The organism is Nonomuraea sp. NPDC054003 (assembly GCF_055585125.1).
This window is the reverse complement of sequence record NZ_JBVJKR010000021.1, coordinates 106,275-150,722: the sequence shown is the minus strand read 5'-3', so window position 1 is coordinate 150,722 and position 44,448 is coordinate 106,275. Positions and strand designations below refer to the sequence as shown.

Here is a 44,448-nt window from a genome sequence, read left to right as displayed (position 1 = left end):
CTACCAGGGGTTTCTTACGTCGTCAGGCGAACACCAAGCTCGCGATCATGCTGTGACCAGCGACCCGCCGCCAGGGGATGCAAAAGGCTCAGTGGTATTACGGGCACGAAGGTAACTGGACCACCACCTACACCTGGGCGGCGGCCGAGAACTGGTACTGGTTCGCCAGCCCCTTCAATTCCGGCCGGACAGAGCCGCTCGACTACATCTGGGAAATGGGCGTCAGCGACGTCCTGCAAATCGACTTCGACCGGAACGACAACATCAGCCACTCCATGTTCGTCACCGGCCGCGACGGTTCAGGACAGAACGCCGACGAACTGTACATGACCTACCACAGCACCAATACTCTGAACAAGAGACTGAGCAGCATCATCGCGGCGACCCCCGATGCATGGTTCTACGCACATCGGACGTGACACGGCAGACATGAGCATCATCTCGGACATCCGGCGGAGGCTTGTCGTAGCCTTCGCCGGATGCGCGCTGCTGCTCGGATGCGGCATCACGGAGGCGCCCGGAGGAGCCGCCAGCCCCCGGGCCGCGGTGGACGCCTACGTGACCGGGCTGAACCAGCACGACGCGCAGCGGCTCGCCCTGCTGGCCCCGATCGGGAACGACCCGGCAGCCGACATCCAGCGGCGGCTGGAGATGCACGGCGGCCGGCAGATCCGGCTTGAGAACGTCGACATCAGCAGCGAGATCTCGCCGAAGGTGGCGACCGCCCGGCTCGTGGGCCGCGGCACCTCTGGGCACTACGCCGAGACCTTGGTGCTCACTCGCCAGGATCGGCGCTGGTATGTCGCCTTGGGATCGCATCCTCAACCGGCGAAGCCCCCGGCCTCGACGGCCCGCCCTTCAGGCTGAGGTACGTCCAGGTCTTGCCGTGCGGTGTGTCCTCATCCGGCAGGGGGAAGTCGGTGTTCGCGGAGATGGCGACGGGCGTGGTCGTCCCGAACGGCCGAGAAGCGCGTCGTCCATGCCCCGACGTTGATGAATCAAGAGGTGATCCGGGTCATCTGCCGAAGTTCCCCTCGGGTCGACTCGCAGTCCATCGCCCGCAGCCGGGCCAGCACCGGTCCGGCGTCCGCGTTGAATCGCAGCTCCTCCGGGCAGCCCTCGACGATCCGCCACAGCAGCGCCATGGCCGCGCTCGAGTCGCCGTCCATCGCGTGCGCGGTGGCCACGGCCAGCAGGTGCCGCGCCTGGCGGTCCCTGTCGGGGAGGCGGTCGGCGTCGACACCCGCGGCGAGGCGGATCGCCTGCGCGCACCGGCCCATCCGGACCGCGACCGCGACTCGGTGCAGGTCCACCTCCAGTGCGAACTCCGTGCCCAGCCGGTCGCCGATCCTACGGGCGTGGTTCAGCAGCTCCTCGGCCCGCAGCACGTCGCTCTCCTCGGCGGCGGCGAGCGCGGCCGTCAGATAGCAGAGCCCGGTGACCTCCAGCGACTCGGGCCGCTCGTCGATCACCGCCAGGCACAGCCAGCGCGCGTCGGCGTACCGGCCGAGCGAGACGAGCACGCCCGCCACCTCAGCCTTCGTGATCGCCGAACCCGCCGAGGAGGCCACCGCGCGATCGGCGGCGACCAGGGCCAGCGCGTGCTGGCCGCAGCTTCGCAGCAGCGCCGCGAACAGCCGGTACACCTGGGTGAGGCCGGCCGTACCGGCTTCCCGGTCCGGGCCGGTGGCGCCCCTGGCCGACAGGTCGGCCATCGACAGCAGCGGCGGCAGGCGGCGCCGCGTCTCGGTGTAGCGGTGGGGCGAGCGCTGCCAGATCTCCCACGCCGTCATCACGTGGTGCTGCACCCGCAGCACGCTCTCGGTCGCCTCGCCGGTGAACCGGCCGGGCAGCAGCAACGCGTTCCCGACCTCGTCGGATTCGCCGTGCTCGCAGGCGGGCGGGAGTTTCGTCCGGCCGCCGACGAACTCGGAGAGATCCTCGACGCGGAGCACTTCGGCGATCCGCATGATGGTCGACAGCCGATCCAGGGGTTTCACCCCGTTCTCGACCAGGCGGAGCCATTCCTCGCTGCAGCCGACCAGGTCGGCCAGAATTCTCCGGGTAAGGCCGCGCGAACGGCGCCTGGCCATGATCCGCGCGCCGTCAACCAAGAAATCGCCGACCATGCCGCCACATTAAGTGAGGAATTCGAGGCCCTCGGTGGCCGGAAATGACGGCGACTCCTTGCCGCTCGACCTTCGTGAAATGTGGGTTACGCTGAAGGGTTCGCCACGAAGCAACTCCAGTTGGATCTATCCGGTCGGGCTCCGCCGACAATGCCGCTACACCATTCGGCAGGAGGAGACCACGATGGCGATCGACGTCGAGTCGATTCGGAAGGAATTCCCGTTCTTCGAAACCGCCCTTGACGGTTCCCGCCCACCCGTGTACCTCGACAGCGCCGCCACCACGCAGAAACCCGCCCTTGTCCTGGGCGCGTTGAACCACTACTACATCCGCACCAATGCGAATGTGCACCGTGGCGTGTACCGGCTGGCCGTACAGGCGACCGACCTGTACGAAGGGGCGCGAAGCAAGATCGCCGCGTTCGTGCGCGCACCGCGAGCCGAGGAGATCGTGTTCACCAAGAACGCGACCGAGGCCGTCAACCTGCTGGCCAACTCGTTCATCTGGGCGGACGGACGGCTCCGCGTCGGTCCCGGCGACGAGATCGTCCTGACAGAGATGGAGCACCACTCCAACCTGATCCCCTGGCGGCTGCTGGCCGAGCGGGTGGGTGCGAAGGTCAGATATCTCGGCATCACCGACGACGGCCGCCTGGACCTCTCCGACCTGAGCGAGAAGCTCAACGAACGGACCAAGGTCGTCACGGTCGTGCACGCGTCGAACATCCTGGGCACGGTGAACCCGGTCGCAACGATCGCCGCCCGCGCGCATGAGGTCGGCGCCCTGATGGTCGTCGACGCGGCCCAGTCGGTCCCGCACCTCGGCATCGACGTCACCGCGCTGGGAGCCGACTTCGTCACGTTCTCCGGCCACAAGATGTGCGGCCCGACCGGAATCGGCGCCTTGTGGGGCAGGTACGAACTTCTGGAAGAGCTCCCGCCCTTCCTCGGCGGCGGCGAGATGATCGAGCACGTCGCGGTGGACGCCATGCACTACGCCGCGCCCCCGCTCAAGTTCGAGGCCGGCACACCCCCGGTCGCGCAGGCCGTCGGCCTTGGCGCCGCCTGCGACTTCCTGAGCAACATCGGCATGGACGCGATCGCCGCCCATGACCAGGCCCTGATCGAGTACGCCCTGGACCGGCTCGGCGATGTTTCCGGCATCCGCTTCATCGGCCCGACCGACACCGCGAACCGGCTGCCGCTCCTGTCGTTCGTGGTGGACAGCATCCCGCTCCAGCGCATGCGCGCGAGTCTGGACGAGGCGGGCATCGCCGTCCGGTCCGGCAACCACTGCGCGCAGCTCGCGTGCAGCCGATTCGGCGTCCCCGCCGCGATCCGGGCCTCGTTCTACCTGTACAACTCCCCCGACGAGGTCGACATCCTCGCCGAGACCCTCGAAACGGCCACGAGGTCCCGGGCCGCCGTGACCGCGGGCACCTCCTTCGACGTCAGCCTGGTACGGCAGTACCAGGACATCCTGCTCCCGTCGATCTTCCAGCCGTGGGCGGAGTACATGGTGGAGGCGCTGGCGCCGGCCCCCGGCACCAAGGCGCTCGACGTCGGCACCGGCCCCGGCACTGTCGCCAGGGTGCTGGCCAAGGCGGTCGGCCCCACCGGCGCCGTGGTCGGCACCGACCTCAACCCCGCCATGCTCGCCCTCGCCGCTGAACTGCCTGCCCTCGACGGCGCCCCCATCCAGTACGTGGAATGCGGTGCCACCCCGCTGCACGTCTCCGACCAAGCGTTCGACCTGATCACCATGCAGCAGGTCCTGCAGTTCGTTCCCGATCGCGGCGCGGCGCTGGCCGAGATGCGGCGGGCCGCCCGCCCCGGCGCGCGGATCGCCATCGCCACGTGGCAGCCGCTGCACCGCAACCCCCTCTTCCGCGCCCTGCACGACGCCGTCGCCACCGTCCTCGGCCCCGACCAGGCGGGCCTCTTCGAGGAACCGTGGTCCCTGCCCGGGATCGAGGTCGCCATGCTGGCGAAGGAGGCCGGTTTCGTGGACATCGAACTCCGCGAATGGACGCTGCCGGCCACCCTTCCCGGGGGGCCTGACGCGATCTGCTGCCTGTTCGACTTCTCCGCGGTCAGCCCGTACATCGGTTCGCGTCGCGCCGACCTCGCGGCCGCCGTACGCGCGAATCTGGCGCACTGCACGGATGAGACCGGCGTCCACTCGGAGACCGCGGTGACCCTGGTGACCGCCCGAGCCTGACCGCCGCTCTTCCCCGAGGGCCACTTCCCGCCGGGGGTGGCCTTTCGGCGCCCCAGTTCATGAGTTCGCCGTGCCCGACCCAACGGCCCAGATCGGCTCTTGTGTCAGCCCATCTCCTGTATCTGATCGTGGTCCGGGTATTCGGCTGGTTGGTCCTCCTGGGCCGAAGCGAGGCGGCCATGGACGCCGAGATCATGGTGCTCCGGCATGAGGTGACGGTACTGCGGCGTCAGATCGTCGTGCGGAACCGGACTGGGCCGATCGAGCGACCCTGGCACGAGCACGGACAGCAGGGCCGGTCCGAGCCCGAAGCGATCCTGCAACGTCGGCAGCAGGGCTCCGAGCATCGCGGTGATCGCGTCATTGACGAAATGAACTCCGGCGAGGAAACGGCCAGCGACGTCCCGCCGAGACGCCTGGCTTGCGGATCATGTGCGGCATGCGGACTCCTGCAATCGTGTACGGCCGGCGACAAGGGCCACCCGCGAATGGCAGAAATACCATAGGGGGGTATGGTGTTATTCCGAACAACCGAACCAGAGGGGAGCGGACATGGCCGGATACAGCCACAGCAAGCAGAACCATGCGATGCGCCTGCGCCGTATCGAGGGGCAAGTCCGCGGCCTGCAGCGCATGGTCGAGGACGACAAGTACTGCATCGACATCCTGACGCAGGTGTCGGCAGCGGCCAGCGCGCTGAAGTCGTTCTCCCTGGCGCTGCTCGAAGAGCACCTGGCCCACTGCGTCGCCGAGGCCACGCAGAAGGGCGGGCCCGAGGCGGAGGCCAAGGTCAAGGAGGCCTCCGACGCCATCGCACGGCTTGTTCGTTCCTGACCGACCGGATTGAAAGGGAGATCGATATGAGCACCGCCACCTACACCGTCAAGGGCATGACCTGCGGCCACTGCGTCAGCTCCGTCAAGGAGGAGGTCAGTGAAGTGGCCGGTGTCACCAACGTCGAGGTGGACCTGGCGACCGGCCTGCTGACCGTGAACAGCGACGCCCCCGTCGACCCAGCGAAGATCACCGCCGCCGTCGAAGAGGCCGGTTACGAAGTGGCGAACCAGTGAACACCACGTTCATTCTCGGGCGGCCGGTTGCGGAAGGGGCCCGTCGGTGAGCGCCGTCCTCATCCTCGGCGGATATGGTGCGGTCGGCCGCGAGGCCGCCCTGGCGCTGTCAGGACGTCCCGACACAGAGGTGATCGTCGCTGGGCGCAATCCAGGCCGTGCCCGGCCCATTGCCGGTGTGACGTCGGTTCGCGTGGACGCCGCCGACCCCGCTGACCTGGCCAGGTCACTGGAGGGAATCACGACGGTGCTTATGTGCGCCGAGATCGACAATGCCGCCGTCGCCCGCGCCTGCCTGGAGCGCGGCATCGGCTATGTCGACGTGTCGGCCTCCCATGACGTACTGGCCGCGATCGAGGAACTGGACGATCTCGCCGCGGCGCGCGGCGCGACCGCCGTCCTGAGCGTCGGCCTCGTTCCCGGCGTCACCAACCTGCTGGCGCGCGTGGTCGCCGAGCGGTCACCGGGCAGCGACCTGCACATCGGCGTGCTGCTCGGCTCGGGGGAGCAGCACGGCTCGGCGGCGATCGCCTGGACACTGGACGGGCTGGGCGCGCTCGAAGGCTCGTGGACGATGGCCTTCCCCGAGCCGTACGGTGCCCGTATCGTGCATCGTTTCCCCTTCTCCGACCAGTACACGCTGCCCCGGACGATCGCCGTACCGTCCGCCCGCACGGGCTTGTGCCTCGACTCCCGCCTGTTCACCACGCTGTTGGGCGCCGCCCGGCGCCCTGCCATCGCAGGGCTGCTGCGCCGTCCCCGGATACGAGAGCTGCTGCTCAAGACGCTGGCGAAGGTCCACCTCGGAAGCGACGGCTTCGCGGTGACAGTCAGCGCCGGAGCGGCTCAGGCGTCGTTCGGCGGGCACTCACAGAGTTGTGCGACCGGCCGCGCGGCCGCGCTGCTCGTCCGCGACCTGCCCGGACTGCCGGCCGGCGTCCGCCACATCGAGCAGTTGGTGGACCCGATCGCCTTCCTGACCGAACTGGCCGCCAGCGGGTTCGTCGTCGACGTCAATTGCTGAACTTCGTGGCAGGAGGGTTCCGCCGCTCACCGGTCAGCCGGGGTCGAGCCGGCCGAGTCGGCTGCCGCCGCGAATCAGCACAGTGCCGGCCTGCAGGGACTCTGGATCGGCTTGTACGACGGCGATGTGACGGTCGTAGATGAGCATGCGCGGTGCAGCGCGATCTGTTCTGACGCGGCGGAGTGCCCCGCCGTGAAGCAGTGTGATCAACGGGCTTCGGCGGCGCCGAAGGCGAACCATCCCCGGTCGGGGAAGCCGGCGGCTTCGGCCACCGCCGCGGAGGCCCGGTTGGCGGGGTCGTGCATGTAGGTGGGCAGGGCGCCTTCGTCCAGCACCCGTCTGGCCGCATGGGCGACCAGGCGGCGGGCGAGGCCCCGGCCGCGGGCCGGGGGAGCGGTCACCACTGCCAGTTCGCGGCCGTAGGCGTCGTGCCGTTTGATTCCCACCCCGGCCAGGTGCTCGCCGGTTGCGGGGTCCATGGCCACCAGGACATCCCCGCCGAAGGGCAGCAGCCAGTCCGGTACGCCGGGGGCGTCCGCGGCCATCCAGGTACCGGCGTCGGGCAGGGGCTCGGGGTGGGTGGTCCAGCGGTAGACGGCGGTGAACCAGCCGCGCTCGGGGAAGCCCGCCAGGGCGGGAACCCGCGGCCCCAGCACGGCGAGGTCCCTGTCCTCGGCGTACAGCTTCGTCGCGGCCGTGACGGCGTGTGGAGGAAGCGACAACACGCCTGCCTCGGGGCTGGACACCCCGATCGCGGGATGGATCTTGCCGTCCCAGCCGGGATGATCGCGCACGTCCGCGCCGATGATGTCCAGCTCGGTCACTGCGGGCCAGCCGCCGAGCCAGTGGGACAGATGCTCAACGAGCCATCGCTCCACGCCTTCCTCCTTTATACGGTAGGGGGGTATGGTACATCGAGAGTCTTGAGGAGGACATATGCGACGTCTCGTCCCGCTTGAGCCTGCCGACGCCCCGGGCAGGTCCAAGGAACTGCTGAACGACATCCTCGACAGGAGAGGAAGCGTGGGGGAGATGGTCGCCACCATGGCGCACTCGCCGGCGCTGCTTGAGGGCTACCTGAACTTCTCTCGCGCCATGAAGCGGGTCAAGCTGCCCCGCGCCCTCAGCGAGAAGGTCTCGCTCGCCGTCCAGGAGTGGATCGGATGCGGCACCTGCATGCAGGCGCACGTCGAGGCCGGGCGCGCGGCCGGGCTCAGCGAGGCCGACATCGCCCTGGCCCGGCAGGGCACGTCCACCGACGCCAGAGAGGCAGCCCTGATCGCCGTGGCCGTACGGGTGCTGGCCGAGCCGTCCTCCATCACCGACGCGGATGTCGCAGACCTCCGCGCGCACGGCTGGAGCGACCGCATCATCGCGGAGATCGTCGGCGTGGTCACACTCAACCTGCTGACCGGGGCCTTCAACCTTCTGGCCGGCCTGCAACCAGCGAACTGAGCAGCAGCACGATGCATGGCGATCTACCGGGGAGACGCCCGCCAGGTGCTCGCAGAGATGCCCGCGGGCTCGGTGGACTGCATCGTCACCAGCCCGCCGTACTGGGGCCTGCGCCACTACTGCCGCACATATCGGTCCATTGGTGCAGGTATGGTCCAGTAAAGCCCGCAATGCAGGCGGCAGTCAGAGTCGCTTGCGTGGGCTGGACTACTATATCGGCTAGTAGGGTGAGTCATGCGCGATCCACGGCTTCGTGCCGCAACCGCGGGCGACAAGCTGTACGCCCACGAGAGCCGGACCGGCCGGGTACGGTCGAGTCCCGGCGACGGCGAGAGCTGGACTCCGCCGGTGGGTGTGGACGCCGAGAGACGCGTTCAGAGCAGCTGTGACGGCGGGCGCACCCGGCAGGCCGGCGGCGCGGGGCGGGCCGCCGCGTTCGCCGCCGTTGACGGCAACCGGCTGCTCGCCGCCCTCGAAGACGGCACTGTCCACGAGCCGCGGACCAAGAGTGGCGACGTCGCCGTCGCCTTCCGTCCGGCGGGCACATGAGCGATCATCACCCGCGCCAGGACCGGAGCCGCCTGCGCTCGCCCGGCGTGCTCATCCCGGCCGTCGCCGTCCTCGTCGCGATACTGGCCTACGCCGTGCCGGCCGTTCTGCTCGCCGGCGAGGTTCCACCCGGTACGCGGGTGGACGGAGTCGACGTCGGCGGAATGTCACCCGAGGCCGCCCGTTCCCGGCTGGACGAGGAGCTGAGGAAGCGGGTGGAGGAGCCGTTGACGCTGATCGCAGGGAAGAAGCGGGAAAAAGCGACACCCGCCGAGCTGGGGTTCGGCTTCGACACCGGGGCGACGGTCGAGGTCGCCATGGACGGCGCCGTCACCCCGGTCGGCGTCGCCCGCTCGCTCTTCGGCAGTCGCGAGGTTCCTCCCAAGGTCACGGTGGATCAGGAACGGCTCACCGCGGCACTCGGGGAGCTGGCCGAGAGCGTGCACCAGAAGCCCAGGGAAGGCAGTGTCCGCTACCGGGGGCTGGAGCCGCGAGCTGTCCTGCCCAAGCCCGGCCGCGCGCTCGACCTCGACCAGGCGGCGCGAGCCGTACGGGAGGCCTTCGAGCAGGGCCGTACGTCAGTGGAGCTGGACGTCCGCGCGACGCCGCCCAAGGTCACCGCCGCCGAGGTCCGCCGTGTCACCACGACCACCGCGCGCACGGCGGTCGCGTCGCCGCTCACGCTTACCAGCGGCGGCAAGGAAGCCGACGTGTCCAGAGAGCAGTTGGCCGCGGGCCTGCGTTTCGTCTCGGACGGGCAGGGTGGTCTGCGTCCGTCCTTCAAGGCTTCCGAGATCGCTCCGGCCCTGGGCAAGGCACTGCTGGCGACGCCACCGAAGGACGCCTCCTTCAAAATCGTCAAGGGCAAGCCGCAGGTCGTCCCCTCCCGGCCGGGGCGGGGCGTCGACACCAAGGCGATCGGCCCGGCGATCGCCGAGGCCGTGGCAGCGGGAGAGCGTACCGTCGAGCTGCCCGCCGTGGCACGACAGCCGCGGGTGACCACCGCCGAGGCGAAGAAGCTGGGCGTCAAGGAGAAGGTCAGCTCGTACACCACGCAGCACCCGTGCTGCGCTCCTCGCGTGACCAACATCCACCGCATCGCCGACATCCTCGACGGTTATGTGGTGCGGCCGGGCGAGACGTTCTCGCTCAACGGCGTGGTCGGCAAGCGCGACAAGGCGCGCGGCTTCGTCGAGGCGCCGATGATCCTCAACAACCGCTTCGTCAACGACGTGGGCGGAGGCATCTCGCAGTTCGCCACCACCATGTTCAACGCGGTCTTCTTCGGCGGCTTCGAAGACGTCCAGCACAGGCCGCACCAGTACTACATCTCCCGTTACCCCGCCGGGCGGGAGTCCACGGTCTCCTATCCCCAGCCGGATTTCCGCTGGCGCAACGACTCACCGTACGGCGTGCTGATCAAGACCTCGTACACCGACACCTCCATCACCGTGCAGTTCTGGAGCACCAAGCGCTACGAGATCGAGTCGGAGAGCTCGGCACGCTACGACGTCAAGCCGGTCCCCAGCCTGACCGACTCGGGACCCGACTGCATCCCGATGGGAGGCGCGGAGGGGTTCACCATCGACGTGTGGCGGATCTTCAAGGAGGACGGGAAGGTCGTACGCAAGCAGAAGTTCCACACCGTGTACGACGCGGAGCCCCGCCTCACCTGTGACGGGCCGGAGCAGTCGCGGTGAACGGTCCGAAGGAACCGTTCAAGAAACGGTGTGACGACGATCACCAGTAGTATTAGGGCATGTTGCGCGGCCTGGGCGAGCTCGAATCCACGATCATGGATTGGATGTGGGCGCGGCGCAGGCCGGCCTCGGTGCGTGAGGTGCTTGAGGGCCTTCGGCAGGAGCGGACGATCGCCTACACCACGGTGATGACCGTGATGGACAACCTGCACAAGAAGGGCCTGCTCAAGCGGCAGCCCGTCGGCCGCGCCTACGTCTACGAGCCGATCGCGTCCAAAGAGGCCTACACCGCCGACCTGATGCGCAAGGCGCTGGCGGGCAGTGACAACCAGGCGGCCACGCTCGTCCACTTCCTGGAACGGCTCACTCCGGAGGAAGCCGCAGCGCTTGAGGCGGCCTTGCAGGTGTTCCCGAACCGGGGTGGCCGGGCCTGATCGCCTCTCTCGTCCGGTGATCTACACGATCGCCGCCGCCGTGTACCTCCCCCGGTTAGGACGCAGGGCCACTGCCTGGGCGGCGATCGCGCTGTGGCAGGCGGCGGCCGCCTCGGTGGTCGCGTCCGTCGTGCTGGCCGCGCCGGCCTTCGCCGTGCCGGCCGAGGTCGTGGGGCACGGTCCGGCCGGGCTGTTCAAGGCGTGCGCGGCCCTGCTGAGTGACGGGTCCGGCCTGACCATCACGGGTACGGCGGCCCTGCTGAGCGGGCACGATCTTCACGGCGTCACCCGTTGTCCGCCGCACTGAACGCTCCGGGCGGGCCACGCGTATCTCATAGCGACAATACCGAATCATTCACTATGTGGAATAGTATGTTTTGCTGCGCCTGACGCGCGGCGCGGCAGAGACCGAGACAGCCCACGACAAGGTGCGCGGGGAAGGCCAAGGTAGAGAAGATGGTCGACGCGCAGACCAAGCTCCTGCGGCGGCTCGGCGCCTTCCGCACCGGTGACCCCAACAGCAAGGGCATGGTCTATACCGGCCAGGCCTCCGGCAGCCCCGCACCGCATGGTCTCAATGGAGCTGGGGCGCCGACCGGCGCGTTCCGCTGGACGCCCTGCAACCCGGCGATCTGCTCTTCAGCGAAGGGCTGGGGCACATGGGATGTACGCGGGGGCCCGTCCATCGAGGCCATGACCGAACACCTGCCCGGTCTCCGGCTGGTGTCCACGCTCGACGGTGCGGTCGATCATCTGGAGGGACAGTTCGTCGCCCGGCGCTTGGGCTTGGCCGCGTTTCCTGATCTCCTCCTCGAAGGTCAGGAAGGACTCGGCGAGGGCGAGGCCGAACGAGTGCAGCAGCTCAGCCGAAACCTCGATGTGGTGCAGGCGCAGGGTGTCCGCCGTGATCGCGCGTTCGGTGCGGCCGGTCATGTCGGCGAGCTGGCGCATGGCCTGGCCTGTCGCGGTTTGGAAGGCTTCGGCGTAGATGTTGTGGCTGAGGCCGCCGATGGTGATCAGAGTGTGGTCGATGTCCCACAGGACCAAGGTCTTCCCGGCGCTCATCGTACGAGCCCAGCCTCAATTTTGTGATTTCGGCATGTATGGATGATTCCTATCCTCCCAGGTCATAAGCGCTTTTCTTATGTTCCCGCATGAAATTCGCCGCGAAAGCCGACGGCTGGAGAGGTAGCGGGTGGAGTGACCAGAAGGATCGGGTAGAAACTTATACGCCTGAGGATGACGTTCTTGATGACTTCCCCCACCCTCTGGGGGGCAAGGCCTGCTACTTCCGCCAGACTTACGGATCGTGTCGACGACCGAAAGACCGTTCCATCCCACGAGTGAGGCGACTCCGTTCACCGCTTCGAAGGAGCGTGGGCTGCCTGCGATGCTACGTCCACGACGGCCGGGGCTCGCCGCCCTTGCGGTCCTGCTCGTGCTCGGAGGTGCCTTGGCCACCACGCTGCTTGTGCAGCGCGCTGATCAGCGGATCTCCGTGATCCGGATCAATCAGCAGGTCGGCTCGGGGGAGGGATTCCGGCCGGCGGTCATGCAGGAAGCGCTGATCGCCGACGCCGGCGGGGAGTACGTGCTGTGGTCGGAACGCGAGCAGATCGCCAGGACGGTGGCCGCGGTGACGATCCTTCCCCACACCTTGCTCACCCGGGCGATGACCACGACGGCGAGCGAGAAACTTGCCGCGGGCAAGGCGCGGGTGGGGTTGGCGCTGAAGCCGGGTCAGGTGCCGAGCGAGTTGAAGCCGGGATACCGGGTGCAGATCATCCATGCCCACCACACGGGGCAGGCCAGTCTTCTGGCGCCCAGCGCGCTGGTGGACAGCGTGGGCGAGCAGCGCAACGGCACGACGATGGTCACGGTCGTGGTCGACAGCGCCGCGGCTCCGGAGATCGGAGCGCACGCGGCGGCCGGTGACATCGTGATCGTGGAGCTGTCCGGCGAGCGTTAGAACCCATCAAGCGCCCTGACAATGAGTGGTTGATTGATTACTCTATGTGTGAAATCCGAACTGCTCCTGCGCCCGGTCTTCCACCGACTCGAGCACCGCATCCGCGCGCACGTGCTGATCTGCTGGCTGGCCCTGCTGCGGACCCGGGTCGCCGAGCGCGGATGTGGGCAAAGATAGCCCCGGATCAACCGCGAATTGTCCCGTCTGTCCCAGGTAACCCTCGCCGGACCGGCTGGAACCGTCGTCCACACGACCCCGCTACGACCCGTACAACGAGCCGTCTACAGGCACTTTCCATCACGCCGCCAGCCCGGGGCTCCGGCTTCGAGCCGGCCTGACCCGACTGGCGCGTGGCTGCGGAGGGCGTAGGCACACGACCCTCTACGGTCCTGCACGCCTTCCCCCAGGTCAACCCTCAATTTCGGGCTCACGTGTGACTACCGACTGCGGAACCCGGAGTTCAGACATACGGTCAAACAATCGAGGGCCTGACCGCTGTCTCCAGCGATCAGGCCCTAGACCTGCTACTGCACTGTCGGGGTGGCGGGATTTGAACCCACGACCTCTTCGTCCCGAAGCAATTCGAACACTCATTCGCTATGTCGCGTCAACTGTGGTGGCCTGTGGAGAGCGTGCGGCGTCGTCCGTCAGTGTTCGCGACTGATCATGGCGATTGTCACGCAGTCTGTCACTCAGCCGCCCTTGTAATCTCCGACACTTGGAGTGTGATTACGTTGCATGCAGCTACGCGTTGCCGAGGCGCTTCTACGCTATGCAGCGGCGCTTGCTCCGCATCCTCGTGGCCCCAGTCAACCCCGGCGGCCGGGGCAGCGACCGGATGGTGGGTCTTAGCCCCATCAACGGGAGCGGCGCTGCATCCACCCAGTAGGCCCAACGATCCGATGAGCGCGAATGACGTGTACATAGCACTATTTCTTGACGCGACCACGAAGCGCTAGGACAGCCAGAGCTATGAATGCGGGTCCTGCCACTTTTTGAACGATCTGCATCCAGGCGCCTATATTATTCAGCTTGGATGTAATATTCGTATTTGATATAGATACCAGATTTTGGGCCGAGAAGGTCAATACGTCGTGCAAGCTAATCTGCTGTTTTAGGCCCAGTTCGAGCATGATCAGAGTAGTGATAGCGAGCACGAGGATAAGCGCAGCCAACGATCGCCAGGCCCGTAGCCCATAGCCTGAAACGAGCCAGTAGGAAGTTAGTATGGCTCGTTCGACAGGAAACTTCGGTGCCGCAAGTCTCCGCATCTCCATTTCACCATAATAGAAGTCCGCGCTGCCAGGCTCATCCCTTCTGTCTTCCTGTGCTTTCCTCAGGGCCCGATAGGAAGACTGAAGTTCCAGAAGCGAGGGCACCTGAGAAACGTCAGAAAAGGTCGCCCTCATCCAAGGGCGACGGCCTAGCACTCGAGCTCTGTAGACAGCCTCCCCGAGAAGCACGGCCCTCTTGGCTCGGAGAGAAGGCGGACGCATCATAGTTAGAGGTCCCTGGAGCACAATCTTATCCAGATTCGCTGCTGTCTCCAATCGCGCCTCAGCTAGGTTCAGATTGGAGAATATGAAGCCATCGACATCTGTGCCATTCAACGCTCCAACGGTGATGACGTCATTGGTCGCTCCGAGAGGGGCGATGGTGAACGGCGCCCCGCTAGCGCACTGCTCGATATTCAACTTTCCGCCGTCCGCTCGAATCTGTCCACCTTTCGAGAATTGGCATCGAGACAGATTCACGCTAGAGAACGTGCCTCTAGCGATAAAATGCTCGCAGTTGATGAGACTCGCATAGAAATGCTCGATATCCACATCTAGAATTTCTATAGAGCGATCTGCTGTAATCGACCTCAGCTGAACTCGTCCATCGGACTTCCAGTTCTTTAGCTCGGCTCTCTCGTCGAAGATTACGCTAACTAGCTCGAGGCCGTCGTAGCGCGCGGGAGTAAGCGATCTTTTAGGAGAATCTAGCGGATTCTCGGCATACGAATGTGTGACATTACTTAGTTCGCATCTTCCGCTCATTTTCACATGGCTGAAGGTTACGCGTCCGTTGAATCTAGCATCACTAAAGTCAGCGCTCTTGAGCTCAAGATGGGCGAACATGCAGTCCCCTACACCATCGCGTCCAAAACTAGCTCCGCGGAAGTCGCTAAGTCCCTGGATATCAGTTTGATCCGACGTTCTGTATGGGCTACCAAAAACGGTAGATTTAGGGAACTTGCTTTCCACGCAATCCAGAGATCCGTCGATTTTAGCGCTAGTCAGGGTAAAGGAGCCGGAGGTGGCATCTCCTATATCGATATTCCTCAGGTTGAGCGCACCGTGAATGCGTATGTTAGGAAGGGATAGCGAGTTCAGGTGGGTTTCGCTCAAATCGCAGTCGCCGAAAATCTCGCAATTGGCCAGGCTGAGGCCTTCCTTCAGCTTGGCGGCCTGCACTGTGAGGCCCTGAAATGTACAGTTTCCCGCATCAAGAGATGTGAGGTGAGCCCCACTAAAGTCCACAAACTCCCTAAAAGATCCACTCATTATCCATATTTCGTCCTCAAAATGGGCCTTGCGAAAATTGACCCATCCGCTCCAGATGTAGTGCTGCATGTTTATCTTATCCAGAAATCGCGTCTCCATGCAGTTTATTTGTGGCATGATCGGCTGAGGTTGTCCCGAGGGATTTTCCTTGGAAGTGGGCAATGCGGCAATTATCGCAGACAGTGTTTTGCCGTCGATCGTTAGGCCGCTCAGTTCGAGTGGTGTTGCATGACGCGCCAGTGATTCGAGATATCGCCCTCGATCGTCATTCGACAGGTGCATGTAGCACTCGCGAAAATTCGCGCACCTAGCGCCTGGACAGCCGGCTACCTTACACAGCTCCCATGTGGCGCTACTGCTCCCCCGGAGGGTCTTCAGGTGACTCTCGTGACGCATGTGTGCATTATCCTGCCAATTGCGTCGGCTATCCGGTGATTTCGAGACGTCCTCCGAGTGAGTCCCAATCGTTACTGAGAGGGTGCGGAGTTAGGGAAGCACGAGCATCTTAGGTGTCAAGCGCTCTGCCGCTATCCGGAAAGCTGTAACACTGAGGGCGCCCAGTCGGCGTCACAGCTTCCACTGGTCTAACGGACCGGGGACCGAAGGGACACCGTCGTGGGATGATCTCCCCGGAGAGCGCTGATATTTGAGCAGGCCAAAGGTGAATGAGGGACGCCGGGACACCGGGGACAGGTTCTTCAGCGCTTCGCGAACGTTAGTGAGTCCTTGATCGCTTGGACGCCAGCGGGGTGCATTGCCGTCAGTCTGTGAACGGCGCGGCGGAGTTCGTCTACGGCGTAGGTGTTGACGGCCACAGCATCCACGGCCACGTCAGTGGCGATGGCGGTTGCCGCTTCTGCGTCGCCCTGCAGTATGTGTGCTCGTGCAAGACACGTTCCGAACCAGGCCCGGTCACGCCTGTAGTGCTCGGGTAGGGATGAGAGGCCGCGTTCGAGGTAGTCGACGGCGCGGCGACCATCGCCGAGCTCGAGTTCGGCCATGCCGCGTTGCATAAGGAACCATCCTTCGTCGTAGAAGTACATCCAGGGCGGTTCGTCCTCGGGGTGCTCGGCGGCGGTTCGGATGAGGTCTTCGGCTTCGGCGAGTTTGGTGCGGGCCTGGTTGGCTTCGCCGAGTTGCGCGTGGCCTCGGCCAGCCATCTGGGTCGCCATGCCCTGCACGCCGGGTGTCGTGCGGCCGTCGTGCCAGCGGGAGGCTTCGGCCAGGCGGACGCAGCGGTGCGGGTCGCCGAGGCTCCATGCCTGGTGGGCACGCATGTTCAGGGTGGTGGCGGCCAGGCGGGAGTCGCCGGCCTCGATGGCCCAGGCGTGAGAGCGGTCGTACCAGGCCAGGGCGGCGGCGTGCTGGCGGGAGTCATGGCACATCCAGGCGATGAACTGGGCGTACTGCGCCAGCACAGCGACGGCCCGGTCTGCAAGCTGGCCGCGGGCGCCTCGGGCCAGGTCGGCGACGGTGGACAGTTGAGCGTGAACGAGGGGCAGCAGAGGACGGCTGCCGATGGTGTCCTCAACCCGGCGATGCTCGGCCAGGCAGTGTTCCAGCCATTGCACGGTGGCCACATCGACGCGGCGCGGCTGCTCGATGGCGCGGGTGATTCGCTCGTACAGGTCCGCGTCCGGGGCCAGCGACGGCAGGGCCAGCGCGGGAACCGGCGTGGTGGTCGCGCCGAAGAGCTGGTCCTCGGCCACGTCGAAGGCGGCGCAGTAGAGCCGGGTGTAGAAGGCGTCCGGCCGGTGCTCGCCGGTCTCATGGCCCCGGATACGCCGGATGAGGCTGTCCACCTCCGGCAGAGGCTTGTCCGACACGCGGACCAACTCGTGTGCCAGGTCGCGCTGTGACCAGCCGCGCGTCTTGCGGGCCGCGAGCAGGCGGGCGGCCCAGATAGGAAGGCTCGTTCATCCGGCACATCTCCGAGGGGAGAGGAGCGGACACGGGGCGGACATCTCAGGTCGCCGCTCGGTGTCCTCTGTTGAGCTGTTACCGCCTGTAGCTGGGATGTATGCATGTTCAGCGACAGCGACGGCTTCTACGCATGGACGGCCAGTGACGAGTCCGGCCGGGGCGCGTGCGGCATCACGAGCCAGCCCGAGCGAGCCGCCGCCTTGCTGACCCGGTCGCTCGGCGAACTGGCTCCGGGAGCGACGGGCACCGTCCGCCTGGTGCGCCTCGACCGACTGGCACGACGTCCCTCCTACATCTACGGCCCGACCGTGCTGCGGTTGCGGCGCACCGTGCAGACCGCCGTGATCGTCGCAGGTGACTGAGTCGTGCAGGAGTGGGAGCCGTACGTCCAGTACGGCCTGCTGCGGGTGCGGGAGACCTCGTGCTGCGGCGAGTACGAGTGGCCTGTACTTCGTCCTGCGCCGCGACGGAGACGACTACGAGGCGACGGCCCGAGGCCGCTATGCCGACATCCGGCCGATCTGGGAAGACCTCATCCGCGAGCACTGGCACCCCTTCCCGAGCTAGAGCGACGGCAGATCCACCAGTTCCGGCTGGGGCAGGACGCGCCGCTCGGCGGGGAAGAGCCGATAGACCTCATCGCGGATCGCCTCGTCTCGTACGTGGGAGACGAACTCCTCGGGAGTGCCACCGCACAGACGGCGCAGTTCCGGGGAGTCGTCCAGAAGGCTCTGGATCAACGTGGGCTGATCCACCAGGCGTCGGGCCTGCCCATCCCCGTCCATCAGGCAGCCGTGGCGGCCCACGTAGACGAAGCACGACGCCAACCGGACACCCGACTCCAGGGTCACGGGGTGCCGATCGGCGGGCAGGCAGCGACGCCAGTAGTTGGGTTCGGTGACGTCCAGCGTCGCCAGCTCCCGATCGTCAAGCCAGAGCACGAACAGCCGCGAGGTCTCCCCCGGCACCTCCACCGGCACCGCAGGCACGTACCCCCAGCGGTTCACATGGGCTGAAACACCAGGGGCAATGCCCTCGACGTCAGCCAGGGTCATGGGGATGACCGGCCGGATCGCGTGGCTGACGAACTTGCGCCGCATCTGACTGGGCGAGGCGTTCGAACCCACCGCCACCACCGGATAGCGCTCCGACATGGGGGAGCAGCCAAGCCGGACCAGGATCTTGTCCAACGTCTCGTCCCCGACCTGCCACTCCTCGGCCGGAGTCCCGTCGATGGGGTGCAGCGGCAGGTACACGTCCTCCACGAGGACGCCGGAGGTGGCGGGGATGCGGCCCGGATAGGTGAGAGGGCGCGCCATCGGGTCGTCGTGGAAGAGATCTGTCTCGGTCACGAGGCGTCCAGCTCGTAGACCAGGGTGTGCCGGTCTCCCGGTGCGACCGTGATCATGACGCGTACGGGGCGGCCCTCGGCGTCGTAGCCGGTACGCATGTGCTCGGCGACCGGGGTGCCGGCGGGCAGCCCGAGCCGGGCGGACTCGTCCTTGGTCGGCATCCGGGTCTGGCCGGTCACTCCGACATCAACACCACGATGGGCTACAACGCCATCTACCCGGCAGATGCCATCGAAGCGCACCGCGCATTCATCGCCCGTCGACGATCGCTTCGTCCCAACGAGGAATACCGGACCCCGACGAACGAGGAGTGGGACGCCTTCCTCGCCCACTTCGAAAAGCGCAAGCTCTCTCTGGGAACCTGCGCTCGGGCCTTCGGAACGTCGTGCATCCACGAGCACGCTTGTGTCAGATGCTCGCTTCTCCGACCTGACCCGGCCCAACGGGCACGGCTTGCCGAGATCCGCGACAACTTGATCGCCCGAATCACCGAAGCTGAACAGGAGGGATGGCTCGGTGAGATCGAAGGACTCCAAGTCAGCCTCGCCAGCGCAGAGGAGAAGCTCGCCCAGCTCGATGCAGAGCAAGTCCGTCAACGCCAAGTGGTTGATCTCGGCATGCCCCGCTTCAGCCAGATCGCGACACGAATCAGTACGGCAAGAGGACCTTCAAGTTAGCCGAGCTCATCCACGCGGATGATCTACACCACCCCGACCCAGGCCACGGGCCACGCTCTACGGGCGGCGGGCCAGCAAATGGGTGTCGAGGAAGCCCCGCTCGGACGCTGGGTCGTGGAGCAACCGAGCGACCGTGACGAGTCCGGCCCCGGTCAGCAACTCGGCAAACTGCTCCGCCGGCCAGCTATAGGCGGGCGCCACCTTGTGGTCGAAGCGGACCGGCTCCGGTCCCTCGGTCCCGAAGAAGGACACCAGGAGCAGGCCCCCTGGCGTCAGGACACGCACCTGTTCGGCGAGCAGCGCGGGCAATTCTCCAGGTGGGGTATGGATCATCGAGTAGTGGGCCAGCACTCCGCCGAGCGCGCCGTCCTCGATCGGCAGGGCCTCCATTCGCGCTTCGTCGAACCGCAGCGTCGGATGGGCCCGCCGGGCGTGGGCGACCATAGCCGGGGAGAGGTCGAGCCCGAAGGAGTCCAGCCCCAAGTCGTGCAGCATAGCTGTCAGATGCCCGGGTCCGCACCCGACGTCGGCTGCACGCAGGTTCCCCGTGCCACGCACGAGCTCGGCGAAGGTGCCGATCATGTTCCGCGCGAACGGCTGCGTCTCCAACCGATTAGCAAACATCGACGCGTACAGCTCGACGACCCCGTCGTAGGCCGCCCTGGTCTCGTCCTGGTGTTTTAACACGGGAAGGAAACTAACACCCGCGCCATTCGCACCCGTTCTCCGGCCCCACACCGGACCTCCCCTTCAGGACTGATCGTCCCGTCACCTGATCACAGGGCACACTCTCGTTGGTTCAGAGAAGCTTGCGTCCGATGTTCGCTCCTCCGGCCTGAACCGTCCCAGCGTGACCGCCTGATCGAGATCCGCGACAACCTGTTTGATCGGATCGCCGAAGCTCAGCGTGAAGGCTGGCTCGGCGAGGTCGAGGGCTTGGAGATCAGCCTGGCGGGCGCCGAGGAGAAGCTGACTCAGCTCGATGCCGCACTCAAGCCTTCTGTGATCCACCTGGGCCTGCCCACCTTCAACCAGATCGCCGGGCGGTCCAGCACCCTCTGACCGCCCCTCTCTCAGAACCCGGCAGACGGACGACCCCGGTGCATCTCGACCTCAACGAGGAAGATCGCACTGGTAGTTCGGAGAAGGGATCTTGTGCCAGCAGTGCAACAGGGCGCTAGGGCTCCTGTACGAGAACGTGGAGACCATGCAGCGCATGATCGATTACGTTCTGAAGCACCAGTCCGAGACGCAAGCTACGGACGCCGTAGAAGCGTAGTCGCGCAGTTAGTCACTCAAGAGACAGAAGAGGCCGCTTCCGATCTTCGGAAGCGGCCTTCTACCTGCGGTAACTCTGTCGGGGTGGCGGGATTTGAACCCACGACCTCTTCGTCCCGAACGAAGCGCGCTGCCAAGCTGCGCTACACCCCGGTGCACACCGTCTTGCATGTGCGTGGAAAGTCTAGCCGACTTCGCGGGTGCTTGTGACCACTCGGCCCCGCCTCAGCGCCGGGGCACGAGGGTGAGCAGGGACGCCTCCGGGAAACAGGCGAAGCGGGCCGGGGCGTACGGGCTGGTGCCGAGGCCGGCGGACACGTGGAGCCAGGAGGAGCCGTGGCGGCTGAGGCCCTTGACGCGCTTCCTGTCGATGCCGCAGTTGGTGACCAGGGCGCCATAGAACGGGATGCAGAGCTGGCCGCCGTGGGTGTGGCCGGCGAGGAGGAGCTGGTAGCCGTCGTCGGCGAAGCGGGTCATGTTGCGCGGCTCGGGTGAGTGCATGACGCCGAGGCGGAGGTCGGCGTCGGAGGGGGCGGGGCCGGCCACGAGGTCGTAGCGGTCGCGGGAGATGTGGGAGTCGTGGATGCCGGCCACCGCCACGTCGAGGTCGCCGACCTTGACGCGGGCGGTGGTGTTGTTCATGTCGAGCCAGCCCTCGGTGGCCATGCCGGCGCCCAGCTCCTCCCAGGGGAGCGACGGGGTGTGCTGGCGGCGTTCGTTGCGCGAGGTGCGCCAGAGGTAGCGCAGGGGGTTCTTGGGCTGCGGAGCGTACAGGTCGTTGGAGCCGTACACGAACAGGCCGGGGCGGCGCAGCAAGGGCTCCAGGGCGTGCAGGAGCGACGGGACGGCGTCGGGGTGGGCGATCGAGTCGCCGGTGTTGACCACCAGGTCGGGCTCCAGCGCGCCGAGGGAGCGCACCCAGTTGATCAGCATGGTGCGCCGGGGCGTCAGGTGCAGGTCGGACAGGTGCAGGATCCGTACGGGGCGCTGGCCCCGCGCCAGGACCGGCACGTCGAACCGGCGCAACCGGAACGAGTTGCGCTCCACGATCGACGCGTAGGCCACGCCGGCCACGCCGAGCCCGAGCACTGACAGCGGCACTGCGACTGCTTTCCTCACCTCTTCATGATGCCCGACATCCGGCACGGGCCGTCCGCGCACGCGGCAAGATGGACCGCATGAGCGGACTGAAAGACAAGCTGAAGGCCGACCTGACGGCCTCGATGAAGAACCGGGACGAGCTCCGGCTGCGGACCATCCGGATGGCCCTGGCGGCGGTGAACGTCGAGGAGGTCTCCGGCAAGGCGGCGAGAGAGCTCACCGACGCGGAGATCATCAAGGTGCTGACCCGGGAGGCCAAGAAGCGCCGGGAGGCGGCGGAGGCGTTCGGCAACGCGGGCCGCGCCGAGCAGGCCCAGGCGGAGCGCGACGAGGAAGCGGTGCTGGAGGAGTATCTGCCCGCCCAGTTGTCCGACGAGGAGCTGGGCAGGCTGGTCGACGAGGCCGTGTCCGAGACGGGCGCCTCGGGCCCGCAGGCGATGGGTCAGGTCATGAAGGCGGTCAACCCGAAGGTCGCCGGGCGGGCGGAGGGTGGCCGGGTGGCCGCCGCCGTGCGCGCCAGGCTGGCGGGCTGACGTCGTGGCTGGACGGGCCTCCGGTGGAGCGGGCCCGTCCGTCAGTCAGTCGGCCGGCACCAGGCCGGTCTCGTTCCAGTCGCCCCAGCCGCGGTTGTTGTCGCCGCCGCGTCCCCGGTCGCCGCGGTCGTTGTCGCGGTCGAACAGGTCGCGCAGGTCGTCGAAGTCGCGGTCGCCGCGGTCGTCGCGCTCCTTCTTCTTCGGCTTGGGCGCGCACTTGTCGCTGCAGCCGCCGAAGCGGGACCGGTCGGCCGAGTGGAACTTGGCCGGCTCCACGCCCTTGAGGGCGGAGATCATCGATTCCTTCCAGATGGGGCCGGAGATCGAGGCGCCGTACACGTACGAGTAGTAGCGGCCGCCGATGGTCACGCCGATCAGGTTGTGGCTGAAGGCGCCGCGCGGGTCGCCGATGCTGACGGCCGACGAGAGGTTGGGCGTGTAGCCGGCGAACCAGGCGGCGGTGTAGTTGTCGGTGGTGCCGGTCTTGCCGGCGGCGTCGCGGCCGATGCCGCCGACCCCGCTCATCGTGCCCTTGGTGAACACGCCGGACAGGATGGCGCTGACCGCGTCGGCGACCTTCTCGTCCAGGACCTGCTCGCACTTGGGCTTGAACCGGGTGACCTTGCCGTCGCGGTCCTTGACCTCGGTGATGGCCAGCGGGGCGCAGTATTTGCCGCGGGCGCCGAGGGTCGCGTAGGTGTTGGCGACCGTCACCGGGTCGACCTCGTTGATGCCGAGGGTGAAGGTCTCGAACTCGCCCAGCTTCCCGCCGTCGGCCCGCTTGAGCCCCATCTTCTTGGCCGTCTTGACGGTGTCGCAGAGGCCGACGGACTGCTGCAGCTTCATGAAGAACGTGTTGACCGAGCCCCAGGTGCCGCTCTCCAGCGTCTTGAAGCCGCCGCCGCCCTCGCTGGAGTTGTTGACGGTGTGGGAGGGGTCGCCGACGCCGTTGCCCTTGCAGTCCTTGAACGAGCTGTAGCCGGTGGCGCGGTAGCCGTTGGGGGCGGGGAAGCCGTCGGCGAACTTCATGCCCTCCGCCAGCGCCGCGGTCAGCGTGTAGACCTTGGCGGTGGAGCCCTGCTGGAAGCCCCGGCCGCCGCCGTGCGCGGCGTCGGCGACCAGGTTGTAGGACATCTCGTTCTTCTTCTTGGAGTTGCCGAACTTGCGCGAGGCGGCCATGGCCTTGATCTCGCCGGTGCCCGGCACGACCATCGCCTGGGCGGCCACCGGCTTGTCCTTGGGGCTCACGTACTTCTTGATGGCCTTCTCGGCGGCCTTCTGCATCTTCGGGTCGATCGTGGTCTTGATCGTCAGGCCGCCGCGCTGGAGGAGCTTGAGGCGCTCCTCGGCGGTCTTGCCGAAGTCCTTGTTGAGGAGGATCTCGTTCTGCACGTAGAGGCAGAAGTACGGGTATGAGCTCTCCTCGCAGCCGCCGGGCATCTCGACGTCCTTCCAGCCCAGCTTCTTCTTCTTGGCCTCGTCGGCCTCCGGGCGGGTGATCGCGCCGACCTCGGCCATGCGGTCGAGCACGACGTTGCGCCGCTCCAGCAGCAGGGCCCTGGACTTGGGGCCGACGTTGGGGTCGGTGCGGGCGGGGTTCTGCACCGCGCCGGCGAGGGTGGCGGACTCGGCGAGGCTGAGCTCGGAGGCGGGCTTGTCGAAGAAGCGCCGGGCGGCGGCCTGGATGCCGTGGGCGCCCGCGCCGAAGTAGGCGATGTTGAGGTAGCGCTCGAGGATCTCGTTCTTGGTGTACTTCTGCTCGATCGCCATGGCGTAGCGCAGCTCGTTGAGCTTGCGTGAGACGGTCGTGGCGGTGGCGGCGGCCCTCTCCTCGTCGGTCTCGGCGGCGTTGACCAGCACTTGCTTGACGTACTGCTGAGTGATGGAAGAACCGCCCTGCGTGACGCCGCCGGTGGTAAGGTTTTTGATCAGAGCGCGGGCGGTGCCCTCGATGTCGATGGGCCCGTGCTTGTAGAAGCGGAAGTCCTCGATCGCGATCAGGGCTTTCTGCATGATCGGGGCGACCTTGTCGAGGCTGACCGACTGGCGGTTCTCGAAGTAGAACTGCGCGATCTGCTTGCCGTTCGCGTCGACCAGCTTGGTGCGTTCGGAGAGCGGTGGCTCTTCGAGCTCCTCGGGCTTGAGGTCGAGCGCTCCCACGGCCGACTTGGCGGAGACGCCCGCGCCGCCCACGGCGGGCAGCGCGACGGCGGCTGCGAGCACGCCCGCGGCCACGCCGGCCGTCGTCAGTTTGATGACGTTCAGGATCGGCGCGAAACGATCTTTGCCCTGAGCTTGCACGGTCCCAAGCCTACGTCGAAAGCGTGAGGCTAACGGTAACACCACACCATTTCGCCTTGACTGGTAGGGGTGACTAGTCATTCCCGGTCAAGAGTCCAGCGAGAATTTGGTCCTCTGGGGTCTGTCGGTCCGAAGGTCTCGTTGCGTACGTTCTCCCTGCGGCAACTGAATACGGAGGCTCGGCGCCCGCGCCCGTCGGCCCCAAATGACGACTGACCACCTAAGGGGAGTGGGGTCGAAAATGTGGATCACGGATTGGACCTCCCGTGCCGCCTGTCGAGGTGCGGACCCGGACGCGCTGTTCGTCCAAGGGGCTGCGCAGAACAGGGCGAAGCTGATCTGCCGAGGATGCCCGGTCCGTACCGAATGCCTCGCCGATGCGCTGGACAACCGCATCGAGTTCGGGGTGTGGGGCGGTATGACCGAACGCGAACGGCGTGCGCTGCTACGGCGGCGACCCGACGTGGACTCGTGGCGTGAGCTGCTCGAGTCCGCGAAGGAAGAGTACGAGCGGACCAACGAGCTGATCGCCGGCTGATCGGTCCAGGCGAGGCGCGGCCGGCGAAGTCGCCGGCCGCACTCTTATGCCTTCGCCATGAGCTCGCCGATGCGGCGCAGGCCGGCCAGGTCGTGCACGTCCTCGGACATCGCGGCGACCTGGGCGACCGGCACCGTCGGGTGCGCGGTCACGAAGCGGTCCTGCTCCCGGTGCTCGCGAGCGGCGAGTTGCATCCTCCCGGTGTGCAGCCGCAGCACAGCGGCGGTCAACTCGTGCTCGCCCCGTGATTGCAGGTCCTCGGCGGCCGCGGCGCTCCTCACTCCTGAGAGCGTCGCGGCCGGTGACTCGTGCACCCGGTTGACGACCAGGCCGGCGAGGGGCATGCGCTCCTCGGCCAGTCGCTCGACGAAGTAGGAAGCCTCGCGCATGGCGTCGCGCTCCGGCGCGGCGACCACGAGGAAGGCCGTGCCGGGCGCCTGCAGCAGCTTGTACGTGAGTTCGGCGCGCTGCCTGAATCCGCCGAAGACGGCGTCGAGCGCTGACACGAACGTCTGCAGATCCTTGATCACCTGGGCGCCGAGCAGTTTGGTCAGCGCACCGGCGACGAACCCGAACCCGGCGTTGAAGATGCGGAAGGCGCTGCGCCCACCGGCCTTGGCCGGGGCGGTCAGCAGCCGGATGAACCGCCCGTCGAGAAACCTCCCGAGCCGCTCGGGCGCGTCGAGGAAGTCGAGCGCGGAGCGCGACGGCGGGGTGTCGACGATGATCAGGTCCCACTCGTCGGAGCGGCGGAGCTGGCCGAGCTTCTCCATGGCCATGTACTCCTGGGTGCCGGCGAAGCTCGACGACAGCGACTGGTAGAAGGGATTCGACAGGATCTGGCGGGCCCGCTCCGGGTCGGCGTGCGCCTCGATGATCTCGTCGAACGTGCGCTTCATGTCGAGCATCATCGCGAAGAGCTGGCCGCCGCTCTCGCACTCGACGATGCGGCGCGGGGTGTTGTCGAGCTCGCTCAGCCCCATCGCCTGGGCCAGGCGCCTGGCGGGGTCGACGGTGAGCACCACGGCGCACCTGCCGCGCTCGGCGGCGCGCAGGCCGAGCGCCGCGGCGGTGGTGGTCTTGCCGACGCCGCCGGAGCCGCAGCAGACGATGATGCGGGTGCCGCTGTCGTCGAGGATGGCGTCGATGTCGAGGGTGGCGGGCTTTCTCACGCTGCTCCCTGGGTGCGGATGCTCTCGGCCAGCTCGTACAGGCCCGCGAGGTCGACCCCGTCGGCCAGCAGCGGCAGCTCGTAGCTGGGCCGTTCGGCGGCGGTGAGGGTCTCGCGCTCGTCGCGTTCGATCTCGGTGCGGCGGGCGTGCTCGGCGAGCTCCTCGGCGAGCGCCTCGGCCAAGGCCTTGGCGTCGCCGCCGGTGGCCAGTCCGGCGGCCTCCAGACCGGCGACGAGCTCGGCGGTGTCGACGCGGCCCTTGACCGCCTTGTCGAGGACCGGCTGGGGGAGGAGCGGCTCGCGCACCATGTTGATGAAGACGCCGCCGGGGGGCAGGCCGGCCGCGCGAAGGTCGGAGAGGCCGTCGAGCGTTTCCTGGACGGGCATTTCTTCCAACAGAGTCACGAAATGCACCGCTGTTTCCGGGCTTTTCATGACGCCTCGTACGAGATCGGAATGGTTCTTGATGGGGCCGACCCTCGCCAGGTCCGCGACCTCCTCCGTGACGTTCAGGAAGCGCGTGATGCGGCCCGTCGGCGGCGCGTCGAGGACCACCGCGTCGTAGACCCGCTTGCCGTCCTTGCCGCGCCGGCGCACCGCCTCGCTGGTCTTGCCGGTGACCAGGACGTCGCGGAAGCCGGGGGCGATCGTGGTGGCGAAGTCGAGCACGCCCATCTTGGTCAGCGCCCGGCCCGCCCTGCGCATGCCGTAGAACATCTCCAGGTATTCGAGCATGGCCTCCTCGGGGTCGACGGCCAGCGCGTAGACGTCGCCGCCGTCGGGGGCCACCGCGATGCGGCGCTCCTCGTACGGCAGCGGCGGCAGGTCGAAGATCTGGGCGATGCCCTGCCTGCCCTCCACCTCGACGAGCAGCACCTTGCGCCCGCCCGAGGCGAGGGCGAGCGCGAGAGCGGCGGCCACCGTCGTCTTTCCGGTGCCGCCCTTGCCGGTGACGACGTGCAGTCGCACACCGTCCCAATCCGTGTCCCGAGAGTCCACGATTCGAGGCTACCGAACGGTCATTTGACGCAAGCCCACGAGTGCCCCGGAGATTGCTCACACTACGCTGATGGCCATGAAGAAATGGGAGTACCTCACGGCTCCGGTGCTGATCCACAACACCAAGATGATCCTCGACAACTTCGGCTCCGACGGCTGGGAGCTGGTCCAGATCCTTCAGGGCGCCACGCCCGAGCAGCTGGTCGCCTACTTCAAGCGGGAGAAGCAGTGACTCCGGAGCAGAAGATCGCCGACCTCGGGCTGGAGCTGCCCGAGGTGGTCGCGCCGTTGGCCGCGTACGTGCCGACCGTGCGGACCGGCAACCTGGTCTACACCTCGGGCCAGGTCCCGGTGGTGAAGGGCGAGGTGCGGTTCACCGGCAAGCTCGGCGCCGACGTCACCGTCGAGGACGGCCAGGAGGCGGCCCGGATGTGCGCGCTCAACGCGCTGGCCGCGCTGAAGGCGGAGGTCGGTGACCTGGCCGAGGTCAAGCGGATCGTCAAGGCCGTGGTGTTCGTGGCCAGCGCCCCCGACTTCACCGGGCAGCCGCAGGTCGCCAACGGGGCCAGCGAGCTGCTGGGCGAGGTGTTCGGCGAGGCCGGCAAGCACGCGCGCAGCGCGGTCGGGGTGGCGGCGCTGCCGCTGAACGTCCCGGTCGAGGTGGAGCTCATCGCCGAGGTGTCCTGAAAGCCGGATATGTCACTATGACCGAGTGATGTTCTAGTTGGAGGTCATCGTGGCTGGTCTTCGGTTCTCTCGGGAACACGCCGAACACATCAGAGACGTGCTGTCCGGGCGTGTCGCCCCGGTCCGCGCGCGGGACGCCGCCACCGTGGCGCTCTTCCGCGCGGGCCGGGCGGGCGGCATCGAGGTCTACCTGCTGCGGCGCAAGGCGACCATGGCCTTCGCCGCCGGCGCGTACGTCTTCCCCGGCGGGTCGGTCGACCCGCGCGACACCGACCAGGCCGTGGCCTGGGCGGGGCCGTCGCCCGCCGAGTGGGCGCGGGCCTTCCGCGCCGACGAGGCGGTGGCCAGGGGCCTGGTGTGCGCGGCCGTACGCGAGACGTTCGAGGAGTCGGGGGTGCTGCTCGCCGGGCCCGGCCCCGAATCCGTGGTCGCCGACACCCGGGGCGACGACTGGGAGGCCGACCGGCTGGCCCTCATCGACAGGAGCCTCGGCTTCGCCGACTTCCTCGCCAAGCGCGGCCTGGTGCTCCGCTCCGACCTGCTCAAGCCGTGGGCCCACTGGATCACGCCCGAGGCCGAGACGCGGCGTTTCGACACCCGCTTCTTCGTCGCCGTGCTGCCCGAGGGCCAGCGCACCCGCGACGTGGGCGGCGAGGCCGACCAGGTCGAGTGGCGCCGCCCGGCCGAGGCCCTCGCCATGGCTGACCGGGGCGAGATCTTCCTGATGCCCCCCACGTACCGCACCCTCGGCGACCTGGCCCGCCACGACGGCGTGGAGTCGGTGCTGGGCGAGCGGCGGGAGATCGTCACCGTGCTGCCCAGGGTCGTGGAGGTCGACGGCGAGTTCCGGCTGGAGTCGGCATGAGCGGCCTGCACATCCCGCTCGGCACGCCCGACGGGTCGCGCACCGCGCACGCGGAGAACCTCCTCGCGCCCAACCCGTCGATCATGACGCTCGACGGCACCAACACGTGGGTGATCGGCGGCCGGGAGGTCGTCGTGGTCGATCCGGGGCCCGACGACGAGGCGCACCTGCTCCGGGTCCGCGACCACCTGGGGGATCGCCGGGTGACCCAGATCCTGCTCACTCACGGGCACTTCGACCACAGCGGCGGGGCCAGGCGGTTCGCCGGGCTCGTCGGAGCGCCGGTGCGCGCCCTGGACCCGCGCCACCGGCTGGGCGACGAGGGGCTCGCCGACGGTGACGTGGTCGTCGTGGACGGGCTGGAGATCCACGTGTACGGCACGCCCGGCCACTCGGCGGACTCGCTCTGCTTCTGGCTGCCGGAGGACCGGGCCATGCTGACCGGCGACACCGTGCTCGGCCGGGGCACCACGATCATCGCGGGGGACGGCGGCCTGGCCGACTATCTGCGCAGCCTGGACCGGCTCAGGGCGGCGGCGGAGAGCCTTGAGGCGCAGGCCCTGCTGCCCGGGCACGGCCCCGTGCTGCCCGATCCGATCGGCGCGCTCGACAGCTACATCGCGCACCGGCGGGTGCGCCTCGACCAGATCAGGGAGGCGCGGCGGCAGGGCGCGCGCACGCCGCGGGAGATCGTACGGATCGTGTACGCGGACGTCGACAGGTCGCTCTGGCCCGCGGCCGAGATGTCGGTGCGGGCCCAGCTCGACTATCTGGACCGGTTGTAGAGCCGGTCGTGGTCGAGGATCACCACGGCCTTGGCCTCGATGCGCAGCCAGCCGCGGTGCGCGAAGTCGGCCAGGGCCTTGTTGACCGTCTCGCGGGAGGCGCCGACGAGCTGGGCCAGCTCCTCCTGGGTGAGGTCGTGGTGGACGCGCATGCCGTCGTCGGTTTTGGTGCCGAACCGCTCGGCCAGGTCGAGCAGCTGCTTGGCCACCCGGCCGGGCACGTCGGTGAACACCAGGTCGGCCAGCACGTCGTTGGTGCGGCGCAGCCGCTGGGCGAGCGCCCGCAGCAGGTGGAGCGCCACCTCCGGGCGGCCCGTCAGCCAGGGGCGCAGGTCGTCGTGGCCCAGCCCGGCCAGGCGCACCTCGGTCAGCGCGGTCGCGGTGGCCGTGCGCGGTCGCGGGTCGAACAGCGACAGCTCGCCGAACATCTCGCTCGGGCCGAGCACGCTGAGGACGTTCTCCCGGCCGTCGGGGGAGGTGCGGGAGAGCTTGACCTTGCCTTCGAGCACGACGTAGAGCCGGTCGCCCGTCTCGTTCTCGTGGAAGATCGTCTGCCCTTTGGACAACTGGACCTCGGTGATGCTCGTCCTGAGCGCCGCGGCGCTCTCCCGGTCGAGCGCGGCGAACAGGGGGGCCTTGCCCAGCACGTCTTCGGTGTTCACTCTGCCTCCTCTGCTGCCATTGTGACGCACACCACTCCGGGCGGCACACCTGGCGAGCCAGGCTCGCCCGGGGGTGCCGCTCAGCGGCTGGATGAACCGCGTGCCGGGCTCGAAATGGTTCCCCCCACGACGAGCCGTGCGATCCTCCTGCCGAAGTGTACGAACAAAACCGTCAACATGCTTACTCATCCCCCGCTCAGAGCCCTCCAGTCCGTTACATACACCGATAAAAACGGCCCAATCCCCCGAAGAGGGGATTTATGATCTTCCTTCTCATGGCCGGCTCTCCTCGTACGCGGAAAGAAAGCGTCATGTCCCGGGAAGCGGCGGGTGGCCATACCCTTGCGGCATGGCGACGAACGTGGCGGGCGCCCGCGGACGCAAGCCGGAGACCCGGCTGGGGCTGGTGCGGCGGGCCAGGAAGATGAACCGGATCCTCGCGGACACCTACCCCGACGCTCACTGCGAGCTCGACTTCACCAACTCGTTCGAGCTGCTGGTCGCCACCGTGCTGTCGGCTCAGACCACCGACGTGCGGGTCAACCTGACCACGCCCGCGCTGTTCGCCAAGTATCCGACGCCCGACGACATGGCCGCCGCCGACCCCGAGGACCTCGAAACGATCATCAAGCCGACCGGGTTCTTCCGGGCGAAGACCCGCTCGCTGATCGGGCTGGCCAAGGGGCTGCGCGACCGCTTCGGCGGCGAGGTGCCGCGCAAGATGGACGATCTCGTCTCACTGCCCGGCGTCGGCCGCAAGACCGCCAACGTGGTGCTCGGCAACGCCTTCGGGGTGCCGGGGCTGACCGTCGACACCCACTTCCAGCGGCTGGTGCGCCGCTTCGGCTGGACCGAGGAGGCCGACCCGGTCAAGATCGAGCAGGTGGTCGGCGAGCTCATCCCCAAGCGCGAGTGGACCGTCTTCTCCCATCGGATCATCTGGCACGGCCGCCGCATCTGCCACGCCCGCAGGCCCGCGTGCGGCGTCTGCCCGCTGGCGGCGCTCTGTCCCTCGTACGGCACCGGCCCGACCGCCGTCGAGGAGGCGCGCAAACTGGTGCGTTCTGGTCCCTTCTCCTGAGCGGGGAAGTTCGGTGATCCCCGCGGTGTTGGAGAAGTCGTGACCGAGGTGCCCCACTGGCTTGACCAGCTCGCCGCGAACGCCGTACAGACCCGTGTCCCCCCGGGGCTGCGCCCGCCTGTGCGGGGCGGACGCAGGGCGGCGGTGCTGGCGCTGTTCGGCGACGGCCCCTACGGCCCCGACGTGCTGCTGATCCAGCGCAGCACGCGCGGACGGCGGCACCCCGGCCAGCCGGCGTTCCCCGGCGGCGGCGTCGACCCCGAGGACGACGGGCCGATCGGCGCGGCGCTGCGCGAGGCCGAGGAGGAGACCGGCCTCGACCCGCGCGGCGTCACCGTCCTCGCCACCATGCCCGAGCTCTACCTCTCCCACAGCGACAACCGGGTCACCCCCGTGCTCGGCTGGTGGCACGACCCGTGCGCGGTGCACGCCGCCTCGCCCGACGAGGTCGACTCCGTCGAGCGGGTGCCGGTGACCGAGCTGACCGACCCGGCCAACCGCCTCATGCTGCGCCACCGGGCCGGGCTCGCCGGTCCGGCCTTCCGGGTGCGCGGGATGCTCGTGTGGGGGTTCACCGCGGCGGTGCTCGACGGGCTGCTGCGCGAGGGCGCGCTGGAGCTGCCGTGGGACCGCGACCGGGTGGAGGAGATCCCGCCCGAGGTGCTACAGCTCGCGGCCCGTGGCTAGCGCCACGCCGAGCGAGGCCCAGCCCGCCACGTCGGCGTCGGCGTCCAGGGTCAGCGAACGCAACGCGGCCAGCCCCGTACGGTCGGGTGGGTCGCCCAGCACGTGCTGCAGCGCGTAGGCCGCCCCGTACCTCACCCGCGGGTCGCGATGGGCGGCCAGGTCGATCACCGACGGCAGCGAGCGCGGGTCCCCGAGATGACCGAAGGCGATCAGCACCGAGTACAGCACCACCGCGTCGTCCTCGCTGGCCGCCAGATAGCGAAGGATCGGCAGCGCGCGGTCCACGTACGCCCCCAGCAGGCCCAGGATGTCGACGCCCAGCAGCCGCTCGGCGGTCCCGTCGGCGGCGCACAGCCGCCGGGCCTCGATGAAGCACTCCAGATCGCCGCGCTCCCGCAGCCGGCTGATCACCTGCCAGCGCACCGGCCCGTCCGGGTCGGTGTCGCGCAGAGCTGCCTCGATGAGACCACGAACTGTTCCCTCGAACGGCGGCATGCGGATCACGTTAGCCACGGGCCGCGGGCGGTCCTGGCAGAAGACATGCACACTTGACCCAGACCCTGGTTAGCTTTGAAGCGTGCGCGGTGATCTGCTTGACCTCATATTGATCGGCCTCGTGATCGCTTTCGGGATCTCGGGATACCGGCAGGGCTTCATCATCGGGGTGATGAGCTTCGTCGGGTTCGTGGGCGGGGCCGTCCTGGGGGTGTTCATCGCGCCGCCGATCTCCCGCACCGTCGTCGACGGCGACACGCCGCAGGCGCTGCTCGCCATCGTGATCGTCTTCCTGGCCGCGACGATCGGCCAGTTCGCCTCCTCGACCATCGGGGCCGTGGTGCGCTCGCACGTCACGTGGGAGCCCGCCAAGGTGGCCGACGCGGTCGGGGGCACGTTCGCCAGCGCGCTGTCGGTCCTGGTGATCGCGTGGCTGATCGGGTCGCTGATCGTCTCGACCTCGTTCACCCCGCTGGTCGACCAGGTCAAAGGGTCGTTGCTGCTCACCACCGTCGACCAGGCGATCCCGCAGGCCGCGCGCAACTGGCAGCAGCCGTTCAAGAAGTTCATCGACCGCTCCGAGTTCCCGCCGGTGTTCGACGCGATCGGCGCCGGCCAGCTCGTGGACGTCGAACCGGCCCCCCGCAGCATCCTCAAGGGCGCCAAGCTGGAGCGGGCCACCCGCGCCATCGTCAAGGTGCAGGGCAACGCCGAGAGCTGCAACAAGCACATCGAGGGCACCGGCTTCGTCTACGCCCGCGACCGCATCATGACCAACGCCCACGTGGTCGCCGGGGTGACCCGCGACCTGCAGATCGTCGACCACAGCGGCCGGCGCCACGCCGCCACGGTGGTCCGCTACAACCCGCGCCGCGACATCGCCGTCCTGCGCGTCCCGGGGCTCGACCTCCCGGCGCTGGCCTTCAACGGCGAGGCCGAGAAGGGCGACAACGCGATCATCGCCGGCTTCCCGAAGGGCCAGGGCTTCTCCGCCGAGCCGGCCCGCATCCGCAGCCGCATCAACAACGCCGAGAGCCCCGACATCTACCGCGACACCAACGTCACCCGCTCGGTGTACGCGATCCGCGGCCTGGTGCTGCCCGGCAACTCCGGCGGCCCGCTGCTCTCGGTCGACGGCCGGGTGTACGGGGTGATCTTCGCGGCCGCGGTCAGCCAGGAGGAGACCGGCTACGCGCTGACCGCCGACGAGGTCCGCCCGGACGCCGAGCAGGGCAAGAACGACACCAGCCCGGCCGACACCCAGCAGTGCGACTAGGTCAGGTCGTCCGGCTCCGGCAGCTCGGCCAGGATCAGCTCGACCGCCTCGGCGGCGTCGCTGTCGTCGTGCAGGCCGGACGCCGCCCTGCCCACCGCGTCGTACGGGTCGCCGTACGACTGCACCCGGGCAGCGCCGCGGGCGAACAACGTCAGCGCGCCCCGCGCGTTGCCGCGCTGCAGGTGGGTCAGGCCCACGCAGATCTGCGCGAGGCCCTGCCACAGCTCGCGCTCCTCCTCAGGGGCGCACTTCCAGCGCCCCTCGAACACCTCGTGCGCGCTGAACGGCAGGCCCTCCGCCAGGAACCGGCGGCCGTCGGCGAGCGCCTGGCCGGTGGTGGGCGCGTAGTCGTCGGGCACCCTCGGCATGCCCTCCGAGCCGTACGGCAGCGGCCGGCCGAACGCGTCACGCGGGCGGGCGTTGCGCGGGCGGCCCTCCGGATCTCGGTCTCTCATCGGTCGGGCTCCGGGTCGTCGAGCCAGCCGAGCAGCTCGGTGTCGAACACGTCGGGAATCTCCTCGTGCGGGAAGTGGCCCGCCCCCTCGAACAGCCGCCACCGGTACGGGGCGGCCACGTAGCGGCCCGACCCCTGCGCGGTGCGCGGCAGCGTGCAGGTGTCGAGCGCCCCGTGCAGCTGCAGCGTCGGCGCCTCGACCTCGGTCCGCATGGCCCTGGCGTACCGCCGTCCGTCGGGGCGGAGCTGCGAGCGGCCGAACCACCGGTGGTACTCCAGCGCGCAGTGGGACACGGCCGGGATCGTGAACGCCTCGCGATACGTACGGGAGGTCTCCTGGTCCGGCCACCCGGGCCCGGACCAGTCGTCGAGCAGCCTGCCCACCAGCGCGCCGCCGCGCCTGGTCAGCCTGCGCTCGGGCAGCAGCGGAAGCTGGAAGCCGAACGCCCGCCGGCTCGCCTTGAGCTGGCCGAACGGGTCGGTCAGCAGCGCGTTGCGCAGCCGCAGGGGATGCGGGGCGGACACCGTCACCAGCCGGTGCACGCATTTGGGGTCGAGCACCGCCATCGTCCAGGCCAGCAGCCCGCCCCAGTCGTGGCCGACCACGATCGCGCCGGTCTCGCCGAGCGCCTTGATCAGCCCGGTCGCGTCGGCGGCCAGCGTCGGCAGGTCGTAGCCGCGCGGCGGCTTGTCGCTGCCGCCGTAGCCGCGCAGGTCGACCGCGACCGCGCGGAAACCCGCCTCGGGCAGCGACCTGAGCTGGTGCCGCCACGTCCACCAGAACTGCGGGAAGCCGTGCAGCAGCAGCACCAGCGGGCCGTCGCCGGCCTCCACGACGTGGAACCGCGTGCCCCCCGCGTGCACCGTGCGGTGCGTCCAAGGGCCTTCGATCTGGACGACGGCCTCGTCAGACGCCACCGGGTGTCACCGGCCTCTTGACCGGGACCGGTCGATCGTCCGCCACCGGGACCTCATCCGGATGGGCGATCTCCTTGAGGCCCTTCAGCGACCGGGCGGTCCGCTTCATCCCGGCCAGCCCTTTCAGCTTGCGGACTCCGACGTAGACCAGCAAAGCCGCGACAAGCAGGTAGAAGACGGTCACGGCGAGGAAGGCCACCCACGTCGGCATCCACTGAGCGAGCACGAAGGCGATCGCGAAGGAGGCGAGGATCAGGCACAGGTGGGCCATGAAGGCGGCGGCGGCGAACAGGCCCCCGGCCGTGCCGACCCGCTTGGCGTCGAACCTGAACTCGGCCTTGGCCAGCTCGATCTCCGAACGGACCAGAGTCGAGATGTGATCGCTCGCCTGGGCGACGAGCGAGCCCAGCGATTCTTCCTCGGGAGTCTGCGGCATGAACGTCTCCTATCGAGGCCTGACGGCCGTGTCAATCATCGTCAGCGGGATGCGACGCCCGCATACCGTATGGGACCCGGCCCCACCGCCGCGTCCCACCCGTGGAGCCCGCCTGACTGCCTCGCCGCCCCGGCCGAACATCCCAGGAACCTGCCCACCACGCGCCCCGCAATCACTCCCAGATCTACCCGATCCGAGAACATAGCGCCGAGCCGGTCCGGCACACGAGTGACCCCCCGCCCGGATGATCCAGGGCAGGGGGTCGCGTACGAGGGTCTAGTCTTCGGCCTTGGCCGACGGGAGCTTCTCCGAGATCAGGTTCATCACCGTGCTGTCGGCCAGCGTCGTGACGTCACCGATGCTCCGGTTCTCCGCCACGTCGCGCAGCAGCCGCCGCATGATCTTGCCGGACCGGGTCTTGGGCAGCTCGGGCACCACCAGGATCTGGCGGGGCTTGGCGATCGGGCCCAGCGTCTTGGCCACGTGCGCGCGCAGCTCGGCCGCGATGTCGTCGCTCTCCTCGACCGTGCCGCGCAGGATGACGAACGACACGATGGCCTGGCCGGTCACCGGGTCGGTGGCGCCCACGACCGCCGCCTCGGCCACCTTCGGGTGGCTGACCAGCGCGCTCTCCACCTCGGTGGTGGAGATGTTGTGGCCGGAGACGAGCATGACGTCGTCGACCCGGCCCAGCAGCCACAGGTCGCCGTCCTCGTCCTTCTTGGCGCCGTCGCCGGGGAAGTACATCCCGTCGAACCTCGACCAGTACGTGTCGATGTAGCGCTGGTCGTCGCCCCAGATCGTGCGGAGCATGGCCGGCCACGGCTCGCGGATGACGAGGAACCCGCCGCCGCCGTCGGGCACGCTGTTGCCCTGGTCGTCGACCACGTCGGCGACGATGCCGGGCAGCGGGCGCATGGCCGCGCCCGGCTTGGCGTGGGTCACGCCGGGCAACGGGCTGATCATGATGGCGCCCGTCTCGGTCTGCCACCAGGTGTCGACCACCGGGCAGCGGTCGCCGCCGATGTTCGCGCGGTACCAGACGTACGCCTCGGGGTTGATCGGCTCGCCCACCGAGCCCAGGACGCGCAGGCTCGACATGTCGAACTTGGCGGGGATGTCGTCGCCCCACTTCATGAACGTGCGGATGGCCGTGGGCGCGGTGTAGAGAATCGAGATCTTGTACTTCTGCACGATCTCCCAGAACCGCCCGCGGTGGGGCGTGTCGGGCGTGCCCTCGTAGATCACGCTCGTCGCGCCGTTGGCCAGCGGGCCGTACACGATGTAGGAGTGGCCGGTCACCCAGCCGATGTCGGCGGTGCACCAGTAGATGTCGGTCTCGGGCTTCAGGTCGAAGACCGCGTCGTGCGTCCAGGCCGTCTGGGCCAGGTAGCCGCCGGTGGTGTGCAGGATGCCCTTCGGCCTGCCGGTGGTGCCGCTGGTGTAGAGGATGTAGAGGGGGTCCTCGGCGCCGTGCGGCTCGGCGGTGTGCTCGGTGCTCTGGCGGTCGACGACGTCGTGCCACCACAGGTCCTTGTCGCCGAACGCGACGTCCTGCCCGGTGCGCCGGACCACCAGGACCTTCTCCACCTGGGGGCTCTCGGCGACGGCCTCGTCCACGGTCGGCTTGAGCGCCGACGGGGCGCCGCGGCGGTAGCCGCCGTCGGCGGTGACGACCAGCTTGGCGTCGGCGTCGTGGATGCGGCTCTTCAGCGCCGCCGAGGAGAAGCCGCCGAACACCACCGAGTGGACGGCGCCGATGCGCGCGCAGGCCAGCATGGTGATCGGCAGCTCGGGGATCATCGGCAGGTAGACGGCCACCCGGTCGCCCTTGCCCACACCCAGCTCGCGCAGGGCGTTGGCGGCCTTGCAGACCTCGTCCTGCAGCTCGGCGTAGGTGATCACCCGGGAGTCGCCCTCGGGCTCGCCCTCCCAGTAGTAGGCGACCTTGTCGCCGTGGCCGGCCTCGACGTGCCGGTCGACGCAGTTGTACGCGACGTTCAGCTCGCCGCCGACGAACCACTTCGCGAAGGGCGCGTTCCACTCGAGCGTGGTGTCCCAGCGTTTGGCCCAGGTCAGCCGTTCGGCGACACGCTCCCAGAAGCCGAGGCGATCCGCGTCCGCCTCGGCGTAAGCGGCGGCGGTGACGTTCGCGGCCGCCGCCAGCTCGGCCGGTGGCGCGAACCGGCGGTTCTCCTGTAGCAAGTTGGACAGGGCCTGGTTCTCTTTGCCAGGGGTCTCCGGGGCCACCTTCGCGCTCCTTCTAGGGCCAGATCGGGTAGGTCATGTCCCACTTCACCAGGTCACAGCACACCCACACAAGAGGTCTAGACAGGTCTGTACCGTTCGGCGCAGGAAGTCGACAGCTTGCCGATTTGAATGACAAAAGCTATTGAAACGTTGTCATCCTGAAATGTCCTGCTTGGAGCGCGCCAATTGGAGGCGGCTTTATGGGCCCCGCGAGGGTGATCCTCTACCCGCGGGTATGGTCGATATCCGTGAGTGACCCATTGGCCGCCCTCGCGCGGCTTCCCGGTGTGTCCGAAGCGGTCGACGCCGCACGGGAGGCCGTCGACCGGCTCTACCGCCACCGCGTCCTGCGCCGGGCGAGCCCGGCCGTGTCCACCGAGTCGTCGCTGCGCGGCGCCCGCGCGTCCGCCGCGATCGAGGGCGCGGACGTCCCGCTCGACGCGCTGCGCAGGGACGAGGCGCACGACCCGGTCGTCCAGGGGGCGCTGCGCGCCTCCGCGGAGCTGGGCCGCCTCGGGCCGACCTGGCGCAAGGCCCCCAGGCAGGTGCTGGCCCGCCTGCACACCGTCGCCGCGGCCGGACTGACCGGCCAGGAGGCGCTGGGCCGGCCCCGGACCGCCGACTCCGCTCCCGACCCGCTCGGCCTGGGCGCGGCGCCGTCCGCCGAGGAGACCGCGGCCCGGATGGAGCGCCTGATCTTGCTGATGGACGGCGCCACCAAGGCCGCCCCGGCGCTGGTGCTGGCCGCCGTCGTGCACGCCGAGCTGGCGGTGCTGCGGCCCTTCGGCACGGCCGACGGCGTCGTGGCGCGCGCCGCCGAGCGGCTCACGCTGGTGGAGTACGGGCTCGACCCCAAGTCGCTGGTGGCCGTCGAGGTGGGGCATCTGGAGCTGCCGTACGCCGAGGGCTTGCGGGCCTATCTGAGCGGCACACCCGAGGGCGTGGCCCAGTGGATACAGCAATGTGCCTCTGCGGTAAGCCTGGGGGTGCGGGAAGCGGTCGCCATCTGCGAAGCCATGCAAAGAGGCTGAGAAACGTAGCTGACGGCGCCTCTGTCAAGAGACGCCGTCCGCCGGTGCATCACGCCGGGTTACCAAGCGTGCACCTCAATTCGTCGGAGCGGGTCAAGCCCGTCACGACGCGCCTCCCGCGGCTGGTCGCGCGTGGGTACCCGGTTGATGCACCCGGACCACTGGTCCGTGACACCTTTCTATGACGGATCAGCCCTGATGGGAACCCCCGGGAGCAAGACCTTTACCGGAGGTTGGCCGCGTGTCCGGTGTGGCGGATCGGCGTCGCGGTACGGGGCGTGGTTATCAAGCCGTGATGATCACTGTCCGTGATCGGCTTTATGTGATCGTTATGCGATTACGAAAAAACTTGGCGGAAATACCAGATTGCGCCTCGACGAAACTCGAGTGGATCGGGCAGCATACGGTGGTATCACCAGAAACTGGAGTGACTGCGCATGGGTTGGGTTTCCAAGTCCCTTGCCATGCTCCGGTGAAGTGATGAAAGCTTTCTTCTGAAACGGGACCGGCTCTACCCCCCCGGAGCCGGACCGAACAGGCGACCCCCGCTCTCCCCCCCGGCGGGGGTCGCCCCATTTCCGGACTTCGCCCGTAGCCGTCGTCCACAGCCTGTGCACGGCCTGCGCCGTCATCCCCAGAACCGCGTTCGCCTCCCCGCGCCCGGCCTCGTCCCGGGCATGGTCGGACCTCCCCGACCCCGAGGGAGTCCGATGAATCGCCCACTGGTCATCACCGAGGACCGCGACCTGCTCGACGACCTGGTCCGCGTCGCCGCCGCGGCCGGCGCCCAGATCGACGTGGCCCACGCGCCGGCCCACGCCCGCCCGTTCTGGAGCCTCGCCCCGCTGGTGGTCGTCGGCGCCGACCTCGCCGACGCCGTCGCCGCCTGCGCCCCTCCCGCCAGAGACCGCGTGCTCCTCGTCACCCGCGCCCCCGACGACCCCGACACCTGGCGCCGCTGCGTCTCGGTCGGCGCCCAGGCCGTCGTGCCCCTCCCCGACGAGGAGCGCCGCCTGGTCGAGGAGTTCGCCGACGCCATGGAGCCCCACCCGCGGTCCGGCGCGGTCCTCTGCGTCATCGGCGGCCGGGGCGGCGCGGGAGCCAGCGTCCTGTCGGCGTGCCTGGCGCTCAGAGCCTCCGGCGACCACCTCCGCACCCTCCTGGTCGACGCCGACCCACTGGGCGGTGGCCTGGACGCCCTCCTGGGCCAGGAGGAGACGCAGGGGGCACGCTGGGCCGACCTGGTGGCCAGGCAGGGCCGCATCAGCTCCTCGGCCCTCCAAGGAGCCCTTCCCTGCTTCGGCGACCTCGCGGTCCTGTCGTTCCACCGGGGCGAGGTCCGCCCCATCCCCAGGGAGGCCATGCGCTCGGTCCTCGAAGCCGGCCGCCGGGGCTTCGACCTGGTGATCGTCGACCTTCCCCGCCACCTCGACGCGGCCGCCGCCGAAGCCCTGGGCAGGGCCACCACCACCCTCCTGGTGGTCACGGCCGACGTCCGCGGGGTCCTGTCCGCCGCCCAGGTCCTGCGGCAGGCGGCCGAGCACACCTCCGACATCCGCGCCGTCATCCGCCCCGGCGTCCTCGACGCCGACGCGGCGGCGGCCTCCCTGTCCATCCCCGCCGCCGCCCACCTGCCCGACCACCCCCGCCTGACGGCCACGCTCAACCGCGGCGAACTCCCCAGACTGGGCCCCCGCACCACCCTCGGCGCCCTCTGCACGACGCTCCTCCACGACCTCCTCCCGGTGTGACCCCTTCGGCCACCGCCCGCGATCCCACCCGAATCGAGACCACCGTGCAGGTAACCCCCGAGCTCGTGGAAGCCGTCCGCGTACGCCTCGCCAGAGCGGGAGCCGAACCCACGGCCGCCCAGGTGGCCGTGGCACTCCGCGCCGAGAGGGCGGTCTACGGCGACGCCGAGATCCTCGCCGTCGCCCGGGCCCTCTGCGCCGACCTCATCGGCGCGGGCCCGCTGGAGCCGCTCCTGGCCGCGCCCGAAGTGACGGACGTCCTGGTCAACGGCCCCCGCGAGGTATGGGTCGACGACGGCAGGGGCCTGCGCCTCACCCCCGTCACCTTCACCGACGACGCCGCGGTCCGCAGGCTCGCCCAGCGCCTGGCCGCCGCGGCGGGCCGCCGCCTCGACGACGCCTCCCCGTACGTGGACGCCCGCCTCGCCGGAGGCGTCCGCCTCCACGCGATCCTCCCCCCGATCGCCTCGGGAGGCACCTGCGTCTCGCTGCGCCTGCCGCCCCGCCGCACGTTCACCCTGCCCGACCTGGTGGCGGCGGGGACCATCACCCCTGCCGCCGTCCCGATCCTCACCACCTTGGTCACCACCAGGAGAGCCTTCCTGATCTCGGGCGGCACCGGCACGGGGAAGACGACCCTCCTCTCCGCCCTCCTGTCCCTGGCCGACCCCGGCGAACGCCTCCTCCTGGTCGAGGACTCCGCCGAGCTCCGCCCGCTCCACCCGCACGTGGTCCGCCTGGAGTCCAGACCCGCCAACGTCGAGGGCGCGGGCGGCGTGGGCCTGCGCGACCTCGTCCGCCAGGCCCTGCGCATGCGCCCCGACCGCCTGGTGGTCGGCGAGGTCAGAGGCGCGGAAGTGGTCGACCTCCTCGCGGCCCTCAACACGGGCCACGAGGGCGGCTGCGGCACCCTCCACGCCAACACGGCCGCCGACGTCCCGCCCCGCCTGGAGGCCCTGGGCTGCGCCGCGGGCCTCAGCAGACAAGCCGTCCACAGCCAGCTGGCGGCCGCCCTGGACGTCGTCATCCACCTCACTCGCAGCCGCACCGACGGCAGACGCCGCATCTCCGAGATCCGCCTCCTGACCAGAACCGACGACGACCTCGTACGAGCCATCCCCGCCGTGACCTTCACCCCCGAAGGCCACGCACACCCAGGCCCCGCCTACACAACCTTGACCGGCGACTCCCCGCCCCTTCCGCCCTCACGAGAAGCCCCGCCGTCCGGGAGCCCTCGCCATCACCCGACGTCTCCGGCCTCGCGAGAAGTGTCGCCGTCCGAGAGCCCTCGCCCTCTCCCCATCGGCCAGGCTCCCTCTCCCGAGGAGTCCGCGTCATGACCGCCGTGGCCGCCGCCTTCCTCATCGCGCTCGCCGTATGGCTCTGGACCAGCCCCGACGCCGCCACCCTCCGTCTGGCCAGGCTCACCCACCACGACGACGAGCCGCGCCCGCCCAGCCTGAAGGCCCTGTTCGCTCGCCCGAGCAGGTCACGCCGAGCCGACGCCTGGCGCCGCGCGTCGATCGAGCTGTGCCACGCCATGACCGCCGAGCTGTCAGCGGGGCGGACCCCCGGCGAGGCCCTGTCCAGAGCACTCGACGCCGTCGACCTGCCGGACCCCGGCGCCCTCCGCCCCGTGTCGGCCGCGGCCAGAGACGGCGGCGACGTCTCCGCCGCCCTGCTCCGGGCCGCCCCGGAGGAGGGCGGCGAGGGCCTGCGCCGCCTCGCCGCATGCTGGGACGTCAGCGTGACGGTCGGCGCCGGCCTGAGCGCCCTCGTGGACCGCGTGGCGGCGACCCTGCGCGCCTCCCAGGCCCACCGGCAGGACGTCGCCGCCCAACTGGCCGGCCCTCGCACGACAGCCAGGATGCTGGCCGTCCTCCCCGCGCTGGGCCTCCTGATGGCCGCCGCCCTGGGCATGCGTCCCCTCACCTTCCTGCTGGGCGGCCTCCCAGGCCTCCTCTGCCTCGCCGCCGGCATCTCCCTGGACGCCTGCGGCCTCTGGTGGACCCACCGCATGGCCACCAAAGCGGTGAACCCCTGACCCGCCCTTACAAGGCCAGGCGTCAAAACCCATCCGCTGCGGAAAGTTCCGACCTCCGTCACAGCTAGGACCACCCGATGCTCGCGCTCGCCTCCATCCTCTGCACTGCCCTGGCGGCTTACCTCTGGACTTCGCCCACCACTCCCGCGCAACGCCTCGCCCGCCTGTTCCCCGAGCCCTCACCCCGGCAGGACGGATCCCGTCCCGCCGACCCACCTCCGCCCGTCTGGCTCACTGACAGGGCGCAGACCGGGCGCCGGCTCTCAAGCCGCACCCTCGTCCCGTCGCTCTGCCTGGGTGTCGTCGTCGCCCTGCTGGTCGGCGGCGTCCCCGGCATCGTCACGGCCCTCCTCGCCACTCCCATCACCGCGGCGGCCCTCCACCGCAGAGATCCGCCGGAGTTCGAACGCGACCGCAACCGGATCACCACGGACCTGCCGTTCGCCGCCGACCTCATGTCGGCCTGCCTGCTCGCGGGCCAGCCCACCAGCGCCGCCACCGAGACCGCCGCCACGGCGATAGGCGGCCCCCTCGGGCTGAGACTCACCTGGGTGGCCGCCCAGCTCAAACTTGGCGCCGACCCCGAGCCGACCTGGACCCACCTGTCCCGCGACCCGGCCACAGCCCAACTCGCCCGAGCGATGATCCGAGCGTCCCAGAGCGGCGCCCCCGTGGCCGACATCCTGACCCGCCTGGCGGACGACGCCCGCGAAACGTCAAGGGCCGCCTCGGTGGCCGCGGCCCGCAGTGTGGGCGTCAAAGCGGTGGCACCCCTGGGCCTCTGCTTCCTCCCGGCCTTCGTCCTCTTGGGAATCGTCCCCGTGGTAGCAGGCTTGGCCACCACGATCGTCCTCCCTTGACGAGAGCGCTCCGCCGGTTCCACCGGGCTCGCGTCGGCTGACGAGAGTGCTCCACCGGCTTCAGCAAGCTCGCATCCGCTGCCTAGACAGCACCGCTGGGTCAGCCGGGCTCGCGTCCGCTGACGAGAGCGCTTCGTTCCGGCGAGCACGCGTCCGCTGACGAGACCATGCCACCAGGTCCACCGGGCCCGCGTGCGCTCAACCTCCGCGTCCGCTCAATCTCGCGTCCGCTCAATCTCGCGTCCACCCAACCTCCGCGTCCGCTCAATCTCGCGTCCGCTCAACCTCCGCGTCCGCTCAACCTCGCGTCCGCCCAACGTCGCGTCCACCCAACGTCGCGTCCACCCAACGTCGCGTCCACCCGATCCCGCCTCCGTTCACGGGTGCTCCCTCCACAGCCTCGGCGCCACGTACTCGCTTATCCACAGAACGGCGCTCGGCCCCTTGGGCCCATGCCGGTCCAAGCGAATCTTGGACCCGCACCCCGGGGCGTCGCCCCGGCCCGATCTTCCTGGAGGCACGATGCAGGACCACAAGAACCTGTCGCTCCGCACCCGCCACCGTCGCTGGTGGTCCGTCAGGCAGGCCCGCCTGGCGGGAGCCGCCCGCGACAGGGGCATGTCCACCGCCGAGTACGCGGTCGGCACCATCGCCGCCTGCGCCTTCGCCGCTCTGCTCTTCAAGGTGGTCAGCAGTCCCGAAGTGCAGGAGATGCTCTCCTCGCTGATAGACCGGGCGCTCAACACCAAGGGATGACCGGCCACGCGCGCCGGAGGTCGTCAAAAGGCTCCGTGACCGCCGAAACGGCCGCGATGCTCCCCGCACTCATGGTCGTCCTCGCGGCGGCGCTGTGGGCCATCCAGGCCGTCGGAGCCCACCTCGAATGCGTCGACGCCGCCCGCTCCGCCGCTCGCGCCGCGGCCAGGGGCGAGCGTCTCGATCAGGTACGAGACCTCGCCCGCTCAGCCACCCGCCCCGAAGCAGAGGTAACTGTGAACCGCACCCCAGAACACACGACCGTGCACATCTCGCTCGCCGTCCGCCCGCCCTGGGGCCCCGCCCTGCCCGCGATCCACGTGACCGCGTCCGCCACCGCGCCCACCGAATCCTGACCTCACGGTGCGGATCGCCCGTGAGGCAGCCGGAACCGAATCCTGACCTCACGTGCAGACCGCTCATGCGGCAGCGAGAACCGA

Annotated in this window: 51 protein-coding genes, 1 tRNA gene and 1 pseudogene; 33 read left to right on the top strand and 20 right to left on the bottom strand. The window is 68.8% G+C overall.

Going from position 1 to position 44,448, the window contains the following annotated elements; genetic code table 11:
* Positions 1-77: 77 nt before the first annotated feature.
* Both ACZ6YG_RS40095 and ACZ6YG_RS40090 read left to right on the top strand, forming a co-directional pair.
* A complete protein-coding gene (locus ACZ6YG_RS40095; RefSeq protein ID WP_466020840.1) occupies positions 78-419 on the top strand; it encodes an amidase domain-containing protein in 342 nt (113 codons plus the stop codon).
* 10 nt (positions 420-429) lie between these two features.
* Positions 430-867 (top strand): hypothetical protein, encoded by a 438-nt coding sequence (locus ACZ6YG_RS40090; protein ID WP_466020839.1) that lies wholly within the window; start codon positions 430-432, stop codon positions 865-867.
* A gap of 131 nt (positions 868-998) precedes the next feature.
* Here ACZ6YG_RS40090 and ACZ6YG_RS40085 read toward each other — a convergent pair whose 3' ends face one another.
* The gene (locus ACZ6YG_RS40085) at positions 999-2,129 is read right to left on the bottom strand and encodes a helix-turn-helix domain-containing protein (protein ID WP_466020838.1); all 1,131 of its coding nucleotides are present in this window, start codon (positions 2,127-2,129) and stop codon (positions 999-1,001) included.
* 184 nt (positions 2,130-2,313) lie between these two features.
* Between ACZ6YG_RS40085 and ACZ6YG_RS40080 the strand changes: the two genes are divergently transcribed.
* Positions 2,314-4,350, top strand: coding sequence for a SufS family cysteine desulfurase (locus ACZ6YG_RS40080; RefSeq protein ID WP_466020837.1), 2,037 nt, complete (start codon positions 2,314-2,316; stop codon positions 4,348-4,350).
* Between the two features lie 104 nt (positions 4,351-4,454).
* Here ACZ6YG_RS40080 and ACZ6YG_RS40075 read toward each other — a convergent pair whose 3' ends face one another.
* Positions 4,455-4,697 (bottom strand): hypothetical protein, encoded by a 243-nt coding sequence (locus tag ACZ6YG_RS40075; protein WP_466020836.1) that lies wholly within the window; start codon positions 4,695-4,697, stop codon positions 4,455-4,457.
* 205 nt (positions 4,698-4,902) lie between these two features.
* Between ACZ6YG_RS40075 and ACZ6YG_RS40070 the strand changes: the two genes are divergently transcribed.
* Genes ACZ6YG_RS40070 through ACZ6YG_RS40060 form a run of 3 tightly spaced genes read left to right on the top strand, consistent with a single transcriptional unit; the run spans position 4,903 to position 6,444 of the window.
* A complete protein-coding gene (locus ACZ6YG_RS40070) occupies positions 4,903-5,184 on the top strand; it encodes a metal-sensitive transcriptional regulator (protein WP_148037235.1) in 282 nt (93 codons plus the stop codon).
* Between the two features lie 26 nt (positions 5,185-5,210).
* Positions 5,211-5,420, top strand: a complete 210-nt coding sequence (locus ACZ6YG_RS40065; protein ID WP_466020835.1) for a heavy-metal-associated domain-containing protein — start codon at positions 5,211-5,213, stop codon at positions 5,418-5,420.
* A gap of 46 nt (positions 5,421-5,466) precedes the next feature.
* Entirely contained in the window at positions 5,467-6,444 is a 978-nt protein-coding gene (locus ACZ6YG_RS40060) for a saccharopine dehydrogenase family protein (RefSeq protein ID WP_466020834.1), read from the top strand.
* Positions 6,445-6,650: 206 nt separating this feature from the next.
* Here the strand turns inward: ACZ6YG_RS40060 and ACZ6YG_RS40055 are convergent, their stop codons facing one another.
* Complete coding sequence (locus tag ACZ6YG_RS40055; protein WP_466020833.1) at positions 6,651-7,322, bottom strand: GNAT family N-acetyltransferase; 672 nt, start codon at positions 7,320-7,322, stop codon at positions 6,651-6,653.
* A gap of 58 nt (positions 7,323-7,380) precedes the next feature.
* Between ACZ6YG_RS40055 and ACZ6YG_RS40050 the strand changes: the two genes are divergently transcribed.
* The 5 genes from ACZ6YG_RS40050 (at position 7,381) to ACZ6YG_RS40030 (ending at position 10,889) form a co-directional block, all read left to right on the top strand.
* Positions 7,381-7,899, top strand: coding sequence for a carboxymuconolactone decarboxylase family protein (locus ACZ6YG_RS40050; RefSeq protein ID WP_271276090.1), 519 nt, complete (start codon positions 7,381-7,383; stop codon positions 7,897-7,899).
* A gap of 234 nt (positions 7,900-8,133) precedes the next feature.
* Positions 8,134-8,448 carry a hypothetical protein gene (locus ACZ6YG_RS40045; protein ID WP_466020832.1) on the top strand — a complete coding sequence of 105 codons (315 nt, stop codon included), beginning with the start codon at positions 8,134-8,136 and terminating at the stop codon, positions 8,446-8,448.
* Complete coding sequence (locus ACZ6YG_RS40040) at positions 8,445-10,148, top strand: VanW family protein (protein WP_466020831.1); 1,704 nt, start codon at positions 8,445-8,447, stop codon at positions 10,146-10,148. Before ACZ6YG_RS40045 ends, ACZ6YG_RS40040 begins: the two co-directional genes overlap by 4 nt.
* Before the next feature lie 59 nt (positions 10,149-10,207).
* Positions 10,208-10,582, top strand: coding sequence for a BlaI/MecI/CopY family transcriptional regulator (locus tag ACZ6YG_RS40035; protein ID WP_271276094.1), 375 nt, complete (start codon positions 10,208-10,210; stop codon positions 10,580-10,582).
* A gap of 16 nt (positions 10,583-10,598) precedes the next feature.
* Entirely contained in the window at positions 10,599-10,889 is a 291-nt protein-coding gene (locus ACZ6YG_RS40030; protein WP_466020830.1) for a hypothetical protein, read from the top strand.
* Between the two features lie 332 nt (positions 10,890-11,221).
* Here the strand turns inward: ACZ6YG_RS40030 and ACZ6YG_RS40025 are convergent, their stop codons facing one another.
* Positions 11,222-11,647, bottom strand: a complete 426-nt coding sequence (locus tag ACZ6YG_RS40025) for a hypothetical protein (protein WP_466020829.1) — start codon at positions 11,645-11,647, stop codon at positions 11,222-11,224.
* 388 nt (positions 11,648-12,035) lie between these two features.
* Between ACZ6YG_RS40025 and ACZ6YG_RS40020 the strand changes: the two genes are divergently transcribed.
* Both ACZ6YG_RS40020 and ACZ6YG_RS40015 read left to right on the top strand, forming a co-directional pair.
* Positions 12,036-12,551 carry a hypothetical protein gene (locus ACZ6YG_RS40020; protein ID WP_466020828.1) on the top strand — a complete coding sequence of 172 codons (516 nt, stop codon included), beginning with the start codon at positions 12,036-12,038 and terminating at the stop codon, positions 12,549-12,551.
* A gap of 48 nt (positions 12,552-12,599) precedes the next feature.
* A pseudogene (locus ACZ6YG_RS40015) lies at positions 12,600-12,889 on the top strand (IS1634 family transposase); the annotation flags it as partial.
* A gap of 591 nt (positions 12,890-13,480) precedes the next feature.
* On the opposite strand, the gene ACZ6YG_RS40010 reads toward ACZ6YG_RS40015, so the two are convergent.
* Together ACZ6YG_RS40010 and ACZ6YG_RS40005 are read right to left on the bottom strand one after the other, a co-directional pair.
* Positions 13,481-15,379, bottom strand: a complete 1,899-nt coding sequence (locus ACZ6YG_RS40010; RefSeq protein WP_466020827.1) for a pentapeptide repeat-containing protein — start codon at positions 15,377-15,379, stop codon at positions 13,481-13,483.
* Between the two features lie 416 nt (positions 15,380-15,795).
* The gene (locus ACZ6YG_RS40005) at positions 15,796-16,923 is read right to left on the bottom strand and encodes an XRE family transcriptional regulator (RefSeq protein WP_466020826.1); all 1,128 of its coding nucleotides are present in this window, start codon (positions 16,921-16,923) and stop codon (positions 15,796-15,798) included.
* Between the two features lie 198 nt (positions 16,924-17,121).
* On the opposite strand from ACZ6YG_RS40005, the gene ACZ6YG_RS40000 reads away from it, so the two are divergent.
* Positions 17,122-17,382 (top strand): hypothetical protein, encoded by a 261-nt coding sequence (locus ACZ6YG_RS40000; protein WP_466020825.1) that lies wholly within the window; start codon positions 17,122-17,124, stop codon positions 17,380-17,382.
* Positions 17,383-17,583: 201 nt separating this feature from the next.
* On the opposite strand, the gene ACZ6YG_RS39995 is transcribed toward ACZ6YG_RS40000, so the two are convergent.
* Positions 17,584-18,372 carry a hypothetical protein gene (locus ACZ6YG_RS39995; RefSeq protein WP_466020824.1) on the bottom strand — a complete coding sequence of 263 codons (789 nt, stop codon included), beginning with the start codon at positions 18,370-18,372 and terminating at the stop codon, positions 17,584-17,586.
* Positions 18,369-18,551: a UTRA domain-containing protein gene (locus ACZ6YG_RS39990; RefSeq protein ID WP_466020823.1), complete on the bottom strand. Its 183-nt coding sequence runs from the start codon at positions 18,549-18,551 to the stop codon at positions 18,369-18,371. Before ACZ6YG_RS39990 ends, ACZ6YG_RS39995 begins: the two co-directional genes overlap by 4 nt.
* A gap of 18 nt (positions 18,552-18,569) precedes the next feature.
* Between ACZ6YG_RS39990 and ACZ6YG_RS39985 the strand changes: the two genes are divergently transcribed.
* Complete coding sequence (locus ACZ6YG_RS39985; RefSeq protein ID WP_466020822.1) at positions 18,570-19,049, top strand: hypothetical protein; 480 nt, start codon at positions 18,570-18,572, stop codon at positions 19,047-19,049.
* A gap of 57 nt (positions 19,050-19,106) precedes the next feature.
* Here the strand turns inward: ACZ6YG_RS39985 and ACZ6YG_RS39980 are convergent, their stop codons facing one another.
* Positions 19,107-19,736, bottom strand: a complete 630-nt coding sequence (locus ACZ6YG_RS39980; protein ID WP_185110958.1) for a class I SAM-dependent methyltransferase — start codon at positions 19,734-19,736, stop codon at positions 19,107-19,109.
* Positions 19,737-19,985: 249 nt separating this feature from the next.
* On the opposite strand from ACZ6YG_RS39980, the gene ACZ6YG_RS39975 reads away from it, so the two are divergent.
* Complete coding sequence (locus tag ACZ6YG_RS39975) at positions 19,986-20,111, top strand: hypothetical protein (protein WP_269433553.1); 126 nt, start codon at positions 19,986-19,988, stop codon at positions 20,109-20,111.
* 91 nt (positions 20,112-20,202) lie between these two features.
* Positions 20,203-20,328 carry a hypothetical protein gene (locus ACZ6YG_RS39970; RefSeq protein WP_197093450.1) on the top strand — a complete coding sequence of 42 codons (126 nt, stop codon included), beginning with the start codon at positions 20,203-20,205 and terminating at the stop codon, positions 20,326-20,328.
* A 78-nt stretch (positions 20,329-20,406) separates the two neighbouring features.
* Here the strand turns inward: ACZ6YG_RS39970 and ACZ6YG_RS39965 are convergent.
* Together ACZ6YG_RS39965 and ACZ6YG_RS39960 are read right to left on the bottom strand one after the other, a co-directional pair.
* Positions 20,407-20,480 (bottom strand) — tRNA-Pro (locus tag ACZ6YG_RS39965).
* Between the two features lie 72 nt (positions 20,481-20,552).
* Complete coding sequence (locus ACZ6YG_RS39960; protein WP_466020821.1) at positions 20,553-21,446, bottom strand: metallophosphoesterase; 894 nt, start codon at positions 21,444-21,446, stop codon at positions 20,553-20,555.
* Positions 21,447-21,505: 59 nt separating this feature from the next.
* Between ACZ6YG_RS39960 and ACZ6YG_RS39955 the strand changes: the two genes are divergently transcribed.
* Positions 21,506-21,961 (top strand): GatB/YqeY domain-containing protein, encoded by a 456-nt coding sequence (locus ACZ6YG_RS39955; RefSeq protein WP_148036280.1) that lies wholly within the window; start codon positions 21,506-21,508, stop codon positions 21,959-21,961.
* Between the two features lie 45 nt (positions 21,962-22,006).
* On the opposite strand, the gene ACZ6YG_RS39950 is transcribed toward ACZ6YG_RS39955, so the two are convergent.
* Positions 22,007-24,262 carry a transglycosylase domain-containing protein gene (locus tag ACZ6YG_RS39950; protein WP_271276101.1) on the bottom strand — a complete coding sequence of 752 codons (2,256 nt, stop codon included), beginning with the start codon at positions 24,260-24,262 and terminating at the stop codon, positions 22,007-22,009.
* Positions 24,263-24,503: 241 nt separating this feature from the next.
* On the opposite strand from ACZ6YG_RS39950, the gene ACZ6YG_RS39945 reads away from it, so the two are divergent.
* Positions 24,504-24,800 (top strand): WhiB family transcriptional regulator, encoded by a 297-nt coding sequence (locus tag ACZ6YG_RS39945; protein WP_148036282.1) that lies wholly within the window; start codon positions 24,504-24,506, stop codon positions 24,798-24,800.
* Between the two features lie 44 nt (positions 24,801-24,844).
* Here ACZ6YG_RS39945 and bagB read toward each other — a convergent pair whose 3' ends face one another.
* Both bagB and bagA read right to left on the bottom strand, forming a co-directional pair.
* A complete protein-coding gene (bagB, locus tag ACZ6YG_RS39940) occupies positions 24,845-25,972 on the bottom strand; it encodes an ATPase BagB (protein ID WP_219544801.1) in 1,128 nt (375 codons plus the stop codon).
* Positions 25,969-26,970 carry an ATPase BagA gene (gene bagA / locus ACZ6YG_RS39935; RefSeq protein ID WP_466020820.1) on the bottom strand — a complete coding sequence of 334 codons (1,002 nt, stop codon included), beginning with the start codon at positions 26,968-26,970 and terminating at the stop codon, positions 25,969-25,971. The genes bagB and bagA overlap by 4 nt, the downstream gene beginning before the upstream one ends.
* Before the next feature lie 76 nt (positions 26,971-27,046).
* Here bagA and ACZ6YG_RS39930 point away from each other — a divergent pair, with 76 nt between their 5' ends.
* The 4 genes from ACZ6YG_RS39930 to ACZ6YG_RS39915 all read left to right on the top strand — a co-directional run bounded on the left by ACZ6YG_RS39930 (position 27,047) and on the right by ACZ6YG_RS39915 (position 29,307).
* Entirely contained in the window at positions 27,047-27,202 is a 156-nt protein-coding gene (locus tag ACZ6YG_RS39930; protein ID WP_090945153.1) for a DUF4177 domain-containing protein, read from the top strand.
* The gene (locus ACZ6YG_RS39925) at positions 27,199-27,657 is read left to right on the top strand and encodes a RidA family protein (RefSeq protein ID WP_466020819.1); all 459 of its coding nucleotides are present in this window, start codon (positions 27,199-27,201) and stop codon (positions 27,655-27,657) included. The genes ACZ6YG_RS39930 and ACZ6YG_RS39925 overlap by 4 nt, the downstream gene beginning before the upstream one ends.
* An 88-nt stretch (positions 27,658-27,745) precedes the next feature.
* Complete coding sequence (locus ACZ6YG_RS39920) at positions 27,746-28,522, top strand: NUDIX hydrolase (protein WP_148037237.1); 777 nt, start codon at positions 27,746-27,748, stop codon at positions 28,520-28,522.
* The gene (locus ACZ6YG_RS39915; protein ID WP_466020818.1) at positions 28,519-29,307 is read left to right on the top strand and encodes an MBL fold metallo-hydrolase; all 789 of its coding nucleotides are present in this window, start codon (positions 28,519-28,521) and stop codon (positions 29,305-29,307) included. The genes ACZ6YG_RS39920 and ACZ6YG_RS39915 overlap by 4 nt, the downstream gene beginning before the upstream one ends.
* Here ACZ6YG_RS39915 and ACZ6YG_RS39910 read toward each other — a convergent pair.
* Complete coding sequence (locus tag ACZ6YG_RS39910) at positions 29,289-29,969, bottom strand: Crp/Fnr family transcriptional regulator (protein ID WP_148036286.1); 681 nt, start codon at positions 29,967-29,969, stop codon at positions 29,289-29,291. The two genes, ACZ6YG_RS39915 and ACZ6YG_RS39910, sit on opposite strands and share 19 nt — an antisense overlap.
* Positions 29,970-30,318: 349 nt before the next feature.
* On the opposite strand from ACZ6YG_RS39910, the gene nth reads away from it, so the two are divergent.
* Positions 30,319-31,050 carry an endonuclease III gene (gene nth, locus ACZ6YG_RS39905; protein WP_148036287.1) on the top strand — a complete coding sequence of 244 codons (732 nt, stop codon included), beginning with the start codon at positions 30,319-30,321 and terminating at the stop codon, positions 31,048-31,050.
* A gap of 39 nt (positions 31,051-31,089) precedes the next feature.
* Positions 31,090-31,737: an NUDIX hydrolase gene (locus ACZ6YG_RS39900; RefSeq protein WP_148036288.1), complete on the top strand. Its 648-nt coding sequence runs from the start codon at positions 31,090-31,092 to the stop codon at positions 31,735-31,737.
* Here the strand turns inward: ACZ6YG_RS39900 and ACZ6YG_RS39895 are convergent.
* Positions 31,714-32,232: a HEAT repeat domain-containing protein gene (locus tag ACZ6YG_RS39895; RefSeq protein WP_219544804.1), complete on the bottom strand. Its 519-nt coding sequence runs from the start codon at positions 32,230-32,232 to the stop codon at positions 31,714-31,716. The two genes, ACZ6YG_RS39900 and ACZ6YG_RS39895, sit on opposite strands and share 24 nt — an antisense overlap.
* A gap of 82 nt (positions 32,233-32,314) precedes the next feature.
* On the opposite strand from ACZ6YG_RS39895, the gene ACZ6YG_RS39890 reads away from it, so the two are divergent.
* Positions 32,315-33,508, top strand: a complete 1,194-nt coding sequence (locus ACZ6YG_RS39890; protein ID WP_148036290.1) for a MarP family serine protease — start codon at positions 32,315-32,317, stop codon at positions 33,506-33,508.
* Here the strand turns inward: ACZ6YG_RS39890 and ACZ6YG_RS39885 are convergent.
* From ACZ6YG_RS39885 to acs, 4 genes are all read right to left on the bottom strand, one after another.
* On the bottom strand, positions 33,505-33,963 hold the full coding sequence (locus ACZ6YG_RS39885) for a DUF309 domain-containing protein (protein WP_466020817.1): 459 nt from the start codon (positions 33,961-33,963) through the stop codon (positions 33,505-33,507). The genes ACZ6YG_RS39890 and ACZ6YG_RS39885 overlap by 4 nt on opposite strands.
* The gene (locus ACZ6YG_RS39880; RefSeq protein ID WP_219544805.1) at positions 33,960-34,880 is read right to left on the bottom strand and encodes an alpha/beta fold hydrolase; all 921 of its coding nucleotides are present in this window, start codon (positions 34,878-34,880) and stop codon (positions 33,960-33,962) included. The genes ACZ6YG_RS39885 and ACZ6YG_RS39880 overlap by 4 nt, the downstream gene beginning before the upstream one ends.
* A complete protein-coding gene (locus ACZ6YG_RS39875; protein ID WP_219544806.1) occupies positions 34,870-35,316 on the bottom strand; it encodes a phage holin family protein in 447 nt (148 codons plus the stop codon). Before ACZ6YG_RS39875 ends, ACZ6YG_RS39880 begins: the two co-directional genes overlap by 11 nt.
* A 276-nt stretch (positions 35,317-35,592) precedes the next feature.
* On the bottom strand, positions 35,593-37,566 hold the full coding sequence (gene acs / locus ACZ6YG_RS39870) for an acetate--CoA ligase (RefSeq protein ID WP_219544807.1): 1,974 nt from the start codon (positions 37,564-37,566) through the stop codon (positions 35,593-35,595).
* Positions 37,567-37,814: 248 nt separating this feature from the next.
* On the opposite strand from acs, the gene ACZ6YG_RS39865 reads away from it, so the two are divergent.
* The 7 genes from ACZ6YG_RS39865 (at position 37,815) to ACZ6YG_RS39835 (ending at position 44,364) form a co-directional block, all read left to right on the top strand.
* Positions 37,815-38,597: a Fic family protein gene (locus ACZ6YG_RS39865; RefSeq protein ID WP_261809027.1), complete on the top strand. Its 783-nt coding sequence runs from the start codon at positions 37,815-37,817 to the stop codon at positions 38,595-38,597.
* A gap of 710 nt (positions 38,598-39,307) precedes the next feature.
* Entirely contained in the window at positions 39,308-40,348 is a 1,041-nt protein-coding gene (gene ssd / locus ACZ6YG_RS39860; RefSeq protein WP_466020816.1) for a septum site-determining protein Ssd, read from the top strand.
* Between the two features lie 32 nt (positions 40,349-40,380).
* A complete protein-coding gene (locus ACZ6YG_RS39855; protein WP_397196710.1) occupies positions 40,381-41,688 on the top strand; it encodes a TadA family conjugal transfer-associated ATPase in 1,308 nt (435 codons plus the stop codon).
* A complete protein-coding gene (locus ACZ6YG_RS39850; RefSeq protein WP_466020815.1) occupies positions 41,685-42,392 on the top strand; it encodes a type II secretion system F family protein in 708 nt (235 codons plus the stop codon). The genes ACZ6YG_RS39855 and ACZ6YG_RS39850 overlap by 4 nt, the downstream gene beginning before the upstream one ends.
* A 77-nt stretch (positions 42,393-42,469) precedes the next feature.
* A complete protein-coding gene (locus tag ACZ6YG_RS39845; RefSeq protein WP_466020814.1) occupies positions 42,470-43,252 on the top strand; it encodes a type II secretion system F family protein in 783 nt (260 codons plus the stop codon).
* 522 nt (positions 43,253-43,774) lie between these two features.
* Positions 43,775-44,008, top strand: a complete 234-nt coding sequence (locus ACZ6YG_RS39840) for a DUF4244 domain-containing protein (protein WP_148036299.1) — start codon at positions 43,775-43,777, stop codon at positions 44,006-44,008.
* 35 nt (positions 44,009-44,043) lie between these two features.
* Positions 44,044-44,364, top strand: a complete 321-nt coding sequence (locus tag ACZ6YG_RS39835) for a TadE family type IV pilus minor pilin (protein WP_466020813.1) — start codon at positions 44,044-44,046, stop codon at positions 44,362-44,364.
* The last annotated feature ends 84 nt before the right edge of the window (positions 44,365-44,448 follow it).

Bases quoted from the DNA above. Each gene is read 5' to 3' on its own strand.
- ACZ6YG_RS40095 (WP_466020840.1), top strand. From the start codon at position 78: ATGCAAAAGGCTCAGTGGTATTACGGGCACGAAGGTAACTGGACCACC.
- ACZ6YG_RS40090 (WP_466020839.1), top strand. From the start codon at position 430: ATGAGCATCATCTCGGACATCCGGCGGAGGCTTGTCGTAGCCTTCGCC.
- ACZ6YG_RS40085 (WP_466020838.1), bottom strand. From the start codon at position 2,129: ATGGTCGGCGATTTCTTGGTTGACGGCGCGCGGATCATGGCCAGGCGC.
- ACZ6YG_RS40080 (WP_466020837.1), top strand. From the start codon at position 2,314: ATGGCGATCGACGTCGAGTCGATTCGGAAGGAATTCCCGTTCTTCGAA.
- ACZ6YG_RS40075 (WP_466020836.1), bottom strand. From the start codon at position 4,697: ATGCTCGGAGCCCTGCTGCCGACGTTGCAGGATCGCTTCGGGCTCGGA.
- ACZ6YG_RS40070 (WP_148037235.1), top strand. From the start codon at position 4,903: ATGGCCGGATACAGCCACAGCAAGCAGAACCATGCGATGCGCCTGCGC.
- ACZ6YG_RS40065 (WP_466020835.1), top strand. From the start codon at position 5,211: ATGAGCACCGCCACCTACACCGTCAAGGGCATGACCTGCGGCCACTGC.
- ACZ6YG_RS40050 (WP_271276090.1), top strand. From the start codon at position 7,381: ATGCGACGTCTCGTCCCGCTTGAGCCTGCCGACGCCCCGGGCAGGTCC.
- ACZ6YG_RS40045 (WP_466020832.1), top strand. From the start codon at position 8,134: ATGCGCGATCCACGGCTTCGTGCCGCAACCGCGGGCGACAAGCTGTAC.
- ACZ6YG_RS40040 (WP_466020831.1), top strand. From the start codon at position 8,445: ATGAGCGATCATCACCCGCGCCAGGACCGGAGCCGCCTGCGCTCGCCC.
- ACZ6YG_RS40035 (WP_271276094.1), top strand. From the start codon at position 10,208: ATGTTGCGCGGCCTGGGCGAGCTCGAATCCACGATCATGGATTGGATG.
- ACZ6YG_RS40025 (WP_466020829.1), bottom strand. From the start codon at position 11,647: ATGAGCGCCGGGAAGACCTTGGTCCTGTGGGACATCGACCACACTCTG.
- ACZ6YG_RS40010 (WP_466020827.1), bottom strand. From the start codon at position 15,379: ATGCACCTGTCGAATGACGATCGAGGGCGATATCTCGAATCACTGGCG.
- ACZ6YG_RS40000 (WP_466020825.1), top strand. From the start codon at position 17,122: ATGTTCAGCGACAGCGACGGCTTCTACGCATGGACGGCCAGTGACGAG.
- ACZ6YG_RS39985 (WP_466020822.1), top strand. From the start codon at position 18,570: ATGGGCTACAACGCCATCTACCCGGCAGATGCCATCGAAGCGCACCGC.
- ACZ6YG_RS39955 (WP_148036280.1), top strand. From the start codon at position 21,506: ATGAGCGGACTGAAAGACAAGCTGAAGGCCGACCTGACGGCCTCGATG.
- ACZ6YG_RS39945 (WP_148036282.1), top strand. From the start codon at position 24,504: ATGTGGATCACGGATTGGACCTCCCGTGCCGCCTGTCGAGGTGCGGAC.
- ACZ6YG_RS39930 (WP_090945153.1), top strand. From the start codon at position 27,047: ATGAAGAAATGGGAGTACCTCACGGCTCCGGTGCTGATCCACAACACC.
- ACZ6YG_RS39915 (WP_466020818.1), top strand. From the start codon at position 28,519: ATGAGCGGCCTGCACATCCCGCTCGGCACGCCCGACGGGTCGCGCACC.
- nth (WP_148036287.1), top strand. From the start codon at position 30,319: ATGGCGACGAACGTGGCGGGCGCCCGCGGACGCAAGCCGGAGACCCGG.
- ACZ6YG_RS39895 (WP_219544804.1), bottom strand. From the start codon at position 32,232: ATGCCGCCGTTCGAGGGAACAGTTCGTGGTCTCATCGAGGCAGCTCTG.
- ACZ6YG_RS39885 (WP_466020817.1), bottom strand. From the start codon at position 33,963: ATGAGAGACCGAGATCCGGAGGGCCGCCCGCGCAACGCCCGCCCGCGT.
- ACZ6YG_RS39875 (WP_219544806.1), bottom strand. From the start codon at position 35,316: ATGCCGCAGACTCCCGAGGAAGAATCGCTGGGCTCGCTCGTCGCCCAG.
- ssd (WP_466020816.1), top strand. From the start codon at position 39,308: ATGAATCGCCCACTGGTCATCACCGAGGACCGCGACCTGCTCGACGAC.
- ACZ6YG_RS39850 (WP_466020815.1), top strand. From the start codon at position 41,685: ATGACCGCCGTGGCCGCCGCCTTCCTCATCGCGCTCGCCGTATGGCTC.
- ACZ6YG_RS39845 (WP_466020814.1), top strand. From the start codon at position 42,470: ATGCTCGCGCTCGCCTCCATCCTCTGCACTGCCCTGGCGGCTTACCTC.
- ACZ6YG_RS39840 (WP_148036299.1), top strand. From the start codon at position 43,775: ATGCAGGACCACAAGAACCTGTCGCTCCGCACCCGCCACCGTCGCTGG.